The sequence below is a fragment of the Litorisediminivivens sp. KMU-197 genome, assembly GCF_056858395.1.
The window spans coordinates 111,032-167,537 of record NZ_JBXEQG010000006.1 but is presented as its reverse complement, the minus strand read 5'-3'; the positions used below and the strand labels follow the sequence as shown (position 1 = coordinate 167,537).

Annotated in this window: 53 protein-coding genes (1 of these 53 only partly in view); 27 read left to right on the top strand and 26 right to left on the bottom strand. The window is 66.4% G+C overall.

Annotated elements, in window-relative coordinates; translation table 11 throughout:
* On the top strand, positions 1-560 hold the 3' end of the coding sequence (locus tag AC04PT_RS14475; protein ID WP_482874427.1) for a TRAP transporter large permease. 937 nt of this gene lie to the left of the window's left edge; 560 of the gene's 1,497 nt are visible here — the last part of the coding sequence; its start codon lies beyond the left edge, outside the window; its stop codon occupies positions 558-560.
* A gap of 189 nt (positions 561-749) precedes the next feature.
* Here the strand turns inward: AC04PT_RS14475 and AC04PT_RS14470 are convergent, their stop codons facing one another.
* Both AC04PT_RS14470 and AC04PT_RS14465 read right to left on the bottom strand, forming a co-directional pair.
* A complete protein-coding gene (locus AC04PT_RS14470; protein WP_482874426.1) occupies positions 750-1,685 on the bottom strand; it encodes a tyrosine recombinase XerC in 936 nt (311 codons plus the stop codon).
* A complete protein-coding gene (locus AC04PT_RS14465) occupies positions 1,682-2,392 on the bottom strand; it encodes a DUF484 family protein (RefSeq protein WP_482874425.1) in 711 nt (236 codons plus the stop codon). Before AC04PT_RS14465 ends, AC04PT_RS14470 begins: the two co-directional genes overlap by 4 nt.
* A gap of 222 nt (positions 2,393-2,614) precedes the next feature.
* On the opposite strand from AC04PT_RS14465, the gene AC04PT_RS14460 reads away from it, so the two are divergent.
* Positions 2,615-4,807 (top strand): primosomal protein N', encoded by a 2,193-nt coding sequence (locus AC04PT_RS14460; protein WP_482874424.1) that lies wholly within the window; start codon positions 2,615-2,617, stop codon positions 4,805-4,807.
* 81 nt (positions 4,808-4,888) lie between these two features.
* A complete protein-coding gene (locus tag AC04PT_RS14455) occupies positions 4,889-5,509 on the top strand; it encodes an OmpA family protein (RefSeq protein ID WP_482874423.1) in 621 nt (206 codons plus the stop codon).
* Positions 5,510-5,582: 73 nt separating this feature from the next.
* Here AC04PT_RS14455 and AC04PT_RS14450 read toward each other — a convergent pair whose 3' ends face one another.
* A complete protein-coding gene (locus AC04PT_RS14450; protein WP_482874422.1) occupies positions 5,583-6,773 on the bottom strand; it encodes a caspase family protein in 1,191 nt (396 codons plus the stop codon).
* Positions 6,774-6,849: 76 nt separating this feature from the next.
* Here AC04PT_RS14450 and AC04PT_RS14445 point away from each other — a divergent pair, with 76 nt between their 5' ends.
* The gene (locus tag AC04PT_RS14445; RefSeq protein ID WP_482874421.1) at positions 6,850-7,875 is read left to right on the top strand and encodes a COG3904 family protein; all 1,026 of its coding nucleotides are present in this window, start codon (positions 6,850-6,852) and stop codon (positions 7,873-7,875) included.
* Positions 7,876-7,877: 2 nt separating this feature from the next.
* Here AC04PT_RS14445 and ruvB read toward each other — a convergent pair whose 3' ends face one another.
* Genes ruvB through ruvC form a run of 3 tightly spaced genes read right to left on the bottom strand, consistent with a single transcriptional unit; the run spans position 7,878 to position 10,061 of the window.
* Positions 7,878-8,903 (bottom strand): Holliday junction branch migration DNA helicase RuvB, encoded by a 1,026-nt coding sequence (gene ruvB, locus AC04PT_RS14440; protein WP_482874420.1) that lies wholly within the window; start codon positions 8,901-8,903, stop codon positions 7,878-7,880.
* Positions 8,904-8,907: 4 nt separating this feature from the next.
* A complete protein-coding gene (gene ruvA, locus AC04PT_RS14435; protein ID WP_482874419.1) occupies positions 8,908-9,573 on the bottom strand; it encodes a Holliday junction branch migration protein RuvA in 666 nt (221 codons plus the stop codon).
* Positions 9,570-10,061, bottom strand: coding sequence for a crossover junction endodeoxyribonuclease RuvC (gene ruvC, locus AC04PT_RS14430; RefSeq protein WP_482874418.1), 492 nt, complete (start codon positions 10,059-10,061; stop codon positions 9,570-9,572). The genes ruvA and ruvC overlap by 4 nt, the downstream gene beginning before the upstream one ends.
* A 321-nt stretch (positions 10,062-10,382) precedes the next feature.
* On the opposite strand from ruvC, the gene AC04PT_RS14425 reads away from it, so the two are divergent.
* Positions 10,383-10,601 carry a DUF1127 domain-containing protein gene (locus tag AC04PT_RS14425; RefSeq protein WP_482874417.1) on the top strand — a complete coding sequence of 73 codons (219 nt, stop codon included), beginning with the start codon at positions 10,383-10,385 and terminating at the stop codon, positions 10,599-10,601.
* Positions 10,602-10,681: 80 nt separating this feature from the next.
* Here the strand turns inward: AC04PT_RS14425 and AC04PT_RS14420 are convergent, their stop codons facing one another.
* The 5 genes from AC04PT_RS14420 to gloB all read right to left on the bottom strand — a co-directional run bounded on the left by AC04PT_RS14420 (position 10,682) and on the right by gloB (position 16,286).
* Positions 10,682-11,023 carry a hypothetical protein gene (locus AC04PT_RS14420; RefSeq protein ID WP_482874416.1) on the bottom strand — a complete coding sequence of 114 codons (342 nt, stop codon included), beginning with the start codon at positions 11,021-11,023 and terminating at the stop codon, positions 10,682-10,684.
* A gap of 106 nt (positions 11,024-11,129) precedes the next feature.
* The gene (locus AC04PT_RS14415; protein WP_482874415.1) at positions 11,130-12,002 is read right to left on the bottom strand and encodes a 50S ribosomal protein L11 methyltransferase; all 873 of its coding nucleotides are present in this window, start codon (positions 12,000-12,002) and stop codon (positions 11,130-11,132) included.
* Between the two features lie 62 nt (positions 12,003-12,064).
* On the bottom strand, positions 12,065-13,012 hold the full coding sequence (locus tag AC04PT_RS14410; protein ID WP_482874414.1) for a M23 family metallopeptidase: 948 nt from the start codon (positions 13,010-13,012) through the stop codon (positions 12,065-12,067).
* Complete coding sequence (gene clpA / locus AC04PT_RS14405; protein WP_482874413.1) at positions 13,009-15,339, bottom strand: ATP-dependent Clp protease ATP-binding subunit ClpA; 2,331 nt, start codon at positions 15,337-15,339, stop codon at positions 13,009-13,011. The genes AC04PT_RS14410 and clpA overlap by 4 nt, the downstream gene beginning before the upstream one ends.
* A 176-nt stretch (positions 15,340-15,515) precedes the next feature.
* Positions 15,516-16,286 (bottom strand): hydroxyacylglutathione hydrolase, encoded by a 771-nt coding sequence (gene gloB / locus AC04PT_RS14400; RefSeq protein WP_482874412.1) that lies wholly within the window; start codon positions 16,284-16,286, stop codon positions 15,516-15,518.
* Positions 16,287-16,348: 62 nt separating this feature from the next.
* Here gloB and AC04PT_RS14395 point away from each other — a divergent pair, with 62 nt between their 5' ends.
* The 6 genes from AC04PT_RS14395 (at position 16,349) to AC04PT_RS14370 (ending at position 22,373) form a co-directional block, all read left to right on the top strand.
* The gene (locus tag AC04PT_RS14395) at positions 16,349-17,095 is read left to right on the top strand and encodes a class I SAM-dependent methyltransferase (RefSeq protein WP_482874411.1); all 747 of its coding nucleotides are present in this window, start codon (positions 16,349-16,351) and stop codon (positions 17,093-17,095) included.
* A 346-nt stretch (positions 17,096-17,441) separates the two neighbouring features.
* Positions 17,442-18,008, top strand: a complete 567-nt coding sequence (locus AC04PT_RS14390; RefSeq protein ID WP_482874410.1) for a F0F1 ATP synthase subunit delta — start codon at positions 17,442-17,444, stop codon at positions 18,006-18,008.
* The gene (gene atpA, locus AC04PT_RS14385; RefSeq protein WP_482874409.1) at positions 18,009-19,547 is read left to right on the top strand and encodes a F0F1 ATP synthase subunit alpha; all 1,539 of its coding nucleotides are present in this window, start codon (positions 18,009-18,011) and stop codon (positions 19,545-19,547) included.
* 12 nt (positions 19,548-19,559) lie between these two features.
* The gene (locus AC04PT_RS14380) at positions 19,560-20,441 is read left to right on the top strand and encodes a F0F1 ATP synthase subunit gamma (RefSeq protein WP_482874408.1); all 882 of its coding nucleotides are present in this window, start codon (positions 19,560-19,562) and stop codon (positions 20,439-20,441) included.
* 16 nt (positions 20,442-20,457) lie between these two features.
* Complete coding sequence (atpD, locus tag AC04PT_RS14375; RefSeq protein WP_482874407.1) at positions 20,458-21,882, top strand: F0F1 ATP synthase subunit beta; 1,425 nt, start codon at positions 20,458-20,460, stop codon at positions 21,880-21,882.
* Between the two features lie 53 nt (positions 21,883-21,935).
* Entirely contained in the window at positions 21,936-22,373 is a 438-nt protein-coding gene (locus AC04PT_RS14370; protein WP_482874406.1) for a F0F1 ATP synthase subunit epsilon, read from the top strand.
* Positions 22,374-22,643: 270 nt separating this feature from the next.
* Here AC04PT_RS14370 and AC04PT_RS14365 read toward each other — a convergent pair whose 3' ends face one another.
* The 6 genes from AC04PT_RS14365 to AC04PT_RS14340 form a co-directional block, all read right to left on the bottom strand.
* Positions 22,644-23,579 (bottom strand): ATP-grasp domain-containing protein, encoded by a 936-nt coding sequence (locus AC04PT_RS14365; protein WP_482874405.1) that lies wholly within the window; start codon positions 23,577-23,579, stop codon positions 22,644-22,646.
* Between the two features lie 72 nt (positions 23,580-23,651).
* Complete coding sequence (locus AC04PT_RS14360; RefSeq protein ID WP_482874404.1) at positions 23,652-25,319, bottom strand: zinc metalloprotease; 1,668 nt, start codon at positions 25,317-25,319, stop codon at positions 23,652-23,654.
* A gap of 153 nt (positions 25,320-25,472) precedes the next feature.
* A complete protein-coding gene (locus tag AC04PT_RS14355) occupies positions 25,473-25,778 on the bottom strand; it encodes a hypothetical protein (protein ID WP_482874403.1) in 306 nt (101 codons plus the stop codon).
* A gap of 43 nt (positions 25,779-25,821) precedes the next feature.
* The gene (locus tag AC04PT_RS14350) at positions 25,822-27,429 is read right to left on the bottom strand and encodes a M28 family metallopeptidase (RefSeq protein WP_482874402.1); all 1,608 of its coding nucleotides are present in this window, start codon (positions 27,427-27,429) and stop codon (positions 25,822-25,824) included.
* A 102-nt stretch (positions 27,430-27,531) separates the two neighbouring features.
* Positions 27,532-27,966, bottom strand: coding sequence for a DUF1178 family protein (locus AC04PT_RS14345; protein ID WP_482874401.1), 435 nt, complete (start codon positions 27,964-27,966; stop codon positions 27,532-27,534).
* An 89-nt stretch (positions 27,967-28,055) separates the two neighbouring features.
* Positions 28,056-29,324 (bottom strand): 3-deoxy-D-manno-octulosonic acid transferase, encoded by a 1,269-nt coding sequence (locus AC04PT_RS14340; protein WP_482874400.1) that lies wholly within the window; start codon positions 29,322-29,324, stop codon positions 28,056-28,058.
* Positions 29,325-29,479: 155 nt separating this feature from the next.
* Here AC04PT_RS14340 and AC04PT_RS14335 point away from each other — a divergent pair, with 155 nt between their 5' ends.
* From AC04PT_RS14335 to AC04PT_RS14325, 3 genes are all read left to right on the top strand, one after another.
* Entirely contained in the window at positions 29,480-30,400 is a 921-nt protein-coding gene (locus tag AC04PT_RS14335) for a DMT family transporter (protein ID WP_482874399.1), read from the top strand.
* 152 nt (positions 30,401-30,552) lie between these two features.
* A complete protein-coding gene (locus AC04PT_RS14330; protein ID WP_482874398.1) occupies positions 30,553-31,197 on the top strand; it encodes a sulfotransferase family 2 domain-containing protein in 645 nt (214 codons plus the stop codon).
* Positions 31,198-31,308: 111 nt separating this feature from the next.
* On the top strand, positions 31,309-31,488 hold the full coding sequence (locus AC04PT_RS14325) for a hypothetical protein (RefSeq protein ID WP_482874397.1): 180 nt from the start codon (positions 31,309-31,311) through the stop codon (positions 31,486-31,488).
* 85 nt (positions 31,489-31,573) lie between these two features.
* Here the strand turns inward: AC04PT_RS14325 and AC04PT_RS14320 are convergent, their stop codons facing one another.
* Complete coding sequence (locus tag AC04PT_RS14320; RefSeq protein WP_482874396.1) at positions 31,574-32,461, bottom strand: S-methyl-5'-thioadenosine phosphorylase; 888 nt, start codon at positions 32,459-32,461, stop codon at positions 31,574-31,576.
* Positions 32,462-32,739: 278 nt separating this feature from the next.
* On the opposite strand from AC04PT_RS14320, the gene AC04PT_RS14315 reads away from it, so the two are divergent.
* The gene (locus AC04PT_RS14315; RefSeq protein WP_482874395.1) at positions 32,740-34,374 is read left to right on the top strand and encodes a SulP family inorganic anion transporter; all 1,635 of its coding nucleotides are present in this window, start codon (positions 32,740-32,742) and stop codon (positions 34,372-34,374) included.
* A gap of 47 nt (positions 34,375-34,421) precedes the next feature.
* On the opposite strand, the gene AC04PT_RS14310 is transcribed toward AC04PT_RS14315, so the two are convergent.
* Both AC04PT_RS14310 and tyrS read right to left on the bottom strand, forming a co-directional pair.
* Positions 34,422-35,255 (bottom strand): GNAT family N-acetyltransferase, encoded by an 834-nt coding sequence (locus AC04PT_RS14310; RefSeq protein WP_482874394.1) that lies wholly within the window; start codon positions 35,253-35,255, stop codon positions 34,422-34,424.
* 279 nt (positions 35,256-35,534) lie between these two features.
* Positions 35,535-36,785, bottom strand: coding sequence for a tyrosine--tRNA ligase (tyrS, locus tag AC04PT_RS14305; protein ID WP_482874393.1), 1,251 nt, complete (start codon positions 36,783-36,785; stop codon positions 35,535-35,537).
* Between the two features lie 61 nt (positions 36,786-36,846).
* Here tyrS and AC04PT_RS14300 point away from each other — a divergent pair, with 61 nt between their 5' ends.
* On the top strand, positions 36,847-37,968 hold the full coding sequence (locus tag AC04PT_RS14300; protein ID WP_482874392.1) for an anhydro-N-acetylmuramic acid kinase: 1,122 nt from the start codon (positions 36,847-36,849) through the stop codon (positions 37,966-37,968).
* A 58-nt stretch (positions 37,969-38,026) separates the two neighbouring features.
* Here AC04PT_RS14300 and AC04PT_RS14295 read toward each other — a convergent pair whose 3' ends face one another.
* Positions 38,027-38,632, bottom strand: coding sequence for a flavin reductase family protein (locus AC04PT_RS14295; RefSeq protein ID WP_482874391.1), 606 nt, complete (start codon positions 38,630-38,632; stop codon positions 38,027-38,029).
* Between the two features lie 92 nt (positions 38,633-38,724).
* Here AC04PT_RS14295 and AC04PT_RS14290 point away from each other — a divergent pair, with 92 nt between their 5' ends.
* From AC04PT_RS14290 to AC04PT_RS14280, 3 genes are all read left to right on the top strand, one after another.
* Entirely contained in the window at positions 38,725-39,213 is a 489-nt protein-coding gene (locus AC04PT_RS14290) for a GNAT family N-acetyltransferase (RefSeq protein ID WP_482874390.1), read from the top strand.
* A gap of 79 nt (positions 39,214-39,292) precedes the next feature.
* Positions 39,293-40,054, top strand: a complete 762-nt coding sequence (locus AC04PT_RS14285; protein WP_482874389.1) for an EcsC family protein — start codon at positions 39,293-39,295, stop codon at positions 40,052-40,054.
* A gap of 111 nt (positions 40,055-40,165) precedes the next feature.
* A complete protein-coding gene (locus AC04PT_RS14280; RefSeq protein ID WP_482874388.1) occupies positions 40,166-40,483 on the top strand; it encodes a hypothetical protein in 318 nt (105 codons plus the stop codon).
* Positions 40,484-40,851: 368 nt separating this feature from the next.
* Here the strand turns inward: AC04PT_RS14280 and AC04PT_RS14275 are convergent, their stop codons facing one another.
* Positions 40,852-41,607, bottom strand: a complete 756-nt coding sequence (locus AC04PT_RS14275) for an alpha/beta fold hydrolase (RefSeq protein WP_482874475.1) — start codon at positions 41,605-41,607, stop codon at positions 40,852-40,854.
* 101 nt (positions 41,608-41,708) lie between these two features.
* On the opposite strand from AC04PT_RS14275, the gene AC04PT_RS14270 reads away from it, so the two are divergent.
* A complete protein-coding gene (locus AC04PT_RS14270) occupies positions 41,709-42,083 on the top strand; it encodes a hypothetical protein (protein WP_482874387.1) in 375 nt (124 codons plus the stop codon).
* 131 nt (positions 42,084-42,214) lie between these two features.
* On the opposite strand, the gene glyA is transcribed toward AC04PT_RS14270, so the two are convergent.
* Positions 42,215-43,510 carry a serine hydroxymethyltransferase gene (gene glyA / locus AC04PT_RS14265; RefSeq protein WP_482874386.1) on the bottom strand — a complete coding sequence of 432 codons (1,296 nt, stop codon included), beginning with the start codon at positions 43,508-43,510 and terminating at the stop codon, positions 42,215-42,217.
* Between the two features lie 178 nt (positions 43,511-43,688).
* Between glyA and AC04PT_RS14260 the strand changes: the two genes are divergently transcribed.
* Entirely contained in the window at positions 43,689-44,450 is a 762-nt protein-coding gene (locus AC04PT_RS14260) for an NAD kinase (RefSeq protein WP_482874385.1), read from the top strand.
* A 110-nt stretch (positions 44,451-44,560) separates the two neighbouring features.
* Here AC04PT_RS14260 and AC04PT_RS14255 read toward each other — a convergent pair whose 3' ends face one another.
* The 3 genes from AC04PT_RS14255 to AC04PT_RS14245 form a co-directional block, all read right to left on the bottom strand.
* Complete coding sequence (locus AC04PT_RS14255; protein ID WP_482874384.1) at positions 44,561-45,250, bottom strand: Crp/Fnr family transcriptional regulator; 690 nt, start codon at positions 45,248-45,250, stop codon at positions 44,561-44,563.
* A 396-nt stretch (positions 45,251-45,646) separates the two neighbouring features.
* Complete coding sequence (prpE, locus tag AC04PT_RS14250) at positions 45,647-47,548, bottom strand: propionate-CoA ligase PrpE (protein ID WP_482874383.1); 1,902 nt, start codon at positions 47,546-47,548, stop codon at positions 45,647-45,649.
* 628 nt (positions 47,549-48,176) lie between these two features.
* The gene (locus AC04PT_RS14245; protein ID WP_482874382.1) at positions 48,177-50,459 is read right to left on the bottom strand and encodes an NADP-dependent malic enzyme; all 2,283 of its coding nucleotides are present in this window, start codon (positions 50,457-50,459) and stop codon (positions 48,177-48,179) included.
* A gap of 226 nt (positions 50,460-50,685) precedes the next feature.
* On the opposite strand from AC04PT_RS14245, the gene cdd reads away from it, so the two are divergent.
* The 6 genes from cdd (at position 50,686) to AC04PT_RS14215 (ending at position 56,435) form a co-directional block, all read left to right on the top strand.
* The gene (cdd, locus tag AC04PT_RS14240) at positions 50,686-51,087 is read left to right on the top strand and encodes a cytidine deaminase (protein ID WP_482874381.1); all 402 of its coding nucleotides are present in this window, start codon (positions 50,686-50,688) and stop codon (positions 51,085-51,087) included.
* On the top strand, positions 51,084-52,394 hold the full coding sequence (locus AC04PT_RS14235; protein ID WP_482874380.1) for a thymidine phosphorylase: 1,311 nt from the start codon (positions 51,084-51,086) through the stop codon (positions 52,392-52,394). The genes cdd and AC04PT_RS14235 overlap by 4 nt, the downstream gene beginning before the upstream one ends.
* Complete coding sequence (locus AC04PT_RS14230) at positions 52,391-53,599, top strand: phosphopentomutase (protein WP_482874379.1); 1,209 nt, start codon at positions 52,391-52,393, stop codon at positions 53,597-53,599. Before AC04PT_RS14235 ends, AC04PT_RS14230 begins: the two co-directional genes overlap by 4 nt.
* Positions 53,596-54,582, top strand: coding sequence for an adenosine deaminase (locus tag AC04PT_RS14225; RefSeq protein WP_482874378.1), 987 nt, complete (start codon positions 53,596-53,598; stop codon positions 54,580-54,582). Before AC04PT_RS14230 ends, AC04PT_RS14225 begins: the two co-directional genes overlap by 4 nt.
* On the top strand, positions 54,579-55,211 hold the full coding sequence (gene upp / locus AC04PT_RS14220) for a uracil phosphoribosyltransferase (RefSeq protein ID WP_482874377.1): 633 nt from the start codon (positions 54,579-54,581) through the stop codon (positions 55,209-55,211). Before AC04PT_RS14225 ends, upp begins: the two co-directional genes overlap by 4 nt.
* 66 nt (positions 55,212-55,277) lie before the next feature.
* On the top strand, positions 55,278-56,435 hold the full coding sequence (locus AC04PT_RS14215) for an SPOR domain-containing protein (RefSeq protein ID WP_482874376.1): 1,158 nt from the start codon (positions 55,278-55,280) through the stop codon (positions 56,433-56,435).
* The last annotated feature ends 71 nt before the right edge of the window (positions 56,436-56,506 follow it).

Sequence of the window (56,506 nt, the reverse complement as noted above, 5' to 3'; positions counted from 1 at the left end):
TGGTGGGGCAAGGGCTTAGCCCGTGGATGGTGCTGGTGATGATCCTGGTATTCTATCTGGTATTCGGCTGCCTGATGGATTCGCTGTCGATGATCCTGTTGACGGTGCCGATCTTCTATCCGGTGATTTCGGTGATGGATTTCGGCTTCGTCAACCTCGCGGCGATGCAGGCCGATGCGGCGCGCGAGGTGCTGGCCACGGGCGTGCCGGAAGGCATGGCCGCCGAGATGCTGGCCGGCATCCGCGAGGCGATGGCAGCAGGTATCGAACTGACGCGCGAGCAGATGGGAGGCCTGGGGATCCGGGTGACGGAAGGCATGGCAAACCGGATCGAGACCGAGCGGGTGGCAATCTGGTTCGGCATCCTGGTGCTGATCGTGGTGGAGGTCGGGCTGATCACGCCGCCGGTGGGGATGAACCTGTTCATCATCAACACCATGGACCGCGAGACGCCGATGGGCGAGACCTATCGCGCGGTGCTGTGGTTCGTGACCTCGGACATCCTGCGGGTGGCGCTGCTGGTGGCCTTTCCGGGGATCACGCTGTTCCTGCTGGCGTGAGGTCTCAACAGGAGCGCCTGCGGCGCGCAGGTTGGTTTGCGTTCAGGCCACGCAGGCCTTGGGGCTCTGCCCCAAACCCCGGAGTTTACCTGGCAAGATGAAGACCTGGGGCCGGTCTGCTGCTTCATCTTGCCGTATAAACTCCGGGGGAGGCCGAAGGCCGGGGGCAGAGCCCCCATGCCGCGCGACCTAGCCGGCCTTGGGGTGGGCTTTTTCGTAGACTTCCAGAAGGCGGGCGCTGTCGATGCCGGTGTAGCCTTGCGTGGTCGAGAGGCTGGCGTGGCCGAGCAGTTCCTGGATGCTGCGCAGGTCGCCGCCGGCATTCAGCAGGTGGGTGGCAAAGCTGTGGCGCATGGCGTGGGGCGTGGCGGTGGAGGGCAGGCCAAGCTGCATGCGGGCCTGTTGCATCGCCTTCTGGACGAGCCGCGGGTTGAGCCGGCCGCCGCGGGCGCCGAGAAACAGCGGCGCATCGCCGGGCAAGTCGAAGGGACAGAGCCGGAGGTAGTCAGCGACGGCGCGGGCGGCGACGGGCAGGACCGGAACGATGCGTTCCTTGTTGCCCTTGCCCAGGATGCGCAGGCTGTCGCCGAGGGGGGCGGCGGCGCGGTTCAGGTTGAGGGCTTCCGAGATGCGCAGCCCGCAGCCGTAGAGCAGGGTGACGACGGCCGTGTCGCGGGCGGCGATCCAGGCGGTTTCGGATTGCAGTTCGACGGTGTCGATCATCGCCCTGGCGGCGTCCTCGGCCAGAGGGCGGGGGAGCTTGCGGGTGTATTTCGGCGCGCGGGTCGACAGCACGGCGGTGGGTTCGAAGCCTTCGCGTTCGGCCAGCCAGCGGTAGAAGCTTTTCACCGCCGAGAGCTTGCGGGCCAGCGTGCGTGAGCCGACGTCGGGGCTGCGGGTGGCGGCCATCCAGGCGCGCATGTCGCGCAGCGTGACGCGGCCGAGCGGGCCCAGACCCTGGGTGTCGCCGTGATAGGCGGTCATGAAGGCGAGAAAGCCCAGGACGTCGGCGCGATAGGCCTCGATCGTGGCGCCGGAGCGGCCCTTGAGGGCACGGGCATGCGTGAGCCAGGCCTCCAGCGCGTCGCGCGCCGCGGGGGAGATTGCTGTAGGGCCTTCGCTCACGCCAGCCAGCGGCGCATGGTGCGCTCGAACACGCCGCCGAAGAAGGCCAGCAGGTCGGTGCCCTGCTGCGGCGTGAAGAGATGCGGATCCTCGGCGCCGAAGGCCAGCATGCCGGGCAGGCGCTTGGGCCCGAAGTCGAGCACGAGGCAGGCCTCGGAACGGATGTCGGGGGCCTTCGGGCCATAGACCGCCGGGTTGCCCTCGGCCGTCTGGCGCAGGGTGACGGGGCGGACACCGCCCATGCGGCCCTCGGTGACATAGTCCGAGATATAGCCGGGCTGCGCGACCATCAGCACGTCGCCCAGTTTCGAGATCGCCGGATCGTCATCGGCGCGCTCGGCGCTTTCCAGCACCAGCCGGACGGCATCGACACGCAGGGTATCGGCGACCTCGTGGCCGAGGCCGCGCAGGAAATCCTCGAAATCGACCGGGTCGAGCATGCGCAGGATGGCCCGGTGAACCTGATTGGTGCCGGCGAGGTTTTCGTAAGCCGCGGCGATGACGCTGCGGTGGGTGTCTTCCAGCCGGTCGAGACGGCGCTCCAGCCGCTCCATGGCGATGCCGCGCAGGTCGACGATATTGGTGCCCATCGCCTTTTCGTTGGCGGCGATCAGGGCGTGCATCACGTCGCGGTCATCGAGGATCACGGCGGGGCGTGAAATGATGCGGGCGCGAAGGTCGTCGTCGATCTGGAGGCTGGAGGTCATGCGAATCCCTTGGTTGGTTGCCGGAGGTTAGCGAGGCGCGACAGGGTTTTCACCAGCTTTATGAGCGGCTTTCGAAGCTTTCTTTAAGTTGTGCTTCAGAATCAACGGTGGACGCCGGCGGGTGTGGATAACTCTGTCGGGGGTGGCGCCCGGGTCACAGCGGTCCTTGGCAAAGCCCGGCGGCTGTCATACCTCGGAGGCGGCAGGTATCCCGGGGACGTGATGGAGCGCAGCTATTTCGACGAGGGCAGCCGGTTGGGCGTGCTGATCACCCAGGCGCTGGGCGATCTGGGCGGCGTGCTGGATTACCGCGCGCCGGAGGGCGGCTGCCATCTGGGCGCGTTCGTCGAGGTGCCGCTGGGGCCGCGCCGGGTGCTGGGCGTGGTCTGGGGGCCGGGCGAGGGCAAGCTGGATATCGGCAAGCTGAGGCCGGTGACGCGTGTGCTTGACGCGGCGCCGATGCGCGAGGGGATGCGGCAATTCCTGACGCGCGCCGGGGCCTATACCCTGACGCCGCTGCCGGCGATGCTGCGTCTGGCCACCCGCGCGCCGGGGCTGGGCGAGGCGCAGGCGCTGCGCAAGGTCTATCGCCGGGGCGAGGGGCTGCCGGACCGCGACACCAAGGCGCGTCGCGCGGTGCTGGCGGTGTTGGAGGAGTACGGCGGGCTGGCCTTCACGCTGAAGGAGTTGGCCGAGATGGCCGGCGTCTCGACCTCGGTGGTCAAGGGGCTGGCGGCGCAGGGCGTGGTCCGCGAGGAAGCCGCGCCGCGCGACACCGCCTATTCGCGGCTCGATCCGGACCGGCCCGGCAAGGCGCTGACCGACGACCAGGCCGCGGCGGCGGCGCATCTGTCCGGGGTGGAGGGCTATGCCACGACGCTGCTGCGCGGCGTCACCGGCTCGGGCAAGACCGAGGTCTACCTGGAGGCGGTGGCGGACTGCCTGCGGCGCGGACGGCAGGCGCTGGTGCTGCTGCCCGAGATCGCGCTGACACAGGAATTCCTGACCCGGGTGGAGGCGCGGTTCGGCACCAGGCCGGCCGAATGGCATTCCGGGATCACCCAGACCGAGCGGCGGCGCTGCTGGAAGATGGTCGGCGAGGGCGGCGCGCAGATGGTGGTGGGGGCCCGTTCGGCGCTGTTCCTGCCGTTCCGCGACCTTGGGCTGATCGTCGTGGATGAGGAACATGACACCTCGTACAAGCAAGGCGACGGGGTGCTCTACAATGCGCGCGACATGGCGGTTCTGCGGGCCTCGATCGAGGGCGCGCAGGTGGTGCTGGCCTCGGCCACGCCATCGCTGGAGAGCTGGGCCAATGCCGAGGCGGGCAAGTACACTCGGCTGGAGCTGACCTCGCGCTTCGGGGCGGCGGTGCTGCCCGAGATGCGGCCGATTGACATGCGGGGCGAGAGCCTGCCGTCGGACCGCTGGGTATCGCCCACCTTGCAGAAGGCCGTCGAGGCACGGCTGGAAAAGGGTGAACAGTCGCTACTGTTCATCAACCGGCGCGGCTATGCGCCGATCACGCTGTGCCGCGCCTGCGGCCACCAGATCGAGTGCCCGCAGTGCGATGCGCGGATGGTCGAACACCGGTTCCTGAAGCGGCTGGTCTGCCATCAATGCGGCGAGTCGCGGCCGATGCCCGAGGCCTGCCCGTCGTGCGAGGCCGAGGACCGGCTGGCGGCGGTGGGGCCGGGGGTCGAGCGGCTGACGGAAGAGGCCATGGCGCTGTTTCCGCAGGCGCGGGTGGCGACGCTGTCGTCGGACCTTTACGGCTCGGCCCGGTCGCTGAAGGAGCAGATCGAGGAGATCGCCGGCGGCGGTGCGGATATCATCATCGGCACGCAGCTGGTGGCCAAGGGACACAACTTTCCACTGCTGACGCTGGTGGGGGTGATCGACGCCGATCTTGGGCTGCACGGCTCGGACCTGCGGGCGGCGGAACGGACGTTCCAGCTGGTTCGACAGGTGGCGGGGCGCGCGGGGCGGGCCGACAAGCCGGGGGTGGCGCTGATCCAGACGCACCAGCCGGAGCATCCGGTGATCCGGGCGATCATGGCCGGCAATGAAGAGGACTTCTGGCGCGCCGAGGCCGATCAGCGGCGCGCGGCGGGCGTTCCACCCTATGGCCGGCTGGCCGGGATCATCCTGTCGTCGACGGATCCTCAGGAGGCATTCGATCTGGGCAATGCGCTGGCGCGGAATGATGGTGCCTTGCGGCGGGTGGGGGCGCAGGTCTTCGGGCCGGCGCCGGCTCCGATCGCGCGGGTCCGGGGGCGGCACCGGGTGCGGCTGTTGGTCAAGGCCGACAAGGGCGTGGCCTTGCAGGGCGCGCTGGCCGAGTGGGTCGGGCAGTTTCCGCTGCGCGGGCAGTTGCGGCTGGCGGTGGATATCGATCCGCAGAGTTTCTACTGACCTGCCTTGGCTTTGTGCTTGGCCGGCGGGCGGCTTAGACTTGTGGCAGTAGTTGATTCCATATTCGTCGGAGCCCTGAATTTGAGACCCGTTCTTTTCGCCGTCTTCGTACTTTGCGCAGGCCCGCTTGCCGCGCAATCCGTGATCACGCTGGACGACTTCGATCTTGGAGAAGCGCCGGCAGCCGCACCAGAGGGCAGCGATATGGAACTGTGCCTGCGCGATGTCGCGAAATGCCCGGAGCAAGGCGGGGTGAGCTTTACCATCGACGACGTGGTGAACCTTGGCATCGTGGACCGCGAAGAGGTGGCGGAGACGCCGGTGTCGACGGGCGGCGATGCAGAGCCCGCGCGCTTGCCCTCGGTCGATCTTGAGGTGCTGTTCGACTACAATTCCACCGCCATCCGGCCCGACCAGATGCCGCAATTGCTGGATCTGGCGCAGATCCTGCGCGGCGAGGATTTCGCGCGGTTCACGCTGGTTTTCATGGGCCATACCGATGCGCAGGGGTCCGCGGCCTATAACGAAACGCTGTCGCTGGAACGCGCTCGCAGCGTGGCGGAATTCGTCACGGCGGCGGCAGGCGTGCCGGCGCGGCGGACAAAGGCGGTGGGCATGGGGTTTCAGCGGTTGGCCGATCCCGCGCGGCCCATGAGCGAAAAGAACCGCCGGGTGCAGCTGGTGCTGGTGCCGGGGTCATAGGCTGTCAGGCAGGCAGAAGGCCGTCGACGGATTTAGCATTCAACACGGTTGGTCCGTTCGGCCCGGACTGAGGTTACTCGATCTCGAAGGGGCGGATCTGGAAGGCGGTGCCGGTCTCCATCGCGGTGACGGTGCCGCCCTCGGTGCCCGATTGCGCCTGCGCGACGGCGGCGCGGAGCAGCGCTTTCAGCACGGTGTCACTGGTGCCTGGTGGCGGTTCACAGAGATAGCCGATGCGGTTGGTGCCCTTTTCGTCGTCGGGCAGGACCTGCAGCCCATAGCGCGAACCGGGCGAGATTTCATAGCGGGTCTGGCCGGAAGAGAGCGCGACGGTCTTGAAGAACTTGCGCGGGATCGGGGTGAATTTGCCGGACGGGGCCAGCGCGAAGAAGAACGGCCGGCAGGCGGGTGGCAGGTCGGCGATCATGGCGACTTCGTCTCCGACCCCGACGCGCAGCGGATAGACCGAGAGGATCGGGTCGGGGGTGGCGTTGGTGGGCGTGGCCGCGGGCTGGCCCGAGAAATAGAATTCGCGCTGCATCTGGCTCAGCTGCTGCGGGCGCTGGCCGCCTTGGGTTTCGGACATGACGTCGGCGGTGACGCGCTTCATCATCACCGAGACCTCGATGCCGGGGCTGGGCATGTGCCGGGCGAGGGCGCGGGCGAAGGGCGAATTGCCCGCGTTGCCGTCGCTGGCGACGGTGTCGGGCAGGGTGGCGAAGGCGACGAGCTGGTCGCCCTGCGCCTGCACCACGGCGAGGCCCCGGCTGACGTTGGCGCTGCGGCCCGCCGCCTGTGCCTCGGCCAGCAATTTCTCGGCGAAGGGATTGTTGCGGCAGGCGTCGAGGAAGATCAGCGACACCGGCACCGGGGTCAGCGCGTCCATGATCAGGTCGAGCGACAGGCCTTCGCGCGGGATCGCGGCGGCGGTGCGCAGCTTCGCGTCCACCGGCATCAGGAAGTTCTCGCGCCGGTATTGAACGCCGTGGCCGGCAAAGTAGACCGCGGCGACATCGGCGGTTTCGGCGTCCAGCGTGAACCGGTCAAGCGCCTCGCCCATGGCGTCTTCGGTGAGGTCGGTCAGGGTGGTGACGGTAAACCCGGTGGCGCGCAGGCTGTCCGAAATGAGCCGCGCGTCGGGCACGGCGTTGGGCAACTGGCCGATCCGGTCATAGGCGGAGTTGCCGATCACCAGCGCAATGCGGTTTTCCGCCATTGCCGGCAGCGCTAGGAGAAGCGTGAGAAGGATCAGCAGGGGGCGCATGGGCGGCCTTTTCTTTCAATGCGTTGGCTGCCATCGTGGCCGGAAAGTGATTGCCGGACAAGTTGGAGACTATTGCATGAGACCTTTTTTCGCGATGCTCGCGATGGCGGCGTGGCCCAGTGTGGCCGGAGCCGCGCCAATGACCTTCGAGTTCAACTGCGCGGGCAATGCCACCGAGTCCTGCTTTGTCTATGCCACGGGCGAGATCATGGCCGACACCGACACGGTCTTTGCCGCCTTCATGGAGGTCGAGCAGATCGAGGGCAACCAGATCGTGCTGCATAGTGAGGGCGGCAATCTGGGCGCGGGTGTCCGGCTGGGGCGGTTGATCCGCGAGCATGAGCTGACCGCCATCGTCGGAGAGGCGAAGCCGGCCCAAGGTGCGCATTACAAGTACGACTGGCCGGACGCGGGCACCTGTTCCAGCGCCTGCGCCTATGCCTTTCTGGGCGGCACGACGCGACGGCTGCAAGATGGCAGCAGGCTGGGGTTTCACCGCTTCTACCTTGGCGCACGGGGGGAAAGTGCCTCGGCGCAGCAGGTTTCCGGCGTTCTGGTGACATACCTCGTGGAGATGGGTGTCGATCCCCGCATCTTCGCACGCGCCAGCGGCGAGGGCGCCGAGGGCATGTATTGGGTGCCGCAGGACGAGGCCGAGGACTTCGACCTGATCACGCCTTATGGCTACGACGCGTTTTTCCTGGAGCCCTATGGCAAGGGCGTGGTGGCCGCCTCGAAGCGCAAGACGCCGCCCGGACCCTATGACAATGTCTACCAGGTGACCGCCTTCTGCCGTGGCGGGGAGGCCAAGCTGCTGTATACCGCGACCTTCGCACCTGACGGTCCGGCACCGTTCCTGCTGGGGCTGGACGACCGCAGGCACGACATCCCGCAGCAGCGCGTCAGCACAAGGCGCGGGGACAACATAGGGTATCTTGAAGTCACCCTGACCGGACGTGAGGCCAGGCAACTGACCGAGGCGACGACGGTTTCGACCGGGTTCGAATATTCGCGCGCCGCGGGTGGGTTCTATGGCACCCGGTTTGAGCTGAGCGACATGGACCGCAAGATGCTCGACGCGGCCTTCCGGCTCTGCCTCTAGGGTCAGCCGAACAGGTCGCTCTGTCCCGGTGTCCGGGGGGCGGCGAGGCCGAGGTGGGTCCAGGCCTTCTGTGCCAGCATCCGCCCGCGCGGGGTGCGCTGGATCAGGCCCTGTTGCAGCAGGAAGGGTTCGATCACCTCTTCCAGTGCGTCGCGGCTTTCGCTGAGCGCGGCCGAGAGGGTTTCGATGCCGACCGGACCGCCGCTGTAATTCTCGGCGATCAGCGTCAGGTAGCGGCGGTCGGCGCCGTCGAGGCCAAGGTGGTCGACGCCCAGCCGGGTCAGCGCGTTGTCGGCGAGGTCGCGGGTGATGCGGCCGTCGCCATCGACCACCGCGAAATCGACCACGCGCCGAAGCAGACGTCCGGCGATCCGCGGCGTGCCGCGGGCGCGGCGGGCGATTTCGCGGGCGCCGTCGGGGGTGGCGGGGACGCCCAGCTTCGTGGCGTTTCGGGTGACGATCTCGTGCAGCTCGTCCACCGTGTAGAATTGCAACCGCGTGGGGATGCCGAAACGGTCGCGCAGCGGCGTGGTCAAGAGGCCCAGCCGGGTGGTGGCGCCGACCAGCGTGAAGGGTTGCAGCTCGATCCGGACGGTGCGGGCGGCGGGGCCTTCGCCGATCACGAGGTCAAGCTCGAAATCTTCGAGCGCGGGGTAGAGCACCTCTTCGACCACCGGGTTCAGGCGGTGAATCTCGTCGATGAACAGCACGTCGCGGGATTCGAGGTTGGTGAGGATTGCCGCCAGATCGCCCGCCTTGGCCAGCACCGGGCCGGAGGTCATGCGGAAGTTGACGCCCAGTTCGCGCGCCATGATCTGCGCCAGCGTCGTCTTGCCAAGCCCGGGCGGGCCGTGGAACAGCGTGTGGTCCATCGCCTCGCCCCTCTGGCGGGCGGACTGGATGAAGACGCGCAGGTTGGCGCGGGCCTCGGCCTGGCCGATGAAGTCCGACAAGGCCTGCGGGCGGAGCGCGCGGTCGACGTCCTCGGGGCGTTCCTCGGGGCGGAGCGTGGGGTCGGGTTCGGTCATCGGGTCAGCCCTTCGGCGCCAGCAGCTTCAGCGCAGCGCGGATCAGCGCCGGGGTATCGGCGTCTGGGGCGTCGCCTGCGGCCTGCGCCACGGCGCTGGCGGCCTCGGACGGTGCGTAGCCGAGGTTGCCCAGAGCCGAAAGCGCCTCGGCCTGGGCGTTGCTGGCGGCGGGTATGGGCGCCGGCGCGGGCAGGGGGGTGGCGATGGTGTCTGTGGGATCGATCACGTCGGTGACTTCGGCCGGTCTGGCACCGCCCATGGCCATGACCGCGGGGGCCTTGTCCTTGAGTTCATGCACCACGCGCTGCGCGGTCTTGGGGCCGATGCCCTTGGCGGCCTTGATGGCGTTTATGTCACCCAGCGCGATGGCGCGGCTGACGCCTTCGGGGCCGAGCGCGCCCTGGATCGCCAGCGCCGCCTTGGCGCCGACGCCCTGCACGGTCAGCAGCAGGCGATGCCATTCCTTTTCCACCAGCGAGGGGAAGCCGTAGAGTTGCAGCAGGTCCTCGCGCACCAGCAGTTCGGTATAAAGCGCCGCCGCTTCGCCGGGGCCGGGCAGGGCGGCCAGCGTGCGGTCCGAGCAATAGACCACGTAGCCCACGCCGCGCACGTCGATCAGCACGTGATCCTCGCCGCGATAGTCGATGCGTCCCGAAAGCTTGCCGATCATGACGCGACCTCCCTGAGCGCCGGGGAGCGGTAGTAGAGCGCGTGGGTGATGGCGATGGCCAGCGCGTCGGCGGCATCGGGGCCGGTCAGGGTGACGCCGGGCAATTGCATCTTCACCATGTGGGCGATCTGGGTCTTGTCGGCGTGGCCGACGCCGACCACGCATTTCTTGACCTTATTGGGGGCGTATTCGCCGACCGTCAGCCCGGCCTGCGCCGGCACCAGCAGCGCGATGCCGCGGGCCTGGCCCAGCTTGAGCGTGGCCACGGCGTCCTTGTTGACGAAGGTCTGTTCGACGGCGGCCGTCGTCGGCTGGAAGCGGCGCAGAACCTCGGACAGTTGCGCGTGAAGCGACAGCAGGCGGGCGGAGAGGTCGGTGCCCTCGGAATGACAGATGCCGTTGCCCACGTGACGCAGCTTGCTGCCGGCGACGTCGATCACGCCCCATCCGAGGTTGCGCAAACCCGGATCGATGCCCAGAACCCGCATGACTGCCCTGCCTTTTGCTTTTGGGTCTGGCTAGCACGAAACGAGAACATGAGCCAAGCGAAACCTTGGCACGGTCGGGACGACGCGGGCGCAGGGTGGTCAGGGGGCCGCAGCATGTCGCTTTTGGATCACCGGTGGTCAGAAAGCGACATCCGCGATTTCTTCTGCGTTTCCAGAAGGTTCTTCTGCGAATGAGCTATACCCGGAGCGCATCCCGGCTATTCCCAAACTGATGTTGTTCTGGGCGCATCTGCCTACTAATTGCGCATCATCGAAACAGCGCCCTCTCCCCCGGGCGCCACCCCCTCAGGAGCGACAGACATGGCAGTTTACGAGCCCAGCCACGCCCAGATCGCCATTGCCGGTGTTGCAGATCGCATCGGTCGTGTCGTTTTGGCCACCTTTTCCGCGATCATCGATTGGAACGAAGCCCGCCAGACCCGGAGCCTGCTGAACAAGCTGAGCGACGCGGAGCTGGACGATATCGGGCTGAGCCGCGGTGACATCGACCGCGTGGCGGCCTTTCCGGGACGTCACTGAAACCGGATGCAGCTTGCAAGGCATGAAGCCGCGACCCTCGATCAGGGCGCGGCTTTTTCTTTTGCGGGGGGTGGTGCGGCTTAGACGAAGAGGCCCATGATCGCGGCGGCCTTGAGAGCCACCGGTTCGATCTGCATCACCCAGGCGGCGGCGCGTTCGAACACGCTGCCTTCGATGAGCAGGGCAAGCCGGTCCTCGTATTGCACCGGACCCTGGTGGGCGATGAGCAGGCCCTTGAAGCCATAAAATCCGAGGCCGATCATGAAGAGGCCCTTGAAAGGCAGTGCTCCGATCCGCCGCAGCGGACGCTGGCGAATGATGCCAGTGGAATCTATGAATTTGACATGTCCGCGCGCCAGCTTGCGGTTCTTTCTTGAAATTCGCCGTACGCGCTTGTCGAAGTGAGAGAATGTATCCGACATTGCAGCCTCTTGTATCTGGCCCCCACCAGATGAGGCGTCATTTCTGAGCTTCAAATGTGTCAATTTCTGGGCAGGTGCGCCCAATTGACTGAAAACACCACATATTTCAGCCAGATTTGCGCAGGGTGAGCGTCGTCCATTCAACGATCTCATCGCGGTGAACAAGATTGATGCCGTTCTGCGCATAAACCGCGACCACCTCGTCGGCCTGTTCGTTGAGGATGCCGGACAGAATCGCATGGCCGCCCGGCGCGATATAGGCCGCCATGTCGGGGGCGAGCGCGATCAGCGGGGCTTTCAGGATATTCGCGAAGACCAGATCGAAGGGTGCGGCTTCGGCGATCCGGGGATGATCGAAGCCGGTGGCTTCGAGGCAGTGAACGCGGCCCTGCAGGTTGTTGGCGGCGACGTTGGCCTCGGCCACCTCCACCGCGACCTCGTCGATGTCCGAGGCCATGACATCCTCGGGCCAGATGCGGGCGGCGGCCATGGCCAGCACGGCGGTGCCGCAGCCGATGTCGATGGTGTTGCGGGCGTGGACCCCTTCGGTCTCCAGCCGGTCGAGCGCCTTGAGGCAGCCGAGCGTGGTGCCGTGGTGGCCGGTGCCGAAAGCCATGGCGGCCTCGATCAGCAGAGGGTGGGCGGTGGCGGGCACCTTGTCGGCATCATGCGATCCGTAGACGAAGAAGCGGCCCGCCTCGACCGGGGCAAGCTCTCGTTTGACCTTGGCGACCCAATCGGTTTCGGGCAGTTCCGAGATCGCGAAGTCCTTGGCGCCGAAGGCCGCGGCTAGGACGGCCAGCGCGGCCTCGTCGGGTTGTTCGGTGAAGTAGCCGCCGATTTCCCAAAGGCCGGACCCGTCTTCCAGCTCGAACACGCCGACGCCGGTGGGCTCGGGGTCCAGCCGCTCCATCGCGGCGCCGAGCGTTTCGGCCTGGTCCTTGCCGGGCAGGGTGGTGAGGGCGGTGTAGGTGGGCATGGGGATGTCTCCGGCAGGGTTTGCCGGTTGGTACAGCGTTGCGCGGGCCAAGACCAGCAAGGTTATTGCAGGTCGATACTCTCGGTGCGGGTGCTGATGGCGGCGCCGTCGCGGATCAGGTCGACGGTCAGCCGGTAGCGGCCCGGCGGCCAACCGGCGGGCTGACGTTTGCGGCCCGAGGCGCGGAAGGCGAGGATCTGATTGCGGCCGAGCGCGGTGTCGTGGCTGAAGACCTGCCCGCCGGGGCCGTCGATGGTGATCCGCATGGCGTCGCCGGCGCGGACCCCGAAGGCATAGCCGAAGCCGACGAGCGCGGTCCCCGTGGTGGGCGGGGTTTCGGCGGCGGTGCCGGCCTGAACCGCACCATAGCTGGGAACGGCAGGGGCAAAGCCCGCGTCGATTAGGCCGCCGGCAACGTAGGGCGGAGGGGTCTGCCAGAGCGTGGGGCCGCCGCCGCAGGTTTCGGCGCCCTCGGGGGCGAAGGGATCGACGGTCTCGCCCTCGCGACGCAGGCTCAGGTGCAGGTGCGGAAACTGGGTGCGGCCGCTGAGACCGACGAGGCCCAGCGCATCGCCGGTGTCGACCTGCTGGCCGGGCTGCACGAGGATCGAGCCGCGGCGCATGTGGCAATACTGGGTTTCCCAGCCGTCTGGATGCGCAATCGCGACGCCGTTGCCGCAATCGCGGCCCTGCAGGTCGGTGCCGTCAAAGGCGACATCCGGCATCTCGTCGCGCACGCCACGGACGACGCCAGGGGCCGCCGCGCGGACCTCGACGCCCTTGGCCATGTCGGCAAGCGTGGGCAGGGCGAAGTCGGTGCCCTGGTGGGTGTCATAGGTGAGGCCATGGCAGGCGAAGTCGCGCGCGCCGGGGCCGGGGTCCTGATCGACATAGTGCTGGATATAACAGGTCTCGCCCAGCACGCAGTCGACCGGATGCGCCAAAAGAAAAGGCTCGGCCACCGCGGGGGTGACCGAGCCGATGATCGCGACGAGCGTCGCCTTGATCATTCCGCCGTCAGCAGGGGCGGCTTCTTGCCGGCGAGGCGCGGCTTGTCCGGCCCGCTCATCTGCAGGTCGATCTTGCCATCCTTGATGCCGACGCGAACCACGCCGCCCTTGATGAGCTTGCCGAAGAGGAGTTCCTCGGCCAGCGGTTTCTTGATGTGCTCCTGGATCACACGGCCCAGGGGGCGCGCGCCCATCTTGTCGTCGTAGCCCTTTTCACCCAGCCACTCTGCCGCCGGTTTGGTCAGCTCGATGGTGACGTTGCGGTCCATCAGTTGGGCTTCAAGTTGCAGCACGAACTTCTCGACCACTTGCAGGATCACCGATTTCGGCAGCGGCTTGAACGCGATGACCGCGTCCAGACGATTGCGGAACTCGGGCGTGAAGGTGCGCTCGATCGCGGCGGTGTCCTCGCCTTCGCGACGGTCGCGGCCGAAGCCAATCGCAGCCTTTGCCTGTTCCTGCGCGCCGGCGTTCGAGGTCATGATTAGCACCACGTTGCGGAAGTCCACCGAGCGACCGTTGTGGTCGGTCAGGGTGCCGTGGTCCATGATCTGGAGCAGGATGTTGAACACATCCGGGTGCGCCTTCTCGATCTCGTCCAGAAGCAAAACGCAATGCGGGTGCTGGTCGACCCCGTCGGTCAGCTGACCGCCCTGGTCGAAGCCCACATAGCCCGGCGGCGCGCCGATCAGACGCGAGACGGCATGTTTCTCCATGTATTCCGACATGTCGAAACGCAGCAGTTCCACGCCCAGCGTATCGGCCAGCTGCTTGGCGACCTCGGTCTTACCGACCCCGGTGGGACCGGCGAAGAGGTAGTTGCCGATCGGCTTTTCAGGCTCACGCAGACCGGCGCGCGCCAGTTTGATCGACGACGACAGCGCCTCGATGGCGGCATCCTGGCCGAAGACCACGCGCTTGAGGCTGTTCTCCAGATCCTTCAGCACCTCGGCATCGTCCTTGGAGACGTTCTTGGGCGGGATGCGCGCGATCTTGGCCACGACATCCTCGATCTCCTTGGTGCCGATGGTCTTGCGGCGGCGCGATTCCACGATCAGGTGCTGCGCCGCGCCGGCCTCGTCGATGACGTCGATGGCCTTGTCGGGCAGTTTCCGGTCGGTGATGTAGCGCGCGGACAGTTCCACGGCGGTTTTGATCGCGTCGGCGGTGTACTTGATGTGGTGGTGATCCTCGAAATAGGGTTTCAGACCTTTCAGGATCTTCACCGAGTCCTCGACCGAAGGCTCCACCACGTCGATCTTCTGGAACCGGCGGCTGAGCGCGCGGTCCTTTTCGAAGTGCTGGCGGAACTCCTTATATGTCGTCGAGCCCATGCAACGCAGCTTGCCGCCCTGAAGCGCGGGTTTCAGCAGGTTGGAAGCGTCCATCGCCCCGCCGGATGTGGCGCCCGCACCGATCACGGTATGGATCTCGTCGATGAAGAGGATGGCGTCGGGGTGATCCTCAAGCTCGGTCACAACCGCTTTCAGCCGTTCCTCGAAATCGCCGCGATAGCGGGTCCCGGCCAGCAGCGCGCCCATGTCGAGCGAATAGATGGTCGATTCCGACAGCACCTCCGGGGTTTCGCCCGACACGATCTTGCGCGCGAGGCCCTCGGCGATGGCGGTCTTGCCGACACCGGGGTCGCCCACCAGCAGCGGGTTGTTCTTGCGGCGGCGGCACAGCACCTGAATGCAGCGCTCAACCTCGGACTCGCGCCCGATCAGCGGATCGACGTCGCCAAGGCGGGCCTTTTCGTTGAGGTCGACACAGTATTTGCCGAGTGCACTTTCTTTCTGGTCGGCCTCGGCGGCGGACTCGGTGGTCTGCGCCTCTTCCTCGGCGTCGGTCGCGCCGGTCACCGGCCGGGCCTCGCCATAGGCGGGGTCCTTGGCGACACCGTGGGCGATGAAGTTCACCGCGTCATAGCGCGTCATGTCCTGCTCCTGCAGGAAATAGGCGGCGTTGGATTCACGTTCAGCAAAGATTGCCACCAGCACGTTGGCACCGGTCACTTCGGTGCGGCCGGACGACTGCACGTGGATCGCTGCACGCTGAATCACGCGCTGGAAGGCCGCGGTGGGCACCGCTTCCGACCCTTCGATGTCGGTCACCAGATTGGCAAGGTCGGCATCGACGTATTCCACCAGCTTGGTGCGCAATTCTTCGGTGTCGACCGAACAGGCCTTCATGACCCGTGCCGCATCAGGTTCGTCGATCAGCGCCAGCAGCAGATGCTCCAGCGTTGCGAATTCGTGTGAGCGGCTGTTGGCCAAGGCCAGGGCCGCATGGATCGCCTGTTCAAGCGTATTGGAGAATGAAGGCACTGTTTTCGTGCTCCTTCTGATCTGGGTCGGCGAGCGTATGGTGCAAAACCAACCGTGGCCTCATAGTATTAAAGTTTGGTCTATCCCCGGAACGCTTCAAGTTTTTTCTTGCTCTTGACGCTCACATTTATCGGCGGTGTGGGCACAGAGCCGTGATTTTCCGCAATACCTTTGCGTCACCTGAAACTGTCACGCCTTTTTCGGACTTCCGCGAAGACCTCTACCGGATCGGCGTCCGGCAGGCCGACGTTGGTCCTGACGGCGTCGGTGTGGCATCTGAGGAAGGGGTTGGCCGCGAGCTCGAGAGCAAGCGTGGTGGGGACGGTTGGACGGCCCGCGGAACGGGCCGCCGCGATCTCTTCGGAACGAGAGATAAGGTCGGGATTTTCAGGTTCAATGGTCAGGGCGAAGCGGACGTTGGTCTCGGCGTATTCGTGGCCCGAGCAGACCACGGTGTCGGCGGGCAATGCGGCCATCTTCTCCAGGGACGTGAACATCATCTGGGGCGTGCCCTCGAACAGCCGCCCGCAGCCAAGGTGCATGAGGCTGTCCATGGTCACGAGGTATCCCGATTGCGGCAGGTGATAGGCGACGTGGCCGGTGGTGTGACCGGGGACTTCCATGGTGGCGACGACTTCGCCGCCAAAGGGGATGGTGTCGCCCTCCGAAACCTGCACGTCCAGCGGCGGCAGGCGGTGGATGTCGGCCCTGGCGCCGATCACCTGTGCCGGTGCGGAGGCAAGCAGTTCGTCGGAACCCTGCACGTGATCGGGGTGGTGGTGGGTCAGGAAAAGGTGCGACAGCGTCCAGCCGCGGTTTTCGAGCGCCTTCAGGATCGGACCGGCCTCGGGCACGTCAAAGACCGCCGTGTCGCCGCTTTCGGCATCGTGGACAATATAACTGTAGTTGTCGGACAGGCAGGGGATCGTCAGAAGCTCAAGGGGCATGGCAAATCGCGGTTCCGTTGCTAGAGTGCCCGCAACTGTCGCGCAACGGAGCACGGATCGCAATGCACCTGGATGTGCAGGACCTTCGGAACTTTTATTACCGCAGCGCGCTGGGCCGTGCCGCGCAGAAGGCCGTGCGCGACCGGATGCTCCGGATTTGGCCCGAGGCCAAGGGGCAGACGGTGGGCGGGTTCGGTTTCGCGGTGCCGCTGCTGCGGCCCTATCTGGCCGAAGCGCGGCGGGTGATCGCGCTGATGCCGGGGCCGCAGGGGGTCATGCCCTGGCCGGCCGGGATGCCCAATGTGTCGGTCCTGACGGAAGAGACCGAGTGGCCGGTCGAGACCGGGCGCTTCGACAAGCTGGTGGTGATGCACGGGCTGGAGACCTCGGAGCGGCCTTCGGCGCTGCTGGAGGAATGCTACCGGGTGCTGGGGCCGGGGGGGACGGTGATGTTTATCGTGCCGAACCGGGCCGGGCTGTGGTCGCGCAGCGACCAGACGCCCTTCGGCTTCGGTCGGCCTTATACCCAGAGCCAGCTTGAGACCCAGTTGCGCACCCACGGCTTCATGCCGATGACCCACGCCACCGCGCTGCACCAGCCGCCGTCGCGCAAGCGGTTCTGGATGAAGGCCGCCCCGGTGTGGGAGCGGATGGGCCAGCGCTATGGCCTGCCGCTGCCGGGGGGCGTGCTGATCGTGGAAGCCTCGAAACGGGTGCAGGCGCCGCACGATCCGGGAACGCGCGTGCGCGTGCCGAACCCGCTGGACGTGCTGAGCCCGAAGCCCGCGAAGGAGGCCAAGCCGGTGTGACGGCGCCGCGATGCGACGGCCTGAAGACGCGCGAGCGGGGGGCTGACCGCCGGCGGCAAGATGTTTTTGCCGGTTGCGCACCGGGGCAGAAGCGTCAAGGGAATCTCGCAAGTGGACGAAAACATTAACCAAATCGTTAAATGTTCGGTGCGCATTTCGACGCAGTTCAGATAGTCTGTTGAATTTACTAAATAATTGCCTGTGAGTGAATCTCTGCAAGTCTGTTGCGGGGGGAGATAGGCTCTGCTACATCCGCGTTGATTTTGCGCCTTGAACCTGATCAGGGCTGCTTTAACGCCCCCGGACACCGTTGTTAGCGGTAAACCGGGGCCAGATAGTCGGAAGGGTGGACGTGTCCGAACCAGCTTCGATTTCCTCTGGCATTGCCGATCGCTATGCGACGGCGGTGTTCGAGATCGCCAACGAGAATGGCAAGCTCGACGAGCTTGAACGCAACCTCGATGATCTGTCGGCAGCGCTGGACGGCAGCGACGAACTGCGCGACCTGATCTCGAACCCGATTTACACGCGCGATGACCAGCAGGCGGCGATCACCGCTGTCGCCAAGCAGATGGACCTCAGCGATACGCTGGTCCAGACGCTGGGCCTGATGGCGTCGAAGCGTCGTCTGTTCGTGCTGCCGCAGCTGATCAAACGGCTGCGCGCACAGATCGCCGAACACAAGGGTGAAGTGACCGCCGACGTGGTTAGCGCCCAAGACCTGACCGACGACCAGCGCAACGCGCTTGCGGAAACGCTGAAGGCGTCGTTCGGCAAGGATGTGAAAGTGAATGCGACCGTCGATGAGAGCCTCATCGGCGGTCTTGTTGTCAAGGTGGGCTCCAAGATGATCGACACGTCGATCCGCGCGAAGCTCAATTCCCTCCAGAATGCAATGAAAGAGGTCGGATAAATGGGTATCCAAGCAGCCGAGATTTCTGCGATCCTAAAGGAGCAGATCAAGAACTTCGGGCAGGAAGCCGAAGTCGCCGAAGTGGGCCGCGTGCTCAGCGTCGGTGACGGGATCGCGCGTGTGCACGGCCTTGACGCCATTCAGGCGGGCGAGATGGTCGAGTTCCCCGGTGGCATCATGGGCATGGCGCTGAACCTTGAGTCCGACAACGTCGGTATCGTGATCTTCGGCTCCGACCGCGACATCAAGGAAGGCGACACCGTCAAGCGCACCAAGTCCATCGTGGACGTGCCGGCCGGTGACGAACTGCTCGGTCGCGTGGTCGACGGTCTCGGCAACCCGCTGGACGGCAAGGGGCCGATCAATGCCTCCGAGCGCCGCATCGCGGACGTGAAGGCGCCGGGCATCATCCCGCGTAAATCGGTGCACGAACCGATGGCGACCGGCCTGAAAGCCGTCGACTCGATGATCCCGATCGGCCGTGGCCAGCGCGAGCTGATCATTGGCGACCGTCAGACCGGTAAAACGGCTGTCGCGCTGGACGCGATCCTGAACCAAAAGGTCTATAACGAGCGCGCCGGCGATGACGAGAGCAAGAAGCTCTACTGCGTCTATGTCGCCATCGGCCAGAAGCGTTCGACCGTTGCTCAGCTGGTGAAGCGTCTCGAGGAATCCGGCGCCATCGACTATTCGATCGTCGTCGCGGCCACCGCGTCCGACCCGGCGCCGATGCAGTTCCTTGCGCCCTACGCCGCGACCGCGATGGCCGAATACTTCCGCGACAACGGCCGCCACGCCCTGATCGTGTACGATGACCTGTCCAAGCAGGCCGTGTCCTACCGCCAGATGTCGCTGCTGCTGCGCCGTCCGCCGGGACGTGAAGCTTACCCGGGCGACGTTTTCTATCTTCACTCGCGCCTGCTGGAGCGTTCGGCCAAACTGAACGAAGACAACGGCTCGGGCTCGCTGACCGCTCTGCCGATCATCGAAACTCAGGGCGGCGACGTGTCGGCCTTTATTCCGACCAACGTGATCTCGATCACCGACGGCCAGATCTTCCTGGAAACCGAACTGTTCTATCAGGGCATCCGCCCCGCCGTGAACACCGGTCTGTCGGTGTCGCGTGTGGGCTCCTCGGCCCAGACCAACGCGATGAAGTCGGTCGCCGGCCCGGTGAAACTGGAACTGGCGCAGTACCGCGAGATGGCGGCCTTCGCCCAGTTCGGCTCCGACCTCGACGCCGCGACCCAGCAGTTGCTGAACCGTGGTGCGCGCCTTACCGAGCTGATGAAGCAGCCGCAATATTCGCCGCTGACCAACGCCGAAATCGTCTGCGTCATCTTCGCCGGCACCAAGGGCTACCTCGACAAGATCAAGGTGTCCGAAGTCGGCCGGTTCGAGCAGGGCCTGCTGCAACACCTGCGGTCCAAGCATTCGGATCTTCTGGATTACATCACCCAGGAAGACCCGAAGATCAAAGGTGAAGCCGAAGACAAGATCCGTGCCGCGCTGGACGAATTCGCCGCTGACTTCGCATAAGGAGATAGGGCAGTGCCAAATCTCAAGGACCTGAAAAACAGGATCGAGTCGGTCAAGTCGACCCGCAAGATCACCAAGGCCATGCAGATGGTGGCCGCCGCGAAACTGCGGCGGGCACAGGAAGCGGCCGAAATGGCGCGCCCCTACGCCGAACGCTTCAACAGCGTGATGGCGGGGCTGGCCAAATCGGTGGGCGACAGCGACAGCGCGCCCAAGCTTCTGGCCGGGACCGGCAGTGACGATGTGCACCTGCTCATCGTCATGACCGCCGAGCGCGGCCTCTGCGGCGGCTTCAACGGCAACATCGCCAAGCTGGCGAAGGCCAAGGCGCAGGAGCTTATCGGCAAGGGCAAGACGGTCAAGATCCTGACCGTCGGCAAGAAGGGCCGCGACGTGCTGAAGCGCGACTTCGCGGACAACCTTGTCGGCCATGTCGATCTGAGCGAGGTCAAGCGCGTGGGCTATGCCGACGCGCAGGCCATCGCCAAGGACGTGCTAGCACGCTTCGACGCGGGCGAGTTCGACGTGGCGACGCTGTTCTATTCCAAGTTCCAGAACGTCGTGACGCAGATCCCGACCGCGCAACAGATCATCCCGGCCAGCTTCGACGAAGAAGAGGGCGACGAGGCCGGCACCAGCACGCTCTACGACTACGAGCCCAGCGAAGAGGCCATCCTGGCCGACCTGCTGCCGCGTGGCGTGGCGACCCAGATCTTCGCGGGTCTGCTGGAGAACGGCGCCTCGGAGCAGGGCGCGCGGATGTCCGCCATGGACAACGCCACCCGCAACGCCGGCGAAATGATCGACAAGCTGACGATCGAATACAACCGGTCCCGTCAGGCCGTCATCACCAATGAGCTGATCGAAATTATCTCGGGCGCGGAAGCGCTCTAAGAACCGGAGACGAAACATGGCAAACGCACAAGGCAGAGTGACCCAGGTCATCGGCGCCGTGGTCGACGTGCAGTTCGACGACCACCTGCCGGCGATTCTGAACGCGCTGGAAACCGAAAACCAAGGCAAGACACTGGTTCTTGAAGTCGCACAGCACCTCGGCGAAAACACCGTCCGCACCATCGCCATGGATGCGACCGAGGGTCTCGTCCGTGGTCAGGAAGTGGTCGACACCGATGGCCCGATCTCGGTGCCGGTCGGCCCGAACACCCTGGGTCGGATCATCAACGTGATCGGCAAGCCGGTCGACGAGCAGGGTCCGGTCGAATCCGATGAGCTGCGCGCGATCCACCAGCCGGCGCCCGAATTCGCCGACCAGGCGACCGAAGCCGAGATCCTGATCACCGGCATCAAGGTCATCGACCTGCTGGCGCCCTACGCCAAGGGCGGCAAGATCGGCCTGTTCGGCGGCGCCGGCGTGGGCAAGACGGTTCTCATCATGGAACTGATCAACAACATCGCGAAGGTGCACTCGGGTCTGTCCGTGTTCGCCGGTGTTGGTGAGCGGACCCGTGAAGGCAACGACCTGTACTACGAGATGATCGAATCCGGCGTTATCACCCCCGATAACATGACCGACTCGAAAATCGCGCTGGTCTACGGCCAGATGAACGAGCCTCCGGGTGCGCGTATGCGGGTTGCCCTGACCGGCCTGACACTGGCCGAGCAGTTCCGCGACTCGACCGGGTCGGACGTTCTGTTCTTCGTCGACAACATCTTCCGCTTCACGCAGGCGGGCTCGGAAGTGTCGGCCCTTCTGGGTCGTATCCCTTCGGCCGTGGGCTACCAGCCGACGCTGGCAACCGACATGGGCGCGATGCAGGAACGCATTACCTCGACCCGGAACGGCTCGATCACCTCGATCCAGGCCGTCTACGTTCCCGCGGACGACCTTACCGACCCTGCACCGGCAACGACCTTTGCGCACCTCGACGCGCAGACCGTTCTGTCGCGCGCCATCTCGGAGCTTGGCATCTATCCGGCGGTGGACCCTCTGGACAGCTCGTCGCGCCTGATGGACCCGCAGATCGTGGGTGAAGAGCACTACAAGGTGGCCTCGGACGTCCAGCAGATCCTCCAGCGCTACAAGTCGCTGCAGGACATCATCGCCATCCTCGGCATGGACGAACTGTCGGAAGAGGACAAGCTGACCGTGGCCCGTGCCCGGAAGATCCAGCGCTTCCTGTCGCAGCCGTTCGACGTGGCGAAGGTGTTCACCGGCTCGGACGGTGTGCAGGTTCCGCTGGAAGACACCATCGCCTCGTTCAAGGCGGTCGTGGCCGGCGAATACGACCACCTGCCGGAAGGCGCCTTCTACATGGTGGGCGGCATCGACGAGGTGAAAGCCAAAGCCGAACGCATGGCTGCCGACGCGGCCTGATCTGAGGCTGGCCGTCGCGCGCAGGCGGGGCGGCCTCTCCAAAGGAGAACGACATGGCAGAAGAAATGCAATTCGAACTGGTCAGCCCCGAACGCAGCCTTGCCTCGCGCAAGGTGACCGCGGTGCAGATCCCCGGTGCCGACGGCGACATGACGGCGATGGCCGATCACGCGCCGACGATCACCACCTTGCGTCCGGGCATCCTGAAGATCGAAGGCGCGGGCGAGGCGGCGGAATACGTCGTCACCGGCGGTTTCGCGCAGATCAAGGACGACGGCGTCACGGTGCTGGCCGAACGCGCCATCCCGCGCGGCGACATGACCCAGGAGACCTTCGACGAGATGGTGTCCGAGGCCGCTGCCGTCCACAAGTCCGCGAAAGAGGCGAAAGAGCCGGAGCAGGGTGTCGTCGACGATGCCGCGAAGCTTTTGGCCGACATGGTGGCGATGGGCGGCGAGATCGGTCTGTCCTCGCAGCAGCCCAACCTCTGAGCTGACCGACAGTATGACTGCGAACGGCGTGCCCCCGGGGCGCGCCGTTTCTTCTTGCGACCACCGCCCGCCGCAAGTTCCACGAGGACGCACCGGTTGGCTCTGGCCGGAAACGCAGCGCGGGCCGCGTCAGGGTAGGAGCCGCGCGTCGCGGTGCACGCGCCCGGCGTGACACCCGAAGCGGCAGTTCCCGGTCATTCCTTGCGTTAAGCCCGCTCCCGGTCGCGTTGGCCGGGAGGTCCCGGATCAGGTCCGGGACGGCGGCGTGCCTCACCTGCCTGCGTTCCGCTCCAGCGCCGCTGCGATCGCCTGCGGGATCGGCTGGCCGCTGCGTTCCGAGGCGAAGAGGTATTCGCCTGCCGGGTTGACCTCGAAGAACACGTGCTCGCCCTCGGGTGTCAGCCGGAAATCCACCGCGCCGTAGTTCAGCCCGAAGGCCTGCATCAGCGCCCGCAGCTTCGTGGCCACGTCGTCGGGCAGATCGTAGGGCCGCACCTCGGCCGTGCCGACGCCGGGCCGGTAATCGACCTCGTATTGCGGTTCCGAGCGGAACGATGTTGCGAAGATCTCGCCGTCCACCACCGTCACCCGCAGGTCCAGCGCAAGCGGGATGTATTCCTGCAAGATCACCGGCGCGTAGCGCACCGTGTCCAGCACCGCAATCTCCTTCGGTCCGATCTTCAGCGTCTCGCGTGGGGCCTCGACGATGTTGCGGAACGCCTTGCGGACCACGCCGGTGGCCGCATGCGCGGCGATGAAGGCGCGGGCCTCCTCGGGGTTGTTGGTCACCAGCGTTTCGGGGATCCGCAGCCCCAGTCGCGCCGCCACCCGGTGTTGCGTCACCTTGCGCAGCGCCATCTCGTCGGCGGCGGGCGGGTTCATCCAGTAGCAGCCCATCGCGTACCAGAAGCCCTGCACCGCCTCGGTGGTCTCGGAATGGGCGAACATGCGCGCGGTCGCGTCCGTCACCGCCGGATCGATCCGAAAGCCTCGGATGCGCCTATTCCACACCGCGCCCACCCGGTCGAGGTCGATCCGCCCCTCCGCGGTATCCAGCCAGAGCGCGTCGCTCATCCGCCCCACCCGTGCGCTGACCTGCGTCTCGGCCGGGATCGTGGCAAGGTCGAGCACCCAGTACTCGGACCGCAGATACTGGGTCACCCGGCTGACGTGGTCGTTGTCGGGGAATGAGATAATCAGGATCAAGGGCCGGCTCCTCGGGCACGTGAAAGGCCCGGCGGCAGGGCGCCGCCGGGTCCGGTCGTGGTCAGGCCGCGCCTAGCTGCCGCCAAGCTGCTGGTAGGCCGCCCAGGCCTGTTGCCAGGCGGCATGGCCCTGCGCATCCAGCATGCCGCGCTGGTTCAGACCGGCATAGTGTTGCAGGATCTGCGCGTAGTAGGCGAGGTACTGCGCCCGCGCATCCTGCGGCTGCTGCGGCATGCCGGTGCCCATGACGAAGGGCAGGCCGGGGCCGGGCTGAACTGGGATCGGGAACCCGGGACCGCCCGGCTCGAACGGCGGTTCGAGCGTGGATTTCGGCGGATCCGCGATGCCCTTGCCGGGGATGTCGCCGAGGATGTTCTTCGGCCCATCGTCGATGATATTCTTGGGGCCGGGGTCGAAGGGGGGTTCCTTGATGGTCTTGGGCCCGGGGTCGAAGGGGCCTTCCTTGAGCTCCTTGGGACCGGGATCGAAGGGCCGGTCCTTGGGGCCGTCCTTGATGATCTCCTTGCCGCCGTCCTTGGGGAAATCCTTGGGCCCATCCTTCGGGAAGTCCTTCGGTGGGTCCTTGGGCCCGTCCTTGCCGAGATCCTTTGGCAGTTCTTTCGGCGGTTCCTTGATGATGTCCTTGGGGAAATCCTTGGGTCCGTCCTTCGGGAAGTCCTTGGGCGGGTCCTTCGGAAAATCCTTGGGCGGGTCTTTCGGGAAATCCTTGCCGAAGTCCTTGGGCAGATCCTTCGGCAGATCCTTCGGCAGCGGTTTCGGCCCGACGGTGACACAGGACACCGACCGCCCGATCGCGCTGCGCGGCCCGTCAAGACAGGCCTGCATCCGCGCGATCTGGCCTTCCGAGAACATCACCATGGTGTCGTCGTCGACATAGTCCATATAGTTCATGAACATGTCACCGTTGGGCCCGTTCGAACACGACACCGTCGGAAAGGTCGGCTTGCCGAAGTTCGGCCCGCCTTGGTTGGGGGTGTCGGCCACGAAGTCCGACCCCGAGCATCCGCCGCCGTCGTCGCCCCAGATGTGCCGCAGGTTCAGCCAGTGGCCGATCTCGTGGGTGGTGGTGCGGCCCTTGTCGAAGGGCGCCGCTGCGGTGCCGGTAGTGCCAAAGGCGGTGTGCAGGATCACCACGCCGTCGGTGGCCGCCGGACCGCCGGGAAACTGCGCGTAGCCCAGGATCGAGTCGCCGAAGCTGTTGGTGATGTTCGGGCAGACCCAGATATTGAGGTAATCGTCCCGCGGCCAGGCGTCGATGCCCCCCTCGGACGAGAACTTCACGTCGTCGTTGTCGGCATTGAACGTGGTCTTGCGGGTCTCGGTCCGGGTCACCCCGTCGGTCGGGTTGCCGTCGGGGTCGACACTGGCCAGCCTGAAGGTGATCCGCGCGTCGCCCGCCAGCGGGGCGAAGGGGCCCGGCACCTGGCTGATGTCGGTGTTTGTCTTGCGGAAGTCGCGGTTCAGCACGTCGATCTGGCTGTCGATCTGCGCTTGCGTCAGGTTCTGCGCGGCGGTGCGATGTACGATATGCACCACCACCGGGATCTCGGTGCATCCCGGCCGCGCCAGAGGCCCCGACATCGCGGCGCGAAACGCCAGCTCCTCGATCCGGGTCAGGCGGCGGGCGTATTCCGGGTCGGTGTTCAGCAGGCGTCGGTGCACCTCCATCGTGCCGCAGGCCCGGGTTTGCGGGGGTTTGTCCTTGTCGTCGTCGGCCATCGGTCTTGCTCCTTTGCAAATGCGCGCCGCGGACAGGCCGCGACAATCTGAAATTCCCTTCCCGTTCCCGGAAAGCGGCAATCACGCGCTCCGGGTCCGCGCCCGTCACGGGCCGCGAATGCTCAATGCTGTCGGTCGCCCGGTATCGCGGGCTCAGCGTCGCCGAAGGATCAGCTTGTCGCCTCCGGCGGATTTGATCTCGTAGTCGCCCTCCCAGCCGGGCAGCTCGACATGCAGGACCTCGCCGTCAAGCCGCCATCCGCCCGCGCCACCGGCCGCGCCCCTGTCGGTCGGGCCATAATCCGTGCCCTCGGCGCGGCCTTCGTCGAGCAACCGCAACTGACGGCGGCCGCGCGCCGGCGGGATGTCCGTGCCGTGGCGGTAGAACACCACCTCGTCTCCGGCGCTTTCTTCGCCGATCTCGACCCAGGTGCCGGCCACGTCGGTCTTGTCGGTCATGTCTCGGTCCACTCTCTCTCCGGACCCTGCGGTCCGGTCCGGGTCACGCGCAGCCGCAGCCGCAGCCGCAGCCGCAGCCGCCGGCCTTGGCCGCAACGGTGTCATAGGCGGCGCGGCTGGCCTGCCACTGGCCGTAATCCTGCGCCGTCAACTGCCCGTCGCGGCCCAGACGTGCATATTGCGCGAACAGCGCCTGATAATGAAACGCCAGATCCCGTGCGATATGGGTCATGTCCGGGGCCGGCGGGGATGGGGGCGGTGCGAAGCTGCCCGGCAACGGTCCCATCCCATGCGACGGATGACCGGCCGCAGGCGGCGGCATGGCGGGCGGCGGCGGCGCAAACAGCGGCGGCGGCTGTACGCCCGGTTGCCGGGTGCCATAGGCCGTCTCGGGGGCCTGTGCGATCACCCCCGCCGCCTCGGCAAGAAACCCGGCGTTCATCCGCAGGATCTGTACTGCGAAGTCGCTCGAGGTTCGGTCCAGCGTATCGTTCGAGGTGTGGATGGCGTCATTCGCCCCGTCCGCGCCCTCGATGGTCAGCACCGCCGGCATCCCGGCGTCGATGAACGGCACGTGGTCGCTGGCAAACGGGTTCAGCGAGGTCTGCACCGCCAGCGTGGTGAAATCCGCGGCTGCCTGCGCCAGACCGTCGATCATCGACTGGCTAATCGCATGCCCTTCAAGCAGCACCGAGGGCGGCTGCGCGTTGATGCTGCCGATCATGTCCATGTTGAGCACCGCCTGCACCCGGTCGCGCGCGGCCTCGTCCAGTCCTGCCACGTATTGGGTGGAGCCGTGCAGCCCCTGTTCCTCGCCGCCGAAGAGGATCAGCACCAGATCATGCGCGAAGCTGTGCCCGGACAGCGCCTCGGCCAGCACAAGCACCCCGGCGGAGCCGCTGGCATTGTCGTCCGCGCCCGGCGCATCCGCGGCCGGACCACCCGGCGCATTGATCGAATCCAGATGCGCCACCACCAGCACTTCGCCGCGTCCCGCCGTCCCGACACCCGGCTTGCGGGCCACCACGTTGGAGGAACTGCCGCCCGGCACCTGAACCTCGGTCACGTCGACCTGATAGCCCATCGCCACCAGTTGCACCCGGCAGTACCCGGCGGCCTCGGCGTAGTGGACCGTCGTCGACAGCCGTGTCGGATAGGACACCAGTTGCGCGATATGCGTCTCGAACCGCCCCCGGTCCACCCGTGCCACGATCTCGGCTTCGGGGCCCATGCCGGCATCGGCGCGACGCGCCGCCGACACCGTGTCGAACACCACCTGGTTCTCGGCCAGCGGCTCGATGTGGTAACAGACGCCATCGTGATCGGCGCATTTTTTCGCATCCGCCTTGCTCAGGCTCACCACCAGGTATCGGCCGCGGTCAAAGATCACCTCGACCTCTGGATGCTCCTGCTGGAAGGTGCGGCCCTTCTGAACCACAAGGTGCATCGCGCCCTTGCGGACATCTCCTGCCGGCTGGCGCGCGCTGCGTTGGTCTGAGGGGAAACGGCCCTGCACGTCGGGCCAGCGGTCATTGGCAGAGTAGGTCAACACCTCGTCGCCGAAGCGCACCCACCAGCCGCCAGCTTTTTCGAGGCTCTTCCTGGACGCGTCGAAATTGGACGCGTCCACGCGAAAGGTTGAATATTTCATAACGGTAAAACCTGGTAACGGTAATGCCGTTATCATAGCACGAAGCCCGGCCTCACACAACCTTGGATTGCGCTGGTCGTCGGGACGCCGCCGGCCCCGGCCTCAGTTCGACTTGCGGTTCAGACGGAAGGGCAGGGGGGTCACGGCGATACCGTCCTCGGCCAGCTTGCGCGCATCCTCGGGCTTTGCCTCGCCATGGATCGAACGCTGAGGAACCTCGCCCTCATGCATTGCACGCGCCTCGCGCACGAAATCGCGGCCGACGTAATCCGAGGTCTTCTCGACATGCGCCTTCAGCGCCGCCAGTGCCTGCTCCGCCGGCGAGGCCGGGGCCGACAAGGGGCGCGCCGGTGCCTTATCTTCACCGGATTTGGCCTGTGACACGCGCGGCGCCATGAGGTCGCGGTCGACCGTGGTCGAACCGCAGACCGCGCAGGCCACCATGCCTGCTGCGTTGAGCTTGTCGAAGGCCGCAGCCGACTGGAACCAGCTTTCGAAGCGGTGGTCGTCGCTGCATTTCAAAGCGTAGTGTATCATCTGCGCCGTCCGGATAAGTGCCTGCAAGACATATAGGCTTTTCGGTCCGGATCAACCGCGACCGCTGTCACAAATCGTCACAACACCGGTCAGGATCCGGGGTCCAGTCCGGCCACGATCCGGCCCACCACGGTCTCCAGCTCCGCCGGCTGGCCCAGTTGCTCACGCGTCAGCCGGCGCATCGCCGCACGCCGGTCGGGATCGCGCAACTGCACCAGCGCATCGGCCAGGTCGTGGGCCTTGTTGACCTGCGCCGCAGCCCCCGCCACATCCAACCTGCGGTAGATCCGCGTAAAGTTGCGGGTGTCCGGTCCGTGCAGCAGGATGCTGTCGAAAGTGGCCGGTTCGAAAGGCGTGTGTCCGCCCCTGTCGACCAGCGAGCCGCCCACGAACGTCACCCCGGCAAGCCTGTACCACAGCGGCATCTCGCCCAGCGTGTCGGCGATATAGACGGCATCGGCGCGCGGCGCGTCGCCGGCCGAACGCAGCGCCGCCACAAGCCCCGCCTCGCGCGCAAGGGCGGCAACCTCGGGCCCGCGCCTGGGGTGGCGCGGCGCAATGATCAGCCGTGCCTCCGGCATCTGCCGCAGCAGCCTGACATGCGCTGCCAGCACGACCTCGTCCTCGCCCTCGTGGGTCGAGGCGGCCAGCCAGGTCGCTTCGCGGTCGAAGGCCCCGGCAAGCACGGCATCGGGCGTCAGGTCGGTCGGCGGGGCGTAGAACGCCTTGAGGTCCAGCACCGGCCCCAGCTGCGCCGGCGTCAGCCCGAGGTGCAGCAACCGCCGGCGCGACCCCTCGTCCTGCGGCGAAACGAAGGTCATCCGCGCCAGCACCTGCTCGGCCAGCCAGGCGAAGCGCCGCCATGTCCCTGCCGTGCGCCGCGACAGCCGCGCACCGACGGCATGCACCGGCAAGCCCCTGTTCGAAAAGGCAAGGATCCGGTTCGGCCAGAACTCGGCCTCCAGCAGGACATGCGCCCGCAGATCGTAGCGCGCGATCAGCCCGGCAGCGGCCCAGCGGGTGTCCAGCGGTGCCAGCCGCGCGGTCAGACCGTCCAGCGCCCAGCCGCGGGCAAGGTCGCGCCCGGTCAGCGAATTGGTGGTGACCAGCAGCTTCAGGTCCGGCCGCGCCGCCCGCAGCGCTAGCAGCACGGGCCGCGCCGAGGTCAGCTCTCCGTTCGAGGCCGCGTGCAGCCACAGATGCGGCCCATCGGCCCGCCCGAGGCTCAGCCCGATCCGCTCGGCCCAGTCCGACAGGCGTTCCCTGCGTGCGAGGACACGCACCAGCAACCCCAGCGCGACGGGTCCCCAGACCAGCGTGACGAACAGGCGATAGAGCGGCATGGCCGTGACGGTCATCAAGGATCAGCCATGCATTGCAGGAGCGATCCGCGCTGTCCGGGGCCGGACCGGGCCGGTCATGTGCTGCGCGCGCATCGCAAACTCCCTTTCGCACCGATTACCGTCGTTATAAGGCAAGACCACACCGCCGCAAGGTGGCGAAGAGGGGCAGCATGACCGCGACAGTTCCACAGACCCGGCCGATGGCGGCCGCCGCCTCGATGCTGGGCGCGATGGCCGTGATCGGCGTGATCGACAATGCCGTCCCGGTGATCGCCGGCGAGATCGGCCTGTGGCAGTTCTATGCCTGGCGGATGGTGCTGTCGGTGCCGGTGATCCTGCTGGCGGCGCGGCTGGGTCTGGGCAGTCTGCGGCCGCACCGGGCCTGGGCGGTGGCGCTGCGCGGGGCGATGCTGGCGCTGGCGATGCTGTTCTATTTCGGCGCGCTGTCGGCGATGCCCATCGCGCAGGCGCTTTCGGGGCTTTTCACCTCGCCGGTGTTCGTGCTGGTGATCACCGCGCTGGCCCTGCACCAGCCGATCGGCAAATGGCGGATCCTTGCCGTGGCGATGGGTTTCGCCGGCATCCTCGTGGTGCTGAGCCCGGATCCTGCGGCGCTCAGCCTCGCCACCTTCGTGCCGGTGCTGGCGGGGCTGTTCTACGCGCTGGGCGCGATCGCCACCCGCACCATCTGCGCCGGCGAGGACGTGCTGGCGATGCTGCTGGCGATGTTCCTGATCCAGGGGCTGCTGGGGTTTGCGGGGCTGGCCGGGGTGGCGCTGATCGGGCCCGAGACGGGCGCGGGCGCGGCCGGTTTCGTCAGCCGCGGCTGGGTCTGGCCGATGTCGCCGCTCATCCACCTGCTGATGCTGGTGCAGGCGGTGTTCTCGGTCCTGGGGGTCGGGCTGATCACCCGGGCCTATGCACTGGGCGACGCCTCTTATGTCGCGGTCTTCGAATACTCGGTGTTTATCTTCGGTCCGCTGGCGGCCTTTGTCCTGTTCGGCCAGCGCGTCGGCTGGTCCGAGGTCGCGGGCATCGCGCTGATCGCCGGCGCCGGGCTGGTGATCGTCTGGCGGTTGCGGGACGGCTGAGGATTTTCGCCACGCCTGCGCGTGCCGACAGCCCGGGGGGCCAGCCCCCCGGACCCCCCGGGATATTTCCGGCCAGAAGAAGGGCCGGGGCGGGACCCGATCGCCGACCATTGTGATTGCCCGGCGCCCGGGGCACGGCTAGCGTGGCGCGCATGATCATCTCACCCGGACGGCGCTATATCTTCGTGCATATCCCCAAGACCGGTGGCACCGCGATGGCGCTGGCGCTGGAGGCGCGGGCCAAGGCCGACGACATCCTGATCGGCGATACGCCGAAGGCGCGGCGGCGGCGCGGGCGGCTGGCGAAGCTGAGCGCCCGGGGGCGGCTGTGGAAGCACGCGACGCTGGCCGACATCGACGGGGTCGTGGCGCTGCAGGAGCTTGACGATTTCCTGATCTTCACGCTGGTGCGCAACCCCTGGGACCGGGTGGTGAGCTACTATCACTGGCTGCGCGACCAGAGCTTCGATCATCCGGCCGTCGGCCTGTCGCAGCGGCTGAGCTTCGCGGACTTCCTGCGCCACGACACCATCCAGCGCTCGCTCGCGGCGACGCCGGCGGCGCGCTACGTCACCGACGCCGCCGCACGCGAACGGCCCGCGCTGTTCCTGCGGCTGGAGCATCTGGCCGAGGACATCGCACCGCTCGAGCGCCATCTGGGCTTTGCGATCGACCTGCCGCATGCCAACCGGTCGGACCGGGACGCCGATTACCGGAGCTACTACGATGACCGAACCCGCGCCATCGTCGCGCAGGTCTGCGCCCGCGACATCGCGCGCTTCGGCTACCGGTTCTGACGGCGCAGTTTACACTTCCCTTCCGCCGGACGGCCCCCTAGCATGCGCGCCGGACGGCTATGCAATGTATATGCGTTCCGACCGGGTATCACAGCAATCGGACCATGTCGCGTGAGCAAGAAAGCCGAAACGGCCAAGCCGGGGAACAAGGATGCGCAATTGATCCTGCGGCTCGACAAGGGCGAGCGGGATGCCTTTGTCGCGCTCTGCAAGGAGATGGACACCAGCGCCGCCCGCGAAATCCGGCATTTCATCCGCGCCTTCCTGAAGACTCACCGCCAGTCGGGCTGAACAGACGGCCGGGCGCGGGGGTGCGGTCGGCTGGCCCGAGCCACCGGCGCACGGTGTCCCCGCGCCAGGCTCCGTAGGCCGGGCTTCAGCCCGGCACGCCGTTCAGCACCCGGCCCGCCACCGCGTCCAGCCGCGCCACGATCTCCGGGTCGCGTTTCTCGGGCGCGGTCAGGATGGCATATTCCAGCGCCCGGTCGCAGCCATGCGGGCAGGGCGCGCGATCCTTGCCCAGGAGGGCGGGCAACCGGCCCACCATGTTGCGCCCCTTCTCGGCATTGCCCATCAGCGTGGCGATGATCTGCGTGACATCCACCTCGCCATGGTCCGGGTGCCAGCTGTCGTAGTCGGTGATCATCGCCACCGAGGCGTAACAGAGCTCGGCCTCCCGCGCGAGCTTGGCCTCCGGCATGTTGGTCATGCCGATCACGTCGGCGCCCCAGCTGTCGCGGTACATCCTCGATTCCGCCAGGGTCGAGAACTGCGGGCCTTCCATTGCCAGATACGTTCCGCCACGGTGCACCGTGATCCCCGCCGCCTTGGCCGCCGTCTCGCAGGCGTCCGACAGGCGCGGGCAGGTCGGATGCGCCACGCTGACATGCGCCACGCAGCCGGTGCCGAAAAAGCTCTTCTCGCGGGCGATGGTGCGGTCGATGAACTGGTCGACGATCACGAAGTCACCCGGCGCCATCGCGTCACGGAACGACCCGCAGGCCGAGACCGAGATCACGTCGGTCACGCCAAGCCGCTTCAACGCGTCGATGTTGGCCCGGTAGGGCACGGTCGAGGGCGCATGCACATGCCCCCGGCCATGACGCGGCAGGAAGGCCATCCGCACGCCGTCCAGCGTACCGGTCAGGAGCTCGTCGGAAGGTGTGCCGAAGGGGCTGTCTACCGCCTGCCAGCGCGCGTCCTGAAGCCCGTCGATGTCGTAAATCCCCGACCCGCCGATCACGCCGATCATCGTCTCTGCCATGGCATCCTCCGTCTGGCCTGTCGCGCGCAACCTTAGAGCCGGCGGCCTCGAGCGCAACCTGATCCGTCGACGGATCAGTCCCGATCCATTGATGGATCGGCCCCCGCCGCGCAGGGTGGCGCCCCCGACCTGTCGACAGATCGGCACCGATCCATTGATGGATCGTCGAGCTTGTCGCCTGCCCAGAGCGGCAATTCGTCCGGTGGCGGTGGGGTGGCCTTTCACGCCGCGCGCGCTTATAGCGCTCGCACAACCACCAAACCGCAGGAATTCCGCCGATGAAACGCGCCTCGCTGGCCGCATTTGCCAAGGGCTTCGCCATGCCCGACCTTCGCCTCGCCCCGGACGAGGCGCTGACCGCCGGTCGGATCCGCATCGAGCTGCTCTCCGGCCTGACCGTGGCGCTGGCGCTGGTGCCCGAAGCCGTGGCCTTCGCCTTCGTCGCCGGCGTGCATCCGCTGGTCGGGCTCTACGCCGCCTTCCTCGTGGGGCTGATCACCGCGCTGATCGGCGGACGGCCCGGCATGATCTCGGGCGCGACGGGCGCGCTGGCGGTGGTGATGGTGGCGCTGGTGGCGCAGCACGGCGTCGAATACCTTTTCGCCACCGTGGTGCTGATGGGGCTGTTGCAGATATTCGCCGGTGCCATGCAATGGGGCAAGTTCATCCGGCTGGTGCCGCACCCGGTGATGCTGGGCTTCGTCAACGGTCTGGCGATCGTGATCTTCCTTGCCCAGCTGACACAGTTCAAGGTGCCGGGCACGGCCGAGAGCACAGGCCACGGTGTCGGCGGCGGCGAATGGCTGACCGGCTGGCCGCTGGTGGTGATGCTGGGGCTGGTGGCGCTGACCATGGCGATCATCTGGGTCATGCCCAAGATCACCAAGGTGATCCCCGCCCCCCTGGCCGGTATCGGCGTGGTGGCGGCGCTGGTCATTGCCTTCGGCATCGATGTGCCGCGGGTGGGTGACATGGCCTCGATCCAGGGCGGGCTGCCCGCCTTCCACATTCCCACGGTGCCGCTCACGTGGGAGACCTTCCAGATCATCCTGCCCTATGCGGTGATCCTTGCCGCCATCGGGCTGATCGAATCGCTGCTGACGCTGAACCTCGTGGGTGAGATGACCAACAAGCGCGGCGGCGCGTCGCAGGAATGCATCGCGCAGGGCGTCGCCAACACCGTCACCGGCTTCTTCGGCGGCATGGGCGGCTGCGCCATGATCGGCCAGTCGATGATCAACGTAAAGTCCGGCGGCCGCACCCGCATCGCCGGCATCGCGGCGGCGCTGTTCCTGCTGATCTTCATCCTCTTCGCCTCGCCCATCATCGAGCTCATTCCGCTGGCCGCTCTGGTCGGCGTGATGTTCATGGTGGTGATCGGCACATTCGCCTGGAACTCGCTGACCATCCTGCGCAAGGTGCCGAAAATGGACGCCTTCGTGATCCTGCTGGTCACGGCGGTCACGGTCTACGAGGACCTCGCGGTCGCGGTGGTGGTGGGCGTGATCGTTTCGGCGCTGGCCTATTCGTGGAACAACGCACGGCGCATCCATGCCCGCACCCGCGATTCCATCACCGACAAGGGCGCCAAGGTCTACGAAATCCAGGGCCCGCTGTTCTTCGGATCATCCGACGGCTTTGCCGAGCTCTTCGACGTCGAGACCGACCCCGACGTGGTGATCGTCGATTTCGCCGAAAGCCGGGTGGTCGACCAATCCGCCCTGCAGGCGATCGAGGCCGTGGCAGGCAAATACGAAGAGGCCGGCAAGCGCATCAAGCTGCGCCACCTGAGCCGCGACTGCCACCAGCTTCTGAAGAAGGCCGGCCACCTGATCGTCGACAGCGACGATGACCCGGACTACGAACTGGCGGTGGATTACCACGTCAGGACCGGCATTCTCGGCGGTCACTGAGGCACCCGATCCATCAATGGATCGGTCCCGATCCGTCGACGGATCGGCTACAGCCAGATCAGCCGCGTGCCGCCCAGCTTGCGGCAGGCGGCCCCGCTGCCCAGCTTGAAGCGCGCCAGCCCCGGCGCGCTTTCGGTATCCACCAGCCCAAGGTCGATGCGGCCGATCCCGCGCGTCGCCAGGGCGCGCATCGCCTGCCAGAGCAGCAGGTGATGGGCACATCTGTGGCGGCCCTCGTCGCCGTTCCAGCTGACATGATAGGTGGCTACGCTGCCGTGGCAGAGAAACAGCATCGCGGCCAGCGGCTCCCCATGCACCACCGCCTCGAACAGCCGCGCTTGGCCCGGGTTGGCGGCGGCATAGGCAGAGGTGAAGAGCGGCGGATAGCCGCGATAGCGCTTCACCTGCTGCTGCGCCTGATCGATCCGCAACAGCCAGTGGCCGGGGTCCGCAGGCAGCGCCGTATGCGTGACCTTCAGCCCTGACCGCTCGGCCCGGTTCAGCCGGTTGCGCCATTTCTGCGCCATCCGCGCCTGCAGGTCGGCCGCGCTGCCCGCGAGGGACAGCTCGGCATGATGTGCCGCGCTCCGGATCAGCAGGCCCGGGTGCCTGCCGGGGGTTTCGGCATTGACCAGAAGCAGCCGGCAGGCCGTCGCCTCGCGCAGGGCCGGCAGGTCGCTTCGATTCACATCCGCCCGCGACACCAACCCCAGATGCAACGGACCGAACCGGCGCCGCAGAACGACGACCTCGCGGCGCGGCGCGCCAAGCGCAACCTTAAGTGAAGGGCGACCGAGGTGCTCCATCGCCGCCGCAAAGGCCGGATGCTGCTGGAAGGGAACGCTTTGAAGGGCCTGCAACTGGCTCACATGAAAAGTCATTCCCTGATTAACACCTGAGTCAGGTTTATCACATATTAACGGCAACCATGAAAAATCCTCGCGTCATGGGTGTAACCGCCCCGTCACCCCGGCTGACCTTCGCCGGCCTGTCCCTGCTGGCCTTCGCGCTGGCCCTGCCGGTGGGCAGCCTGTTGTGGATCGCGGAATGGCTCTGGTGGTGAGTTAGCTGTCTTGCCTCGGCGGGGTGATGTCCCTGCCGGAGAAGCATTCATGACGCCAGAGCGGAGACGCGCGGGCATGTCCCGCGCGCGTCGGGATTCAGCCCAGCTGCACCAGCGCGTGGCGCTTGCGGCCCGCCGACAGCTTGATCGGCGACGCCAGCGCGCCCGCGTCCACCATCAAACCGGCATCGGTCAGCGGCTGGTCATCCAGCCGCGCACCGTTCTCGGCGATCAGCCGCTTGGCTTCCTTGCCCGATTTCGCCAGCCCCGACCGCACGATCAACTGCACGATGGACACCCCGTCGCCCACTTCCTCGGCGGTCAGGGTCAGCGTCGGCAGGTCGTCACCCACGCCGCCCTTTTCAAAGACCTCGCGCGCGGTGGCCTCTGCCGCCGCCGCCGCCTCGGCGCCGTGGCACAGCGTCGTCACCTCATTGGCCAATACGATCTTGGCCTCGTTGATCTCGGATCCTTCCAGCGCGCCCAGCCGGTCGCATTCCTCTACCGGAAGCTCGGTGTAAAGCTTCAGGAAGCGTCCCACGTCCGCATCCGTCGTATTGCGCCAGAACTGCCAGAATTCGTAGGGCGACCGCATGTCCGCGTTCAGCCAGATCGCGCCGTCGGCGGTCTTGCCCATCTTCTTGCCGTCGCTGGTGGTCAGCAGGGGCGAGGTCAGACCGTAGATCTCGTGGTCCAGCACCCGCCGCGTCAGGTCGATGCCGTTGACGATGTTTCCCCACTGGTCCGATCCGCCCATCTGCAACACGCAGCCATAGCGGCGGTTCAGCTCGAGGAAGTCGTAGGCCTGCAGGATCATGTAGTTGAATTCGAGGAACGACAGCGACTGTTCGCGGTCCAGCCGCGATTTCACGCTCTCGAAGGCCAGCATCCGGTTGACCGAGAAATGCCGCCCGATGTCGCGCAGGAATTCAAGGTAGTTCAGACCGTCCAGCCATTCGGCGTTGTTCAGCATCTTCGCATCGGTCGCGCCGTCGCCGTACTGAAGGTACTTGGCGAACACCTGCTTGATCCCGGCGATGTTGTCGTCGATCTGCGCTTCGGTCAGCAGCGGCCGCTCCTCGGCGCGGAACGACGGATCGCCCACCTTGGTGGTGCCGCCGCCCATCAGCGTGATCGGCTGTCCGCCGGTCTTCTGCAGCCAGCGCAGCATCATGATCTGGATCAGGCTGCCCACGTGCAGCGATTTCGCGGTCGCGTCAAAGCCGATATAACCCGGCATACCTCCCTTGGCCGCCGCCTCGTCCAACCCCTGGTAATCGGTGCAATCGGCCAGAAAGCCACGCTCGATCATGATTCGCATGAAGTCCGATTTGGGATGGTAGGTCATGGGGACACTCCGATATGGTCGCGGCAAGGCTATAACCACCGCGAAGCCAGAGGAAAAGGGCATGTTGAAGCACGGGATGGTGACGGCGCTGGGGGCGATGTCGGGAACCTCGCTCGACGGGGTGGACGCGGCAGTCATCCGCACCGACGGGGTGACGATCGAGAGCTTCGGCGAGACGCGATACAGGCCCTATTCCGACGACGAGCGTGCGGCGCTGAAGGCTGCGCTGGGCCGCTGGCACGACGACGATGTCTCTGCCGCGCTGGAGGTGGTGCAAAGGGCCCATGTCGAGGCCCTGTCCGGGCTGGACGCCGACATTGCCGGCTTTCACGGCCAGACCCTCGCGCATGATCCCGGTGGTCGCGGCACCCACCAGCTGGGCGATGGCGCCGCGCTGGCCCAGACGCTGGGCCTGCCGGTGGTCTGGGATTTCCGCTCCGCCGACGTGCGGCTGGGCGGGCAGGGGGCGCCGTTGGCCCCGTTCTACCACTTCGCCTGCGCCCGCTGGATTGGCGCCACGACCCCGGTGGCCTTCCTCAACCTCGGCGGCGTCGGCAACCTCACATGGGTCGATCCCTCGAAACCCGGCCCCGAGGCACAGGGCGCCCTGCTGGCCTTCGACACCGGCCCCGCCAACGCCCCCCTGAACGACCTGATGACCGAGCGCCGCGGTCTGCCCTACGACGCAGGCGGTGCGCTGGCCCAGCAGGGACAGGTGGTCGATGGCGCGCTGGAACTGTTCCTCGACGAGGGATACTTCCTGAAGATCCCGCCCAAGTCGTTGGACCGCAACGACTTCTCCCTGATGCTCGACCTCGTGCGCGAGTTGGACGATGCCGATGCCGCCGCCACGATGTGCGCCATGGCCGCCAGCGCGGTGATGCGCGGCATGGAGCATTGTCCGTCTCCCCCCACGGCGCTCTACGTCACCGGCGGCGGACGCCACAACCCGGTGATGATGCGCATGCTGGGGGTGGCGCTAGATTGCCCCGTTCAGCCGGTCGAGGACGTCGGCCTGGACGGAGACATGCTCGAAGCGCAAGCCTTCGCCTATCTCGCGGTGCGCGTGGCGCGGGGACTGCCAACCTCGTCGCCCGCCACCACCGGCGTCCGCGCCCTGGTCGGTGGTGGCGAGATCTCGCGTCCCGACGCCCTGCCGGCGCCGGTGTCGTCTTCTGCCTGAAAACCCGTCTCGGCACGCCGCAAGTCCGAAGCAGCGCCGCCGCTTCTGCCGCCTCGGGTCACTCGCCCGGCCGCTTCAATTCGAACACATCGCGGATTGCCGAATAGTCGCGATACCCCATCCGCGTCAGCGGCTGATACCGCGTCACGTCCAGCTTTCCGTTGACAAGGTATTCGTCGCGGATATGCACCCCCACGACCTCGCCCAGCACCATGAAGTTCGACCGGCCCTTGAGCTCAACGATCTGCGTCAGGCGGCACTCCAGCGACGCCGGGCTCTCGGCCACCCGCGAACACGCGATGGTCTCGCACTCGGCCCGCGCGATCGCCGCCTTGTCGAATTCGTCCACCTCGCGCGGCCACGGCCCGGAGCTGGTGTTCATCACCCCGCGCTGGTCGTAGGCCACGATGTTCACGCAGAATGCGCCGCTCTCGCGGATATTCGCCACGCTGTCCTTGGTGTCGCCGCGATCCTCCTTCGCCGAGGTCGAGGCGAACATCACCTGCGGCGGCACGTAAGCCACCGCGTTGAAAAAGGAATACGGCGCGAGGTTGTCCTGTCCGTCCGCGCCGCGCGTCGATATCCAGCCGATGGGCCGCGGCGTCACGATGGCGTTGAACGGATTGTGCGGCAGGCCGTGGCCGTCTTCCGGACGATAGAACATGAGCGTATCCAATTGCATTCTCAGGGGTTTGCGCCTGACCTAGCCCCGTGTTACCCGCGTTTCCACCCCTTTCACGGCCAAGGACCGCCCCGTTGATCCGTTTGCGCAAGGAAATCCCGGAGGACTGGTGGCAGGTCGAGGCCCTCTACGACCTCTCCTTCGCGCCCGGCCGCACCGCGCTCAGCTCCTACCGGCTGCGCGACGAGGTGCCGCCGGTGGCCGCCCTGTCCACCGTGGCCGAGGATGATCAGGGCATCATCGGCGGCGCCATCCGTTATTGGCCGGTGCGCGTGGGCCGGCACGAGGCGCTGCTGCTCGGCCCGGTCGCGGTGCACCCCACGCGGCAGGGCGAAGGTCTCGGCGCGGCGCTGATCCGCGACAGCCTGATCCGCGCCGGCGAACTGGGCTGGCACCGGGTCATGCTGGTGGGCGACGCGCCCTATTACGCACGCTTTGGCTTCACGAAACTCGACGGCGTCGACATGCCGCCACCCACCAACCCCGACCGGGTGCTGGGCCATGCCCTCACTCCCGGCGCCTGGGACGAAGTCACCGGAGAGGTCACCCGCTGGCAACCGTAGGATGGGTGCTCAGCACCCATCCTACCTTGACACGCCGCGCAAAGACCCGATGTAAAGATCAGCAACATCGGAGCCAGACATGTCCGACACCGACCTGATCCCGGCGCAGGCTGCCGGCGAACTCGACGCACTTGCCACCCGCTACCGCAATGCCGGTGGCGTCGGCCTGCAGGTGCTCAACCTCGTCGGCACCCAGGCCGAGAACCTGCTCGAACGCCTGCCCGAGAAGATCAAGCTCCGACTCGAGGCCGCCACCGAACGCGCGCTCACCATCGCCATGGACGCCGCCGGCCGAAGCCGCACCCAGGTCGCCGACGCCCCCGGCTGGCTGAACCGCGCCGCCACCACCGCCATGGGCGCCGCCGGCGGCTTCGGGGGTCTGCCCTCGGCGCTGGCCGAACTTCCCGTCACCACCACCGTGCTGCTGCGCGCCATTCAGGGCATAGCCGCCGAACACGGCTTCGATCCCGACACCCCCGAGGTCCGCGCCGAATGCCTTCAGGTCTTTGCGGCCGCCGGGCCGCTCGACCACGACGACGGCGCCAACATGGCCTTCCTGTCGGCCCGCGTTACCCTGACCGGCGCCACCGTCCACGGCCTCATCGCCCGCATCGCCCCGCGGCTGGCCACCGTGCTGGGCCAGAAACTCGCCGCGCAGGCGGTGCCGGTGGTCGGTGCCGTCGCGGGCGCCGCCACCAACTTCGCCTACACCAGCTATTACCAGGAAATCGCCCACGTCCACTTTGGCCTCAAACGCCTGTCCGAGACGCACAACATTCCCCGCGACGCCCTTGTGAATGACCTCCGTCAGAGGCTGGCCGGGCCGCAACGCTGGCCGTGAATCCGCTCATCGCCCCGCAACACGATTGAATTTTTCGCAAAGTTCACGCATCCTGTGCCCGGATGCGAGACGACGGGCGAAACCGTCGCCGCGGAATCAGAGGGCAGTCTCATGAAAAATCTTCTATCCGTCATCGTCCTGGCCGGCATGCTGGCCCCCTTCGCCGCCTCCGTGGCCGAGGCCGGCCCCATTGGCCGCGCCTGCCTGAAATCCGGACGCAAGGCGGCCAACAGCCAGCTGTGCGGCTGCATTCAGGTGGTGGCCAACGTCGCCCTGACCCGGTCCGAGCAGCGCCGCGCGGCCAAGTTCTTCAAGGACCCGCATCAGGCACAGGAGGTCCGCCAGTCCGACCGCGCCCGCGACGAGGAATTCTGGCTGCGCTACAAGGCGTTCGGATCGAGAGCCGAAGCCACCTGCCGCGGCTACTGACGCGCGGCCCGGTCAGGGGCAGGGCAGGGGCCTGACGCCGCAGTTCCCTGCGGCCGCGAGAGGCGAATCCGCACCCGCTGAGCCGTCCTGCCCCAGCACGTGACGTTGTGCGGGTGCGAGGTGTTCGCCGCCCGGGCCCAGACCGGTTCGGGCGCGCACCGCCGGCCCCACTGGGCCCAGCCGGCAGAACAGGACCCTCGCTGCGGCGCGCATCGACCATGGCCGCCACCTAGTGCAACTCATCCCGGCAGGCCGCTCCGTCTCACGCACGCCGAAAACCCCAGCGGATGTCGGTTCAGGCTGGTCCCGACCCCGCGCGCGCGCAATTGCGCGACAATCTCCGCATCATCGCGGCCGGGCCGCAAGGCTCAGGCGTCGAGGAACGCCCGCAGCGAGGCTTCGAATTCCCGCGGCTTTTCGGCGTGCAGCCAGTGTCCGGCCCCCGCCAGCTTGGCGAACCGCGCCTTCGGAAAATGCCTGCGGATCGCCGGACGGTGCTCGGGCAGCACGTAGTCCGACTCCGCCCCCGACAGGAACAGCGTCGGCCCCTCGAAACTGCCCCTAACCTCGGGAAACCCGATCACCTTGTCCATCTCGCGCTTCAGGACATCGAGGTTCAGCTTCCACCGCTTGCCCGCAAGGTCCAGCGACTGCGTGAAAAAGCTCTGCAAGGTCGCATCGTCCACGTGCCGCGCCAGCTGCTCGGTCACGTCCGAGCGCTTGGCAATGCCGCTCAGGTCCACCGCCTGCATGGCGTCGATGTACTGCGTCTGGTCGTGGCTGTAGCCCACCGGCGCGATGTCCCCCACCACCAGCTTGCGCACCTTCTGAGGGGTCTCTAGGGCCAGCACCATCGCCGCCTTGCCGCCCATCGAATGCCCCACCACGTCGGCCTGCCCGCCAAGGCTGTCGATTACGCCCGCCAGGTCCTCCGCCATCTCCGGATAGGAATGGCCGTCGTGCCACGGGCTGTCGCCGTGGTTGCGCATGTCGACGGCCACCACGTGCCCGCGGTCCGACAACCGCTTGGCGATCACTCCCCAATTGCGGGCCGAGCCGTAGAGCCCGTGAACGATGACAAGCGGCAGGCCACCGGGTTGGCCGTGATGGATCTGGTTCAGCATGGCCCTGATGTAGCGTGACAACGCCGCGCCGGAAACCGCAAATCGCGGATTTGACATCGCCGCGCCCCCGGACCTAAGACAGCCCCCGGAGGAGTCCCCCGGTGATCGACCCCAAAGACCTCGAAGCCCGCAAGGCCGCCATCGCAGAGCTGATGGGCGAACAGTTGCGCGTCGGCGGCCGCACCTTCGAAGCCAAGCTGAAGCGTGCCGGACGCCTGCTGCCCGGCTGGGTCCGCCGCGAGGCGCAGCATCTGGTCAAGGCCAGCCAGCTTGCCGCCCATCCCAAGCTGTCCCGCCAGATCGACGCCTCCGCCCTCGACAGGGCCGAGGCGCGCATCACCCGCTACCTCGAAAGCCTCGATCCGGCCGAGGCCCGCAAGAGCTTCTGGCTGCACCTGGCCGGCGGCCTGGTCTTCAAGCTCCTGATCGTGGCCGCGGTGTTCATCGCCGCCCTGCGCTGGCAAGGCCACCTCTGACACCGCGCCAGACCCTCGCTGCTTCTTCTGGCTGAAAATATCCTCGGGGGAGTTTGAGGGGGCAGACAGCCCCCTCAAGGCCTGCGTGGCCCGAACGCACGCAGACCTGCGCGCGTCAGCGCTCCGCCTGATCAGAGCTCGGGATAGATCGGGAAGCGCTTGCACAGCGCCTCGACTTCCGCCCGCACCTTGTTCTCGACCTCGGCATTGCCGTCTTCGCCATTGGCCGCCAGCCCGTCGACCACCTGGATGATCCAGTCCGCGATCTGGCGGAACTCGTCCTCGCCAAAGCCACGCGTCGTCCCGGCGGGCGAGCCCAGCCGGATCCCGCTGGTCACGGTGGGCTTCTCGGGATCGAACGGCACGCCGTTCTTGTTGCAGGTGATATGCGCCCGGCCCAGCGCCTTCTCGGTGGCGTTGCCCTTGACACCCTTGGGCCGCAGGTCGACCAGCACGACATGGGTGTCGGTGCCATGGGTCACGGTATCCAGACCGCCCTTGATCAGCTGGTCCGACAGCGCCTGCGCATTGCGGATCACCTGTTGCGCATAGGTCTTGAACTCGGGCTTCAGCGCCTCGCCGAAGGCCACCGCCTTGCCGGCGATCACATGCATCAGCGGCCCGCCCTGGATGCCCGGGAAGATCGCCGAATTGACCTTCTTGGCGATGGTCTCGTCATTGGTCAGGATCATGCCGCCGCGCGGGCCGCGCAGGGTCTTGTGGGTCGTCGTGGTGGCCACATGCGCGTGCGGGAAGGGCGAGGGGTGCTCGCCCGCCGCCACCAGACCGGCGAAATGCGCCATGTCGACGTGCAGGTAGGCGCCCACCATGTCGGCAATCTCGCGCATCCGCTTGAAGTCGATCTGCCGCGGAATGGCCGAGCCGCCGGCGATGATCAGCTTCGGCTGGTGCTCCTTGGCCAGGGCCTCCACCTGGTCATAGTCCAGCTGGTTGTCCTCTTTGCGCACGCCGTACTGCACGGCGTTGAACCACTTGCCCGACTGGTTGGGCTTGGCGCCATGGGTCAGGTGACCGCCCGCGTCGAGGCTCATCCCCAGAATGGTGTCGCCGGGCTGGATCAGCGCCTGGAACACGCCCTGGTTGGCCTGCGAGCCCGAATTGGGCTGCACGTTGGCGAAGTCGCAGCCGAACAGCTTCTTAGCCCGGTCGATCGCAAGGTTCTCGGCCACGTCCACCCAGTCGCAGCCGCCGTAATAGCGACGCCCGGGATAGCCCTCGGCATACTTGTTGGTCAGCACAGAGCCCTGTGCCTCCATCACCGCGCGGCTGACGATGTTTTCGGACGCGATCAGCTCGATCTCGTCGCGCTGGCGGCCAAGCTCTCCGGTCATGGCTTCGAACAGCTCGGGGTCGCGCTCGGAAAGCGGCTGGGTGAAAAATCCGGTGTCTTTGACGGGCGCGTCCATGGCAGGCTCCTTGGGCAAGCAGGTTATGGCGCGTGTCCTAATCGAAACCGCGGCCTCGGGGAAGCCGCGAAAGCGACAACAGACGATTGGCGACCGGCATTGCTGGCCTTGTCGGTAAACATGTGCTTGTTTCGGAAACCTGACGGCACGCCAAGGAAACCCCCGCCATGATGCTGACATGACGCTGAGAATTGCCTTCTGCGCCTCGAACGCGCCGATCGCCCAGGCGGCGATGGCCTCGCTGACCTCGCGCTTCGGCGATCATGCCGAACGCGGCGCCGATGTCATCGTGGCGCTGGGCGGCGACGGTTTCATGCTGTCCACGCTGCACCGAACACAGGACAACCCGGCTCCGGTCTATGGCATGAACCGCGGCACCGTCGGGTTCCTGATGAACGCCTACAGCGAACAGGGGCTCATGGAACGGCTGACCCAGGCCGTCGAAGAGGTCATCAACCCGCTGTCGATGCACGCCGTGTCGACCGACGGGTCGGTGCACGAGGCACTGGCTATCAACGAGGTCTCGCTGCTCAGGGCAGGGCCCCAGGCGGCCCGGTTGCGCATTTCCGTCGATGGCCGGGTGCGGATGCCCGAACTGGTCTGTGACGGTGCGCTGCTGGCCACCCCCGCCGGTTCGACCGCCTACAACTTCTCGGCGCACGGGCCGATCCTGCCCATTGGGTCCGACGTGCTTGCTCTGACCGCGATGGCCGCCTTCCGCCCCCGGCGCTGGCGCGGCGCGCTTCTGCCCAAGACCGCCGAGGTCCGCTTCGAGGTGCTCGATCCCGGCAAGCGCCCGGTGATGGCCGAGGCGGACGCTCGCGCGGTTCAGGACGTGGTCACCGTCGACATCAGGTCGGAGCCGTCAATTGCGCACCGTATCCTATTCGATCCCGGCCACGGGTTGGAGGAACGGCTGATCCGCGAACAATTCGTCTGACCATACCCAGACCTTTCGCCGTTGCAGCATTGGGACGCGCAATAAACCCGAAACTATTCGTCAGTGGCGATGCAGAAAGTCCCTCGGCGCAGTTTCGCAGTCGCATAAAATCACTGCGCCCGCTCGGCCAGCATCTCGGGCTCGATCAGGACCATATCGCGCCCCTCGCGGCGCAGGATCCCCGACTTTTCCCAGGTCCGGATCTGCCGATTGACGGTTTCCCGCGTCAGCCCGGCCATGTCCCCCAGATCGGATTGCGACACCGTGGGCGACAACCGCAATTGCGCGCCGTCGGGCACCCCCCAGCGTCCGAACAGTCCGACCAGAACCTTGGCCAGACGGGTGCCGCCATTGGCCATCGACAGATCGGCGAGGGCCTCGGTCGTGGCCTGTAACTTGCGGCAAAGATCAGCGATCAGCCCCAGCGCGGTGTGCGGATGATCGGTCAGAAAGGCCATCAACTGGCTGCGGTGCAGCATCCGCCCGGTCACATCCAGCGTCGCCAGCGCGTCCGCGGTGCGCACCGAATTCAGCAGCACCGCCATTTCGCCCACCGAATCGCCCGGCCCCAGATGCGCCACGATGGACCGGTTTCCTGCCGCCGAGGTCAGGCTGATCTCGACCCGCCCGGTTTCGATAAGCATCAGGGTTTCGCCGTGACTGCCCTTGGAGAATATCTGTTTGCCCGCCGGAAAATGGCAGGGTTTCGACATGGCCAGAAGAGTGGCGCGCTCGGCCGGCGATACCGCCGAAAGAATCAGGCAATCCTGCTTCGTCAGGTCACGGAACGGTATTTGCATTATCAATCAGTCCTAAAAACGAGTATTGTGTAGAATATATAAGCCTCTCTCGCAATTTAAGTTTATTGGCCCGCCCACAAAATGATTAATAAGAGGTTTAAACCCGGAAGTGTGATCCGGATCACAGAACCCTGTGTGGATATCGGTAATCCTAGTTTTTGCGCCTGTTCGGCTTCGGTGTCTTAAGCATTGTATACGAACCCTTTCTCTTCCCGGATAAGGCGGGTGCGCACCCTTTCTTGATGGGCAATTTACGCCCGACGGAAAATTACGCGGTGGTGGGTGAGTGAGTGACACCTGCCACCGCGACTTCCCTTCCCCCAGCCGGCCCTGGCCCAGACGCCCCGCGCCTCCGCGGCCTCTTTCCGTACAGAAAGAAACCGCGGAGCGGGCCGGTCAGGCGGCCTTCGCGCCGGCGTATCCGATGGTCTTCAACGCCTCGCGGATCTCGTCGAGGATTGCCGGATCGTCGATCGTCGCCGGCATCTTGAAAGCCTCGTCGTCGGCGATCTTGACCATCGTCGCCCGTAGGATTTTCCCCGAGCGCGTCTTCGGCAGCCGATCCACCACCAGCGCCAGCTTGAACGCCGCCACCGGCCCGATCTTTTCGCGCACCAGCTTGACCACTTCGCTCACGATCTCCTCGTGCGGACGGTTGCAGCCCTTGTTGAGGCAGACGAAGCCCACCGGCACTTGTCCCTTCAACTGGTCCGTCACCCCGATCACCGCGCATTCCGCGACATCCGGGTGCGAGGCCAGCACCTCTTCCATTCCGCCGGTCGACAGCCTGTGGCCCGCCACGTTGATCACGTCATCGGTGCGCGCCATGATGTAAAGATAGCCGTCCTCGTCGATCATCCCGGCGTCGCCGGTCTCGTAGAACCCCGGGAAGGTGGTCAGATAGCTCTTCCGGAACCTTTCCTCGGCATTCCACAGCGTCGGCAGGGTGCCCGGCGGCAGCGGCAGCTTGACCGCGATCGCCCCCAGCTCGCCGCGCGGCATCTCGCGCCCGCCCTCGTCAAGGATGCGCACGTCATAGCCCGGCATCACCACCGAGGGCGACCCGATCTTGACCGGCAGCGGCTCGATCCCCATCGGGTTGGCGACCATGGCATAGCCGGTCTCGGTCTGCCACCAATGGTCGATCACCGGCACCTTCAACTGGTCTTGCGCCCAGATCACCGTGTCCGGATCGGCCCGCTCGCCCGCCAGATAGACCGTCTTCAGGCACGACAGGTCGTACTTCCGGATGAACTCACCCTTCGGATCCTCGCGCTTCACCGCCCGAAATGCCGTTGGCGCGGTGAAGAAGCTCTTGATCCCATGTTCCGAGATCACCCGCCAGAAGGTGCCCGCGTCGGGCGTGCCCACCGGCTTGCCCTCGAACACCACCGTGGTGTTGCCATGCACCAGCGGCCCGTAGCAGATGTAGCTGTGCCCCACGACCCAGCCCACATCCGAGGCCGCCCAGAACACGTCGCCGGGATCGACGTTGTAGATGTTCTTCATGGTCCAGTTCAGCGCCACCAGATGACCGCCGGTGTGGCGCACGACACCCTTCGGCGCGCCCGTGGTGCCCGAGGTGTACAGCACATAGGCCGGATGGTTGCCCTCCACCGGCACGCAGTCGGCGGGCTCCACGCCGTCCTGCGCGTCATGCCAGTCGAAATCCCGACCGTCCTGCAAGTCCGCCTCCGCCTGCGGACGTTGCAGGATCAGCGTGAACTCCGGCTTGTGCTTGGCCATCTCGATGGCGCCGTCGATCAGCGGCTTGTATTTCACCACCCGTCCCGGTTCCAACCCGCATGAGGCGGCCATGATCGCCTTCGGCGTGGCGTCGTCGATCCGGACCGCCAGCTCGTTGGCGGCGAATCCGCCGAACACCACCGAATGCACCGCCCCCAGCCGCGCGCAGGCCAGCATCGCCTCAAGCGCTTCGGGAACCATCGGCATGTAGATGATGACCCGGTCGCCCTTTTCGATGCCCTTGGCGCGCAACGCACCGGCCAGTTTCGCCACGCGCTCCTGCAACTCGGCAAAGGTGATCTTCTGCTGGCTGTCGGTGATCGGGCTGTCGTGGATGATCGCCACCTGATCGCCGCGACCGTTCTTCACATGCCGGTCGACCGCGTTCCAGCAGGCGTTGACCATGCCGTCGGCGTACCATTCATAGAGGTCGTTGCCCTTGTCGGTGAGGGCCTTGCTCGGGGCCCGGTCCCAGTCGATGGCCTTGGCGGCCTCCATCCAGAATCCTTCGGGATCGGCCTTCCAGCCCTCATAGACGTCCTTGTATGCCATGGTGTTCCTCCTCCGGCGGTCGGGCGGAGTTATGCAAGCGCCTGCGCCGCGGGCAAGCCGGTTGGCGCTAGCAGCGGCAGAATACCGCGAAAAATTTGCAGATCTGCGCCCATTGGCTTGCGAAGCTTTGCAAAGCCCGCGAAATTTTCCCGGCGGGGGCGAAGGGCGCGTCGATTTGCAAACTCGTCGGCGCAAGACGGAGAATCACTTTCCGGACACGGCGGGGGAAATACGACCTTCCCCACGTCGCTTCCCCGCGCGATACGCCGGCGAATCCGTGGTTAATTCGGGCTACGGGCCGGCATGGTGCCGGTCCGTCAGACAAGAGTGACGTTGCCATGGGCGACAAGAAGCAGAAACCCGCCAAGCCGGGTTCCAAACCCACCCCCAAATAAGGCCGCAAGGGGACGTGGCCGCGCCGGGGTCATCCGGCGCGGCACATGAGGCCACAGCACGCACCGCGTGCGACGAGATTTCTAGAAACTCATTGATGGATGCGGTTTCAATCACCTAGGCCCGCAGGCTGCCGGCCCAAGGACCGGACGTCCTACAGGTTCATTTCAGGGACCGCCATGTCCCGCGGTCCGCAAAGGCACCATACCGCCACGCGCGGTATGGTGTCCCTAGATCAGCCGTAATGCGCCACCGGGGTTCCCGCAATCGCCGCCATGTTCAGCAACCCGCGCGGCGTGATCCCGGGCGTCACCACGTGCGCACGGTTGCCCATGCCCATCAGGATCGGCCCCACCTCCAGCCCGTCGGCCTTGGTCTTCAGGATGTTGCGCACCGCGCTGGCCGCATCCGCATGGCCAAAGATCAGCACGTTCGCCGCACCCTCCAGCCGCCCGCCGGGCAGCAGCCGCTCGCGCAGCTCCGGGTCGAGCGCCGCATCCACGTTCATCTCGCCCTCGTACTGGAAATCGGTCTGCATTCCGTCCAGCAATCCCAGCGCCTCGCGCAGGCGCTTGCCCGAACCTTCCGCCTGGTTGCCGAACTGCGACTGCGAGCAGAAGGCGATGCGCGGCTCTACCCCGAAGCGCCGCGCATGACGCGCCGCGCCCACCGCCACCTCGGCCAGCTCGGCCGGAGAGGGCAGGGACCAGACATGCGTGTCGGCCAGAAACAGCGGCCCGTCTTCGAGGATCATCATGCTCAGCGCGCCATGCGGGCGATATTCGTCGCTGCCCAGCACCTGCGTCACGTAGTTCAGATGCCAGCGGAATTCGCCCATGGTGCCGCAGATCATGCTGTCGGCCTCGCCCCGGTGCACCATGACCGCGGCAATCGCCGTGTTGTTGGTCCGCATGACCGCCCGCGCCACGTCGGGCGTTACCCCGCGCCGCGCCATCAGCTCGTGATAGGTGCCCCAATAATCGCGATACCGCGCATCGCTTTCGGGGTTCACGATCTCGAAATCGCGCTCCGGACGGATCTTCAGGCCCGCACGCTCACACCGCGACGCGATCACCTCGGGCCGCCCGATCAGGATCGGCTTCTCGGTGGTTTCCTCCAGTATGGCCTGCGCCGCGCGCAGCACCCGCTCATCCTCGCCCTCGGCATAGACGATCCGCCGCGATGCGCTGCGTGCGGCCGCGAACACCGGGCGCATCAGCAGCGCCGATTTGAACACCGAGGCGTTGAGCTTGTGCTTGTAGGCCTCCATGTCCGCCAGCGGCCGCGTCGCGACGCCGGTCTCCATCGCCGCCTTCGCCACGGCCGAGGACACCACCGCCGACAGCCGTGGATCGAACGGCTTCGGAATCAGGTACTCGGCCCCGAAGGTCAGATGCTCGCCCTGATAGGCCGCCGCCGCCTCCGCACTTGTCGTTTCGCGCGCCAGCGCCGCGATGCCCTCGATGCAGGCGATCTTCATCTCGTCGTTGATCTCGGTCGCGCCGACATCCAGCGCCCCCCGGAAGATGAAGGGGAAACACAGCACGTTATTGACCTGGTTGGGAAAATCGCTGCGGCCCGTGGCAATGATCGCATCCGGCTTCACCGCGCGGGCGGCGTCCGGCATGATCTCGGGCGTCGGGTTGGCCAGCGCAAAGATGATCGGCGCGTCGCACATCTTGGCCACCATCTCGGGCTTCAGCACACCTGGCCCGGAAAGCCCCAGAAACATGTCCGCGCCCTCGATCACCTCGTCCAGCGTCCGCTTGTCGGTGGCCTGCGCATACTCCGCTTTCTGAGGCGTCATCTCGTCGGTCCGCCCCTCGTAGACCACGCCCTTGATATCGCAAAGCCAGACGTTCTCGCGCCGCACACCCAGCTTCAGCAGCATGTTGAGACAGGCAATCCCCGCCGCGCCGCCCCCGGTCGAGACGATCTTGATGTCCTCGAACCGCTTGCCGGCCACCCGCAGGGCGTTGGTGGCCGCTGCCCCCACGACGATCGCCGTCCCGTGCTGGTCGTCGTGGAACACCGGGATGTTCATCCGCTGGCGGCAGATCTCTTCTACGATGAAGCAGTCCGGCGCCTTGATGTCTTCCAGGTTGATCGCCCCGAAGGTCGGTTCCAGCGCGCAGACGATGTCCGCCAGCTTCTCGGGATCGCTCTCGTTGACCTCGATATCGAAGCAGTCGATGCCGGCGAACTTCTTGAACAGGACAGCCTTGCCTTCCATCACCGGTTTCGACGCCAGCGCCCCGATATTGCCCAGCCCCAGCACCGCGGTGCCGTTCGACACCACCGCCACCAGGTTGCCGCGCGCGGTGTAGCGGGCCGCGTCGCTGGGCTCTGCCTTGATCTCCATGCAGGCCTCGGCCACGCCCGGCGAATAGGCCCGTGCAAGGTCGCGCCCGTTGGCCAGCGGCTTGGTGGCACGGACCTCCAGCTTCCCCGGCTTGGGGAACTCGTGGTAGAGCAGGGCCGCCTCGCGCAAGGTTTCCTGGGCTTTGCTGTCGGTCATGTCCGTCCCTTCCAAAATTTAGTTTAGCACTAAACTAATTCCTGGGCCGCCTGTAGCCCCGCCTCGCCGATAACAGTTTCAGGCTCAGCCTGTAAATCCAGCATAGCGCTAACACCGGGATTCGCAGGAAAATTCCTGATCCCGCCGCAGCACGGGCTACGTCATGCTTGCATCGCGCCGCCACGGGCCTGATCATTGCCGCAACGAGTTTAACGAGGTCTTACTGATGTCACTGGCCGACACCGCCCGCGCCGTGCGCGAAAACGCCTATGCCCCCTATTCCGGCTTCAAGGTCGGCGCCGCGCTGCAATCCGAGGATGGCACCCTCTTCGCCGGCTGCAATGTCGAAAACGTGGCCTATCCCGAAGGCACCTGCGCCGAGGCGGGTGCCATCGCCGCCATGGTTGCCGCGGGGCAGACCCGTTTCACCGCCGCCTATGTCATCGCCGACAGTCCCACCCCGGTGACCCCCTGCGGCGGTTGCCGTCAGAAGCTGGCGGAATTTGCCGCCACTCCCGACGTGCCCGTCACCATGGCCTCGCTCAATGGCGAAACCGTCACCCTGACGTTGGCCGAATTGCTGCCCGGCGCCTTCGACGCCGCCCAGATGGACCTCGACAAGGCATGAGCGACGCCCGCGCCATCATCGCCGCTCTGCGCCGGGGCGATGCGCCCTCGTCCGACGAACTCGCGTGGTTCGCCCGCGGCCTTGCCGACGGCCGCGTCAGCGACGCGCAGGCCGGGGCCTTTGCCATGGGCGTCTGTCTGCGGGGCCTTGACGAACCCGGCCGCGTCGCGCTGACCCGCGCGATGCGCGACAGCGGCGACATCCTGCGCTGGGACCTGCCCGGTCCGGTACTCGACAAGCATTCCACCGGCGGCGTCGGCGACTGTGTCTCGCTGGTGCTTGCACCGGCGCTGGCCGCCTGCGGCGCCTTCGTGCCGATGATCTCGGGCAGGGGCCTCGGCCACACCGGCGGCACGCTCGACAAACTCGAAAGCATCCCAGGCGTCTCCACCACGCTTGAGGAATCCCATTTCCGCCGCGTGGTTGCCGAATCCGGCTGCGCCATCGTCTCGGCCACCGCCGACATCGCCCCCGCCGACAAGCGCCTCTACGCGATCCGCGACGTCACTGCGACGGTCGAAAGCCTCGACCTCATCACCGCCTCGATCCTGTCCAAGAAGCTCGCCGCCGGGCTCGAAGGGTTGGTGCTCGACGTCAAACTCGGCTCCGGCGCCTTCATGAAACGGATGGAGGATGCCGCAGCCCTCGCGCAAGCGCTCGTCTCCACCGCCAACGCCGCCGGCTGCCCGACGCGAGCGCTGATCACCGACATGTCGCAGCCCTTGGCCCCCGCGCTGGGCAACGCGCTCGAAGTCGACGCCGCAATGGAGGTGCTCACCGGCGCCGTCCGCGGCCGCCTCTACCGCATCACCTGCGCGCTGGGCGGCGTGCTTCTGGCGTCTGGGGGCCTTGCGGACACCGTCGAGGCAGGCGAGAAATCCATCGGCGACGCCATCGCCTCGGGTCAAGCCGCCGAGCGCTTCGGCCACATGATCCGCGCCATGGGCGGCCCGGTGCATTTCACCGAAGACTGGCAGCGTTTCCTGCCCGAAGCCCCCGTGATCCAGGAGGTGACCGCCACCGAAGATGCCGTCGTCACCGCCATCGACGGCGAAGCGCTGGGCCTTGCCGTGGTCAACCTCGGCGGCGGGCGTCTGGTGGAGACAGACCTCGTCGATCCCGCCGTCGGCCTGTCCGACGTGGTCCGCATCGGCGACAGGGTCAGCCGGGGCCAGCCGCTTGCCCGCGTTCATGCCGCCCGCGAATCTCAGGCCGACGCCGCCACCCGCGCCACCCGCGCTGCCATCACGCTGGGCACCACCGCGCCCGCGCAACCCGACCTTGTGCTTGAAAGGATCCTGTCATGACGCGCGCCTTCCTCGTGGTGATGGACTCCGTCGGAATTGGCGGCGCCCCGGATGCCGATCAGTACTTCAATGGCGACATCCCCGACACCGGCGCCAACACCGTCGCTCATATCGCGCAGGCCTGTGCCGCCGGTCAGGCCGAGGACGGCCGAACCGGCCCGCTGCTGGTGCCGCACCTCGACCGTCTCGGCCTCGGCGCCGCTTGCCGCCTCGCCTCCGGCGACGATACCCCCGGCCTCGATGCCGAGCCGCAGGCGCTCTGGGGTGCCGCCACCGAAGAGTCGCGCGGCAAGGACACGCCCTCCGGCCACTGGGAACTTGCCGGCCTGCCGGTGCCGTGGGACTGGACCGTCTTTCCCAAGGAAATCCCCGCATTCCCCAAGCATCTCAGCGACTTGACCGCCCAACTTTCCGGCACCGATGGCATCCTTGGCAATTGCCACGCGTCAGGCACCGAGATCCTCAAGGACCTCGGCCAAGAGCACATCCGCACCGGCTGGCCGATCTGCTACACCTCGGTCGACAGCGTCTTCCAGATCGCCGCGCACGAGGATCACTTCGGCCTCGATCGCCTGCTGAAGCTCTGCGAAGACCTCGCCCCGCACCTGCACGAAATGCGCGTCGGCCGCGTCATCGCGCGGCCCTTCCGGGGCGAGCCGGGCAATTTCAACCGCACCAAGAACCGCCGCGACTACGCCCTGACACCTCCCGGCAAGGTGCTGACCAACTGGGTGCAGGACGCGGGTCATCCTGTGATCGCGGTGGGCAAGATCGGCGACATCTTCTCGATGGAAGGCATCGATAAGAACCTCAAGGGCACCGACGAGGAACTGGCGATCCACCTTGAAAAACAGGTGGAGACCGCCCCCGACGGCGCGCTGGTCTTCGCCAATTTCGTCGAGTTCGACAGCCTCTGGGGCCACCGCCGCGACGTTTCCGGCTATGCCCGCGCGCTGGAATGGTTCGACGTGCAACTGGGCCGCATCCTGCCGAAACTGCGCGACGATGACCTGTTGATCCTCACCGCCGATCATGGCAACGACCCCACCTGGCATGGCACGGATCACACCCGCGAACGGGTGCCTGTGCTCTGCGCCGGACCGTCGGCCGGAGAGATCGGTATCACCGATTTCACCTCTGTCGCGGCTTCCATATCCGAACATCTGGGCGTCGATTACCCCTCAAATCTGCGGAGTTTCCTGTGACTTTTCGAACATTCCCCAAGGTCGAGCTGCACCTGCATATCGAAGGCGCTGCGCCGCCGGGCTTCATCGCCGGGCTGGCCAAGGAGAAGTCTGTGGATATCTCGGGGATATTCGACGAGCGCGGCCACTACGCCTACAAGGATTTCCTGCACTTTCTCAAGGTCTACGAAGCCGCAACGCAGGTCCTCCTGACGCCCGAGGACTTCCGCCGCTTGACCCTCGCGGTGCTGGAGGAAAGCGCCAGCCACGGCGTGATCTACTCCGAAGCCTTCCTCAGTCCCGATTTCTGCGGCGGCGGTGATCTGGAAGCCTGGAAGGATTACCTTCACGCCATCCGCGACGCCGCCGATCAGGCCGAACGCGATTTCGGGATTCATCTGCGCGGCGTGGTCACCTGCGTCCGCCACTTCGGCCCCGAGCAGGCGAAACAGACCGCCCGTTGCGCCGCCGAAACCGCCGACGACTGGCTCTGCGGCTTCGGCATGGGCGGCGATGAAAACGCGGGCGATCCCAAGGACCTTGCCTATGCCTTCGATATGGCGCGCGAGGCCGGGCTGCGGCTGACCACCCATGCTGGCGAATGGCGCGGCCCCGAAGAAGTGCGCGCATCCGTCCGCGATCTGCGGGTCGAACGCATCGGCCACGGCGTCCGCGCCATCGAGGATCCGGCCCTCTGCGAGGAACTGGCCGAGCAGGGCGTCACGCTCGAGGTTTGCCCCGGTTCGAACGTGCGCCTCGGCGTCTACCCGAACCTCGCCGCGCATCCTATTGAAAAACTGCGCGAAAGGGGCGTTCCCGTAACCGTCTCGACCGACGATCCGCCGTTCTTCCACACCACCATGACGCAGGAATACGACAACCTCGCCCGCGTCTTCGAATGGAACGAAGACGACTTCCGCGAAATCAACAAGACCGCCGCCGAGGCCGCCTTCTGCAATGAAGAGACCCGCGCCAACATCCTGAAAAAGCTGGAAAACACATGACCGATCACCTCACCGTCGTCGATCACCCCTTGGTGCAGCACAAGCTCAGCTGGATGCGCGACAAGGACACCTCGACCGCTGGCTTCCGCCGCCTGTTGCGCGAAATCAGCCAGCTTCTTGCTTACGAGATCACCCGCGATCTGCCGATGACCACCCAGCGCATCGAAACCCCGATGGAGCCAATGGACGCGCCGGTGCTCGATGGCAAGAAACTGGCGCTGATCTCGATCCTGCGGGCGGGCAACGGGCTGCTTGACGGGGTGCTCGAACTGATCCCCTCGGCCCGCGTCGGTTTCGTCGGCCTCTACCGTGACGAGGAAACGCTGGAGCCGGTGCAATACTACTTCAAGGTGCCCGACGGGCTGGCTGACCGGCTGGTGATCGCGGTCGATCCGATGCTGGCCACCGGCAATTCCTCGGTCGCGGCCATCGACCTGCTGAAACAGGCCGGCGCCACCGATATCCGCTTCCTCTGCCTGCTCGCCTCGCCCGAAGGTGTGGCCCGCATGAAAGAGGCCCATCCCGACGTGCCGATCGTCACGGCGTCGCTCGACAGCCACCTGAACGAGAACGGTTACATCGTGCCGGGGCTAGGTGATGCGGGTGACCGGATGTTTGGCACTAAATAGGCCCGACAACACTTTACTAACGGGTTTCCATTTGTCATGCTGAGGTTGAACCTGTGGGGACCGGTGATGATAAAATTGAATATTTACGCGACCTTGCTTGCCGCGGTGTCGCTGTCGTTCATGGGCGCGGCGGGCGTCGCGCAAATTCAGGACGATCTCGCGCAGCCGGCGGAACTGCCGCCGCAATCCTACGAGGGGCGGCAGTATGTCGACAGCCGCGGCTGCATCTACATCCGCGCCGGGATCGACGGCAACGTGACCTGGGTGCCAAGGGTCGACCGCAACCGCCGGGTGATCTGCGGGCAGGCATCGGGCACCACCCAGGCGGCTGAAACCGCGCCCGCCCCGGCGCCCGTGATCACCACGCCGGAGGCTCCGGTGGTCGCCGCACCGGCCCCCGCGCCGAAGCCGGTGGTGCGTCAGGCGACACGCCAGCCCGCTGCCGCCACGAAGCCCCGGCGCAAGGCCCCGGCCCGGACGGCCCGCCGTGCGCCCGCCCCCCGTGTCGAGGCGCCGGCCCGCCGCACCGTCACACGCAGGACCCGCCCGGTCGAGATCGACGGCCCCGTCGTCATCGTCGACAAGAACCGCCGCGTCATCCACACCATGCCCGACGGCGTGCGCGTCTACTCCGGCAAGAGCGGCCGGGATCACGTCACCGGCAAGACCGTGATCGCGCCCAAGGCCGCATATGAACGCGGCGCCTCGGTCAAGGTGCCCATGCCCAAGGGGTACGAACGCGCATTCAAGGACGGCCGCCATTCCACCACCCGCGCGCACCAGACGCTGGACGGGCGGCGCAAGATGCTGCTGACCTGGACCAACACGGTGCCGCGCCGGCTGATCGACAAGTACACCGGCGAAGAGGTCAGCCGCTATTTCCCCGAGCTGCGCTATCCCTACCGGTCGATGAAGCAGCAGCGGGCAGCGATGGTCTCGTCGCTTAGCGAAGCGCCCAAGACCGTGCGTCGCGCGGCCCCGGTGCAGGCCGCCAGCCACCGGTTCATCAACATCGGCAGCTTCAGCAGTCGCGGAAAGGCCGAAGGCGCGATCCGCCGTCTGCAAGCCGCGGGGATGCCGGTGTCGGTCAACGAATACACCAACCGCGGCACGCACTACTACATGGTGCTGGCCGGCCCGTTCCAGCGGCAGGACCGGCTGAGCGCGGCGCTCAACACGGTGCGGCACCGCATCGGCTACCGCTCTGCTTCGCTGCGGAACTGAGCCGCCTGCCGATTCACGCTCCGCAGTCCCGGACCTGATCCGGGACCTCACGTCAGGCGTTTGTAAGGAGG

Bases quoted from the DNA above. Each gene is read 5' to 3' on its own strand.
- AC04PT_RS14465 (WP_482874425.1), bottom strand. From the start codon at position 2,392: ATGACCTCCAGCCTCCAGATCGACGACGACCTTCGCGCCCGCATCATT.
- AC04PT_RS14460 (WP_482874424.1), top strand. From the start codon at position 2,615: ATGGAGCGCAGCTATTTCGACGAGGGCAGCCGGTTGGGCGTGCTGATC.
- AC04PT_RS14450 (WP_482874422.1), bottom strand. From the start codon at position 6,773: ATGCGCCCCCTGCTGATCCTTCTCACGCTTCTCCTAGCGCTGCCGGCA.
- AC04PT_RS14445 (WP_482874421.1), top strand. From the start codon at position 6,850: ATGAGACCTTTTTTCGCGATGCTCGCGATGGCGGCGTGGCCCAGTGTG.
- ruvB (WP_482874420.1), bottom strand. From the start codon at position 8,903: ATGACCGAACCCGACCCCACGCTCCGCCCCGAGGAACGCCCCGAGGAC.
- ruvA (WP_482874419.1), bottom strand. From the start codon at position 9,573: ATGATCGGCAAGCTTTCGGGACGCATCGACTATCGCGGCGAGGATCAC.
- ruvC (WP_482874418.1), bottom strand. From the start codon at position 10,061: ATGCGGGTTCTGGGCATCGATCCGGGTTTGCGCAACCTCGGATGGGGC.
- AC04PT_RS14425 (WP_482874417.1), top strand. From the start codon at position 10,383: ATGGCAGTTTACGAGCCCAGCCACGCCCAGATCGCCATTGCCGGTGTT.
- AC04PT_RS14420 (WP_482874416.1), bottom strand. From the start codon at position 11,023: ATGTCGGATACATTCTCTCACTTCGACAAGCGCGTACGGCGAATTTCA.
- AC04PT_RS14415 (WP_482874415.1), bottom strand. From the start codon at position 12,002: ATGCCCACCTACACCGCCCTCACCACCCTGCCCGGCAAGGACCAGGCC.
- AC04PT_RS14410 (WP_482874414.1), bottom strand. From the start codon at position 13,012: ATGATCAAGGCGACGCTCGTCGCGATCATCGGCTCGGTCACCCCCGCG.
- gloB (WP_482874412.1), bottom strand. From the start codon at position 16,286: ATGCCCCTTGAGCTTCTGACGATCCCCTGCCTGTCCGACAACTACAGT.
- AC04PT_RS14395 (WP_482874411.1), top strand. From the start codon at position 16,349: ATGCACCTGGATGTGCAGGACCTTCGGAACTTTTATTACCGCAGCGCG.
- atpA (WP_482874409.1), top strand. From the start codon at position 18,009: ATGGGTATCCAAGCAGCCGAGATTTCTGCGATCCTAAAGGAGCAGATC.
- atpD (WP_482874407.1), top strand. From the start codon at position 20,458: ATGGCAAACGCACAAGGCAGAGTGACCCAGGTCATCGGCGCCGTGGTC.
- AC04PT_RS14370 (WP_482874406.1), top strand. From the start codon at position 21,936: ATGGCAGAAGAAATGCAATTCGAACTGGTCAGCCCCGAACGCAGCCTT.
- AC04PT_RS14360 (WP_482874404.1), bottom strand. From the start codon at position 25,319: ATGGCCGACGACGACAAGGACAAACCCCCGCAAACCCGGGCCTGCGGC.
- AC04PT_RS14355 (WP_482874403.1), bottom strand. From the start codon at position 25,778: ATGACCGACAAGACCGACGTGGCCGGCACCTGGGTCGAGATCGGCGAA.
- AC04PT_RS14350 (WP_482874402.1), bottom strand. From the start codon at position 27,429: ATGAAATATTCAACCTTTCGCGTGGACGCGTCCAATTTCGACGCGTCC.
- AC04PT_RS14345 (WP_482874401.1), bottom strand. From the start codon at position 27,966: ATGATACACTACGCTTTGAAATGCAGCGACGACCACCGCTTCGAAAGC.
- AC04PT_RS14340 (WP_482874400.1), bottom strand. From the start codon at position 29,324: ATGACCGTCACGGCCATGCCGCTCTATCGCCTGTTCGTCACGCTGGTC.
- AC04PT_RS14335 (WP_482874399.1), top strand. From the start codon at position 29,480: ATGACCGCGACAGTTCCACAGACCCGGCCGATGGCGGCCGCCGCCTCG.
- AC04PT_RS14330 (WP_482874398.1), top strand. From the start codon at position 30,553: ATGATCATCTCACCCGGACGGCGCTATATCTTCGTGCATATCCCCAAG.
- AC04PT_RS14320 (WP_482874396.1), bottom strand. From the start codon at position 32,461: ATGGCAGAGACGATGATCGGCGTGATCGGCGGGTCGGGGATTTACGAC.
- AC04PT_RS14315 (WP_482874395.1), top strand. From the start codon at position 32,740: ATGAAACGCGCCTCGCTGGCCGCATTTGCCAAGGGCTTCGCCATGCCC.
- AC04PT_RS14310 (WP_482874394.1), bottom strand. From the start codon at position 35,255: ATGACTTTTCATGTGAGCCAGTTGCAGGCCCTTCAAAGCGTTCCCTTC.
- tyrS (WP_482874393.1), bottom strand. From the start codon at position 36,785: ATGACCTACCATCCCAAATCGGACTTCATGCGAATCATGATCGAGCGT.
- AC04PT_RS14300 (WP_482874392.1), top strand. From the start codon at position 36,847: ATGTTGAAGCACGGGATGGTGACGGCGCTGGGGGCGATGTCGGGAACC.
- AC04PT_RS14295 (WP_482874391.1), bottom strand. From the start codon at position 38,632: ATGTTCTATCGTCCGGAAGACGGCCACGGCCTGCCGCACAATCCGTTC.
- AC04PT_RS14285 (WP_482874389.1), top strand. From the start codon at position 39,293: ATGTCCGACACCGACCTGATCCCGGCGCAGGCTGCCGGCGAACTCGAC.
- AC04PT_RS14280 (WP_482874388.1), top strand. From the start codon at position 40,166: ATGAAAAATCTTCTATCCGTCATCGTCCTGGCCGGCATGCTGGCCCCC.
- AC04PT_RS14275 (WP_482874475.1), bottom strand. From the start codon at position 41,607: ATGCTGAACCAGATCCATCACGGCCAACCCGGTGGCCTGCCGCTTGTC.
- glyA (WP_482874386.1), bottom strand. From the start codon at position 43,510: ATGGACGCGCCCGTCAAAGACACCGGATTTTTCACCCAGCCGCTTTCC.
- AC04PT_RS14260 (WP_482874385.1), top strand. From the start codon at position 43,689: ATGACGCTGAGAATTGCCTTCTGCGCCTCGAACGCGCCGATCGCCCAG.
- AC04PT_RS14255 (WP_482874384.1), bottom strand. From the start codon at position 45,250: ATGCAAATACCGTTCCGTGACCTGACGAAGCAGGATTGCCTGATTCTT.
- prpE (WP_482874383.1), bottom strand. From the start codon at position 47,548: ATGGCATACAAGGACGTCTATGAGGGCTGGAAGGCCGATCCCGAAGGA.
- AC04PT_RS14245 (WP_482874382.1), bottom strand. From the start codon at position 50,459: ATGACCGACAGCAAAGCCCAGGAAACCTTGCGCGAGGCGGCCCTGCTC.
- cdd (WP_482874381.1), top strand. From the start codon at position 50,686: ATGTCACTGGCCGACACCGCCCGCGCCGTGCGCGAAAACGCCTATGCC.
- AC04PT_RS14235 (WP_482874380.1), top strand. From the start codon at position 51,084: ATGAGCGACGCCCGCGCCATCATCGCCGCTCTGCGCCGGGGCGATGCG.
- AC04PT_RS14230 (WP_482874379.1), top strand. From the start codon at position 52,391: ATGACGCGCGCCTTCCTCGTGGTGATGGACTCCGTCGGAATTGGCGGC.
- upp (WP_482874377.1), top strand. From the start codon at position 54,579: ATGACCGATCACCTCACCGTCGTCGATCACCCCTTGGTGCAGCACAAG.
- AC04PT_RS14215 (WP_482874376.1), top strand. From the start codon at position 55,278: ATGATAAAATTGAATATTTACGCGACCTTGCTTGCCGCGGTGTCGCTG.